The organism is Yersinia sp. 2466 StPb PI, from assembly GCF_041538325.1.
Taxonomy (GTDB): Bacteria; Pseudomonadota; Gammaproteobacteria; order Enterobacterales; family Enterobacteriaceae; genus Yersinia; species Yersinia enterocolitica_E.
On the sequence record NZ_JAULSL010000002.1, the window covers coordinates 115,343 to 173,013 of the forward strand.

Below are 57,671 nucleotides of genomic sequence, written 5' to 3' on the forward strand. Positions count from 1 at the left end.
TAGCGCCCACACAGAGTAAGTCCGAGTTACGGCGCAGAGCCACCCAAGAGGGTGCAACACACTTTCTAGCTACATCTTTTTCTGAGAGCGAGCTATTGGCGTGTTGGGTACAAGTGCCAAAAAGTGAAAAGAAAGCGCCTATCAGTGCCGCCCTGGCTGTAGCTCATCAACTCAGTGATGATTGCTACGCCGTGTTTGAACTACAAAGTGATGTCTATTGGTTTGTGGCCAACTGTAAAGGTCAACTCTCCGTTCTGAGTGACAAGGTGGGCAACAAAGAAAGTATGCTAGCCGCAGTCACTTTTTTCTTGTCTATGAATAAGAGCACCCATAAATGGCATGTTATTGCACCTGTGGGTTTTTTTGAGGATAGGGAGGCTGACCCAACGCCTCTGATTGATTTCACCCTCTCGTCCAGTGTTAACAAACTCTACAACATCCCTTCGATGTCCCTGCGTCGTCCAGTGCAACGCTATTCACTGATTGCGCTAGCCATGGTAGGTGTCATCGTAGGAACACATATCTATCAAGGGTGGAAAGAAGATAAAGCATTGCAGATTGCGAAACTGCAACTCAAAGAAAACATTCAGGCACAAAAAACCGTATTACCCCCCTGGCCTTCTCTGCCAGATGCTCCGGCCATTATTCAGGGTAATGGTGAATATCTAATTCCTCTGTCCGTCGCCGGGTGGATGCTGGAAAGTAAAACCTACACCCGCCAGAGCGATATCGCTCTTATCTATCGTCGGACCGGTAACGCCAGCGTTGCTGATTTTAGACGACGGGCACAAGAGTTGTTTGGCAAACACCAGGTTGATTTCAATATTCCTGGAGGGGCAGATCAAGCGACAGTCACGTTGCCCATATCTGTGTTAGCTGGTTCAGGACAGCAAAAACTAATCGGTCTGACAGAAGCCATGCTAATACTGACCACATTTGCCCAACGGCAAAATGCACAGTTGCAGCTCGACCCCCAACCGAATACGCGATTAATCGACGGAGAGAACATCACTCTACCTTGGCGCGAGGTCCGTTTTACGTTAATCCTCCCGATATCGCCTGACATCTATATCGATTCATTACCGATGCCAGGGTTACGCATAGCCCGTATTCGCACAGTACGTGAGGGTGTTCGCCTAAGCTACACACTCGAAGGAACTCTTTATGCCAATCCATAACCGTGTACTTTTTATTTTTCCTCTGCTATTTGCTCTGGCCGTAACGGCACATGCAGATACCGAAATTCCAACACAGCAAATACCCCCGGAAGAAAACACAGCCGTTCCCTTACCGTCTGGTACCTTGAACGAATTGGAAAAACTCAATACGCAGACGTTATTGACCGAAGCACAAGCCCAATTGGCCAATGCACGGGCTTCACTGCAAAAGGCCAAGAGCCAGTACAGCGACACATCATCAGGGCAGATGGTTTTGTCGGGTACAAACTTACCTCCCGGATTGCCTAATCCCTCAATCAGTATGCCCCAGCAAACAAAGTCTGGCCCTCCCCGTATCCTTGAAATCAGTGGACAAGGACGGTCGTTATCGGCTCGCCTGATGCTTGATACGGGTTTATCTATCATTGTCCGCACGGGCAGTAAGATCCCCGGCCGCGATTTACTCGTGACGGATATTTCTGCCAGTACCGTCGAAGTAAAAGATACGCAGGGCCAGCGTCATACCCTGACTTTTGGTGAATAACATGACACTCACTAATTCCCCTCCAGTTTTTGAATTCAATGCACTGGCTAACGAATATATGTTCTGGGAAATGGGTTCCCCCCCAGTTTGCTATGTGTCTGCCGACCATTGCAAAATGCCTGCGGTTCAAAGTGAGCTGCAACGAGCGCTGGCCAAGATCCCCGGTCTGATCACTGAGATAGTTCGCTTTGATGAAATAGCCCAGCACCGCCAAAAAAACCGCGTCCATGTAGAAACTGCAGAAAACCTACAACCGGAAGTCATTGACCTATTTGCCCAAGCAGCCGCCGCGGGAGCGTCTGATATGCATTTTTTGGTCAATACAGACGGTACCACCATCTATCAGCGTATCTATGGCGATTTGTCAGTCGTGGCCAATAAAAAGACTGATGAGGGGATGACTCTGCTACGTTGCATGGTTAACTCCATGACGGATACAGGCGCCAGGGAGTTCATGGAGAACGAGATCCAGGATGCCCGCATTGAAAACAAGTATTTGCACAAAGCTAATTTATATGCCGCTCGCTATGCGCATATTCCTACTGAGAATGGTGTTTATGCTGTTGTCCGACTGATCAAGGATGAAAGAGACGATATTCCCTCGCTGGAAATTCTCGGCTTCAATCCCGAACAGATCACGCTGATACGGCGTATGCTCCGCAGTCCATATGGCTTTATCATCCTTTCGGGCCCGACGGGTTCGGGGAAAAGTACCACACTGCGTACTCTTGCTGAGATGTATACCGTGTTTACTTATGGCCTTAAACGCTTACTGGCAATCGAAGACCCCCCGGAGGGCAAACTACCTGGCATCCAGATCCCTATTTTCGCCGACAAAAGTGATCCTATAGCAGTCAAACAAGCCTGGACCCGAACTATTGCGGCCAGCTTACGTCTTGACCCTGATGCATTGATAGTAGGGGAAATGCGTGACAAAGACTCTGTTAAAACTGCGATTTCTGGAGCCGAAACTGGGCACCTTCTGATGGCAACACTGCATGCCAATGACGCGCCGAGCATTATCAGCCGTATGGTTGATACATTGGACGTGCCGCTTGCGCTTATCACTGATCCCCAACTGATTGTCGGCCTGATTGCACAACGCCTGGTGCCTTTACTGTGCCCTAAATGCAAACAGACTTATGAACAAGTGAAAGATAGCCTTGATGCTGATGAATTACAGTTGATTGCGACCTATTGTGACAAAGAAAAAATCCGCTTTCGTAATCACCATGGTTGCAATAACTGTCACTTCGGTACGGTGGGACGCCGAGTTATTGTTGAGGTTATTCGGCCTGATGCTCAGTTCATGCACCACTACCGACATGAAGGCAAGCTTGTAGCTCGAAACTACTGGGTTAACAAGATGGGAGGCACCACGCGCGGCATGCATCTTCAACAATATCTTAATCGTGGAGAGGTTGACCCCCTCGAGGGAGACCGTATCAATCCGCTGGATGAGGACACCTTGTTAGCCCTGGACACCGCTCCCCTTTCTGCCTGACCAATTAGTTTCCTCATATTCCACAACGTAATACCTTTCTGAACTGTTAGGAGCCCACACATGATTTCATGGATAAAAGCTCGCCTAAAAAGCCTGCCGAGTACTGAAATTCGTCCTCCAGCTTGGTTTTCTCGGCTCGATATTTGGGTCGCTCGAAAAACTTTCTTTATGAGTGAACGACGACATCTTTACGAACAACTGGCCTTCTTGCTCGACAACAAATCCTCACTTAAAGAAGCCATTACCAAACTTCAATACGCCGCCAGGCAAAAAGGAAAAGAGCGGAGTTCTCTGATGTACTGCCTCAGTGATATACATTCTGCATTGACCACAGGGCAAACACTGGACAAAGGACTGTCACCCTGGGTTCCACATAATGAAAGCACCATCATTATGTCAGCCAGGTTAACAGGTGATTTGAGTAATGCGCTGAAACGTACTATTCAAAATATCGATACGATCGGAAAGCTAAAAAGTAAGGTCATCAGTAGCCAGATATATCCGGTATTTTTATGTATAGGTACTCTGGTTGCGATGCACTTTCTTAACGACAAATATATACCCACTGTTCTGGCCATCATCCCACGTGAGGCATTAACCGGGAAACTCGCACTATTCGTCGGTATTACCGAGTTCTTTGTCTCCAACATGTTCCTACTACTGTCTGCAATTGCACTAACCATCATATCCATTCTATGGACCATGCCGAATTTGACCGGAAAGGTTCGTAATCGTGTTCTTGACCGGCTATTTCCATGGAGTGTGTATAAAGAGACTGAGGGTGCGACATTCCTTCTTAATTACGCAGCCCTAATGCACCCATCTATTCGTATGGAACAGGCACTTCATCTTCTGTGTGTGTACGCATCGCCCTGGTTATTTGAGCGCCTTGATGCTACGCGGCGCAAGCTCAGTAAAGGGGTGAATTTTGGTCAAGCGCTGCTGTCAACCGGTTTTAACTTCCCCTCACGTGATGCCGCAGTACATCTGTCGATTCTAAGTGGGGGGAATGATGCACAGGACCTTATCAAATCATTTGCTTCCTTCTGGCAGGCAGAAAGTCTTAGCAAAATCACTAAAACTTGCGCTGTCGTCAACTTCGTAATTCTGTTGTTCAACGCCAGTTATATCGTTCTGCAAATATTGGCGAGCGTAGAAATCAACGCGCTCGTCAAAACTCTCCACTAACCCCTATAGAAAGGAAACTGTTATGAAAATTTCACGTCCGTTTACCACAGTGAAAAAACCGCACGACACTATTAATAAAGGAACAACCCTGACAGAAATAATCATGTGGATGGTTATCGCGGGTGTCGTCATGGCTGCAGTTTATGCCGCATCTAAAGGTGCATTCTCAACCAGTGACACATCCAAAGAGCTTAACGCTTATAACGATATGATGGCTAAAACACCTCGATTGTTAAAAAACGCGGGGCAGTATCCCTATAACGGCTCAGCCGATATGACCGGCACGTATATCGTCATGGCTAGCGGAGCCCCTGCAGGCCTAACCCTCGTTGGCACAGCATCTTCTGGCTCAGCCGGTTTGACCAATACCTATGGTGGTGATGTATCTCTTACGCCAGTAGCCTCTTCTGGTGGCCAGAAATCTGGATTCTCGCTAACAACGGCCGCTATTCCACAAGATGCGTGTACCGTTATCGCCACCACGTTGAGTTCTGGAGCAAACGTGGTGACAACAAAGGTGAACGGAACATCAACATCGGGTCCATTAACGTCTGCAAAAGCTGTGCAGCAATGTACGGCTGACTCGGGATCAACCGGTAACAATACCCTGATCTTCATCAGCCAAAGCTAAGGAGGTTTTATGCGACTTTCCCTTATCGCACTATTTGGCAGTGTGATGCTATGCCTTACCACACCGGTGCATGCCTGGTGTTTTGATGAAGCTGGCGCTCGATATCACATTAACGCACAACTCCTGCGGGCTATTGCGGTTTGGGAGAGCTCGCTGAATCCCAATGCTATCGGTATCAACCGCACAGCGGGCAAAATATCCAGCCGTGATTATGGCTTGATGCAGATTAACACCCAACAATTACCCAGACTTAAACGTCTGGGTATTATCAAAAGCGAACAAGATTTACTGACCAATCCCTGTCTCAACGTTCAAATTGGAGCCTGGATATTAGCCCAGCATCTGCAAACCTGTGGTAGCAACTGGTCATGCTTAGGTTCATACAATGCCGGTTTTTCTCCCGACAGAGAGCCGCGCAGAATGTGGTATTCGAAGAATATTTATAAGGAATACATGCGCCTTGGTGGGGGGGCTTCATGAGCTCGACTCTTTTGGTGTTGCTGTTATTTTCTGGCCTAGCACTAGAATTCACATTTCGTAGCCATGGTCCAGTTTTACGACAGGGTAATCTGTTTCTCCTCGACTACGACCGACCTATTTATTCGCGTCAAATCATTCGCCTTCTCCAATGGATTACCTGGAGTTGTGCGCTATTGGTTCTGCTACTCAATAGCGTATTTACGCTTTCACCGTCACACTTGCTACAGTCATTTGTCCTGCTGATATTTAGCTTGAACCTTATTGGGCTAGACGCGCAAGAACGCTGGCTACCACTGTGTTTCACTAACAGTTTCTGGTTTGTTGGGCTTTTGCTCACCTTACTTCCTGGCGCCGCGTTATCGCCTTACACTGCTGCCTTTACCAGTCTGGCTGCATTTCTGCTTCTGAACCTGGTATACCGAATTTTGGCCCGCAAACAACCTGATGCTTTGGGATTGGGGGATGTTCATCTGCTTGCCGGTCTATGTGCCTGGCTACCCCTCCCTTGGTTGTCTGGAGCATTGGTACTCTACTTGTTAATAACCGTCAGCTTGTTTGGACGAAAATCTCCGCACCCACTGGCACCCTGGCTGCTCCCAGCCGTCATACTGATTCATCTTATTCACCCCATTCTGGCAACAGAGGGAAATATCTATGTTGAGTAAAAAAAAATCTATCTCACATCCCCCCGTTAACCGTGGGTTAACCATTGCCGAAGCAGGCATGGTTATCACTCTGCTCTCGGTGATAATGGCCTACAGTATCCCACGGGTTATAGAGTACAACCAGGAACGGGCCTGGGACATCAGTGCCACCATGCTGTCTGCCGTCAGTGCGTCAGCCAATCGCTATATCAAGGACAATAAAGACACTCTGACGACACAACTCAAAACCGCAAAAAATGTTGTTATTACAGGTAAACAGTTACAAGACGCAAAATACCTTCCGCCTGGATTCAGTCTAACTACCGATGATGGCCAGTCATATCTGGTAGCAGTCACGCAAGACGGTAAGAGCAACTTGATGGCGTTCGTCCTGACCTCTGCAGGCAAGGAAATTCAGCCTAATGGACTTAGGTATATTTCTCAAAACATCAGTGGCCTAGGTGGTTATATTTGGCCTGCTAATCAAGCGATTGGCGCCAATGGCAGTTGGACTGTTAATCTCCCCGACTATGGTCTCTCGGGTCAAGTGGGTCGCCTTGCTGTCATGTTGTCTTCCGACTCACTTGGTAGTGACAGTGAAGCAGGTGATCGTCTGTATCGCTTTGAAGTCAATGGTCGCCCGGACCTAAACAAAATGCATACAGCTATCGATATGGGCAGTAACGACATTAACAACACCCGCAATCTGAATGCACAAAATGGCCTTTTCTCTGGTGATGTTTCGGCGGCTAATGGTCAGTATTCAGGAAACCTAACGGCCAAAAACGGTAACTTCTCAGAATCGGTTACGGCCAGCCAAGGAGTAACCGCCAATAAAGATATTCGCAGTAACGAGGGATGGATCGTAACCCGCAACAACAAAGGTTGGTTAAATGAAACCTACCAGGGTGGTTTTTATATGTCAGATAATGATTGGGTGCGCAGCGTCAATAACAAAGGTATTTATACTGCCGGCCAAGTGAAAGCGGGGACCGTTCAGGCTGATAACTTGTTAAACGCAGGTGGGACACTGCAGCTTGACCAAGTTAGTGTAGCCGGAGTGGGTTGCCCTCAGATTGGACGCCAAAGCCGGGATAATACGGGCGCACCGTTATTCTGTATCGGGGGAGTATGGAAGAAATCTGGTGGTGGCATTGATTTCAATAACGTCATGAATCAATACGTTGGTGATGGCGGCAGATGTCCAGCCAATTATGTTGCCGTCGGTGTTGGTGGGTTCTATGCAACATATACAGCAGGTTATATCTGGTGTGCACCTGCCCAGTGATTTTATTGTTTACTGGAAAGTATGATGAATTTTTTATTCCAATCCCCTTGTTATCAATAAGCATTACTCACTAACAAGTAGACACCATCCAAGTTTTTTAAATCCTCTTCGTATTTATCCGCATTCGTAATACAGGAATTTACCATATGAAACCATCGTATCTGGCCACGCTTGGCCTTTTCCTGCTATCCGGTTGTCAGGCACCACAGGCAAAACATCCGATATCTACTCCACAGCCGATATCTATTCATACCGAGCAAATATCCCCCTCGTTACAGGATCTCGCCTTAAACGGAGTACTAAATCAGAAAGTACATTTCGTACCCGGCAGTATTCGAGCAAACAGCCAACGACTTTCAGTGACATGGGATGGCGATGCTATTGAGCTCCTGGCCGAATTAGCACGACAACGCGGCTTATCATTCGCTTATACCGGTGTCAGATTGCCACTTCCTGTCACTATTCATGTTCAAGACGTTACCTTTGAAACCCTGCTTCGAATTATCCGTACTCAAACCGACTGGCGAGCTCAGCTAGATCAGCAGTCCAGAGAACTTCGCGTCTACTTTATGTTGCCCCTAAAACAAGGAGCTTTAGCATGATACGAAAAGCCTTGGCCCTCTGTCTGGCACTGGTCACCGTGCCAGTTATCGGGGCAACCATCGATACACCTCCACCACCGGATATCAATGCCTACCTATCGCCAAAGGCCACTGATAAACACGGTCTGAACGACACATTGTGGCAACTTCTTAATGATGCGGGGCAAACCGTTGGTTTTCGGGGAGGAAAAGCACAGCGAGCCTGGGAACTGCAACAAGCGCTGAGTATTCAGAATGATGACTTAAATAGACTCTATACCTTTGCTCCGCTGATCAGTCGCCAGGGGTGGTTACCTCCCGTTATTGTCGCGGCTGAATCTCTCGCAAACATTACAGATAACCAGATACGAACCGCCAACAAAACCTACACCATTCTGGTGAAAGAGCGATTTGTTAGTAATCCGCCCTCTTGGCGGCAGTACTTATTGGCCGGGCTGGCAGTGAATACCGATATCCCTACAGAAATCGCCCCGAAAAATGGCGCCGAAGAGAAAGTCTGGCGTGCCGCGATAGAAAAGGGTTGGCAAGAAGGACGTGAAAGTGCCGACCGAACGTTGGAAAGCAACTTCAATCGATTAACTCGGGATTATGCCGGCATGGTGCGTTATTCCACTCTGGTACAGCAAGGCATGATCACCTTACCTGTGGTCAGTGAACAGCTGCAGTCCGTTACTGGCTCCCAAGACAAACTGATGTTGGGTGACAAAGTACGCGACCTGAAACAACGCGCTGGCTTTGAGTTGGATAAGAAACGTTGGAAACCCATCATTACAACGCAACAGTAACCGTTCAGGAGCATTCTCAATGCCTGCACTTGATGATTTAGTGGCACTAGATGACTTTGATTTTTCAGGCGGACTCGACGCAAACAAACTCCGAAGTTTTTTTGTTCACTGTTATCGCCATAAAGTCTCTGATATCCATCTACAGAGTGGAAGCCCAATCATTGTTGATCACTACGGCCGCAAGGTTGTAACCAACAAGTTCAATATTGATAGTTCCCAATTGGTGCGCCTCGTCGATGAGATATACACCCCTGATATTAAATCACTGGTCCAAGGGGGCTGTGGTGCTGACCGGGCTTTACAGCTGGAAGGTGATAATACTGGCCGTTTCGGACTCGAACGTGGTGAACGGGTGCGTTATCGCACTAACTTCATTCAGGCCACTATTGGTTCGCTTAATACAGCAATGGCCATCACGTTACGTATTATTCCATCAGCTATCCCGCCCTTAGAGACAATGGGCCTGGAAGATGATCTCCGTCGCAGTTTATTACCTATGGATGGTCTGGGTTTAACGTGTGGTCCAACCGGCTCAGGGAAATCCACATTATTAGCCTCAACTTACCAGCATTACGGAGAAACACATCCCGACGGAAAGGTCACCACCTATGAAGATCCGGTCGAATATCTGCTAGGGGGTCCTCAATGGGTGCTCAAGCCTCAACAATCCGAAATTGGGAGAGATGTTCCGAGTTTTGCTGATGGCCTTCGTCTCTCGTTACGTCAGGCACCGACTTTAATTGGTGTTGGTGAGATACGTGATCTTGATACGTTAGAAGCCGCCATCGCCTGTGCTCACTCTGGCCATCTGGCCCTCAGTACATTGCATGCTTTCTCTCCGGGCCATGCTTTTTCTCGTTGTATCCGAATGGCGTCCAGTGACACCCGTGAACAAGTTGCCTTTGATCTACTTGATGCTTTGCGGTTTGTCATCGTGCAACGCCTCCTGCCAACGACTGATGGTAAACGTATCGCTGTTAGAGAATACGTTCTATTTGACGATGATTGGCGCAGCAAATTATCTCAACAACATTATTCTCGCTGGCCTGATCTGATTAACGCGTCACTTCGTGAGAGTTCGACGCGCATTGCAGATCAAACCTGGGAACTTTTTGTGAACGGGCGAGTTGCTGAACATGTAGCGGAACAAGTGATGGGATGGCGCGAATTTAACGAAAAACGGAAAACAACATAATGAACAACGATTATTGCAACTGGTTAGATGCGGGTCGCGCCGTCACGATCTTTGGCATTCCAGTGCTGGTTTATCTGGTGTTTATCGTGTGGGTATTTTGGCCAAGTATGCTGATGTTCCTCTTCTGTGTCGGATTGTTGGTGTTTTACAAACTACTGGCTTTCTTTGATTACACCCTCACGGTGGTATTCCAGCGTTTATTGCACCGGTTGCGCGGCAACATCATTACCGGTCGTCCCTGGTGGTATCGAAAATTCTTTGAATAGGAGTCCTATATGATAATCCTCAGCTCTGGCCATCCTTACCAACCTGTTGGGAGGCACAATGAAAGCAACTGAATCTACCTACCTCGTTATTCCATTCGAACAGTTGAAAGAAGCCAAACGGCAGGCAGGTAAGCTGGACAATGGTGAGAATGCGCTAGAGTTCGACCCTGATCGCAAAATGTGGTTTGCCAAAGAGGGCTCTGAACTCGACAAACTCACTCGCTGGCGCATCGATAATACGTTGGCCACCGAAACCAATAACGATTCCGCCCAAGAGTTTGGCGACTTTATCCGCTCACTCGGCGGAAATCTTCAAGGCGACCCAGAGATGGATGGTCTAACTCATCGGATATCGATGAATGATGACAAGCAAGGTAAAAAATCTGGCGTTTATGTTGGTCATTTGGATGGCTTTGCCAATGGTTGGTTTGCTGATCATCGTGATGGTCATAGAAATACCTGGTCATCGAACTCAGACAGGCCTGACCCCATAGTGTTAGCACACCGCAAGGCAATGGCTGCACAAGAGCAACTACGGCGCGATGCCAGAATACGCCAAGAGCAAGATAAGAAATCAGTCGAAGTCACCAAGTTATACGAGCGGTTGAGCCAAGCCAGCCAAGACCACCCCTACTTAAAGAAAAAGGGCGTGAAGGTAGCCAAAGGAATGCTCATTGATGATCGTAATCAATTGGTCATCCCATTATTGAATGTCGCCGGTGATATACGAACCCTACAAACCATCGCACCCGACGGCAGTAAGCGTTTAAGCAAGGGAGGGCAAAAAGAAGGCAATTTCTTCATTGTTGGTGGCTCTCTTAAGAATGGTCAGCCCATTGTCTTTGCCGAGGGTTATGCCACAGCCGCCAGTGGCGCAATGGCTCTAAAATACCCGGTGGTGATGACCGTTGATTCTGGCAACTTGGTCAAGGTGGCCAAAGCACTGCACGAGCATTACCCCGACAGTCCAACCTTGTTCTTGGCTGATGATGATCTTCCTAAGCCCAAACGCCCTGGCAATCCGGGGAAAGAAAAAGCCACAGAAGCCGCTGAGCTTACTGGCGGCATTGTTATATTACCGGCATTTACTGCAGCTGAGCGCGAGAAGGGATTGACGGACTTCAATGACTTTCACCAGTCACGCGGTTTGTCGGCACTCGCAGAACAATTGGCCCCTGTTTTTGCTCCGTTACATCGTCCCTCACCTCTGGAACCCACAACAATGGAAAATACACAGACTGAGCCCACACCTGAAATTGATATACCCTCCGTACAAGACCTACCCGTTAATGAATATGCTGACTATGGTCATATTGCTGATAGCGTCTTCGACCAAGAGGTCCAAGATTTCACACCATATGCTATCAATGACCCCATACCCCCTGTCACTGCAGAGCAGACCGTTATTCAGGAAGCACCTTTAGCTACGGAGCAAATCGTTATTCCAGAAACACCGGCGGCAGTTAAAAATGAGGCTGAAGAAGCAAAACAGGAAAATATTGCACCAATTGCTAACCCAACGATACCCACAGTTACGGCACCCAAAGAAAAACCCATTGAATTAGTTTCTTTCGCTGGCCGGCTGGCACCTCAACCTGCAACATCGACCCCTAATGAGCAACAAGCCCAGTCAGAGGCTAACCTGACAGCACAAACGGAAGACGCTATCTGTATCGAGATGCCTGCGGGCCAAGCTCGCCAAGTGGCTCCACTCGATCTAGATGCATTGATGCAACAAATTACTCATGAAATGGCCCTCGATGGACGGTCAGTAAAATATCTCTTTTCTGGTGAACCCGCCTTTGTCGACCATGGCGACCGCATCACAATGGCGAACGCGGCAGCAAGCCAAAGTGATGCCATGATATTGACGGCCTTACTTGTTTCACGCGAACAATATCGGGGGCGCATTGAGCTTACTGGGAGCGATCAGTTCAAGCATCGCGCCATTATGCTAATTGCTGAATACAACCTCGATGTCAAAATGAAAAACCCGCAGCAGCAACTGATGTTAGATGAGGCCCGTAAGCAGTTGGCAGACGAACCAACCCCAGGAGCGGAGGCAACACCCGTTGGCCCACAGACAGCATCCATTATGACTGAGGGGCAAACAACAGAACCTGCCACAGCAACAGCAACACCATTGGCGAACGAATTACCTCCAGAATTACGGCCTACAGTGCTTCCCCCAGAAATACCGCGAAATGCCAGTCGTAAGGAAAGTGAAGCAGGTCTGACAGGCGCTTTATTGGGGCATGGTCCCGCACCGTACAATTTTGATTCGTCTGAGAATCTTAGCTATTACGTACATTTACGTACCGCGCATGGAGAACGTTACGTTTGGGGGAAAGAGTTGGCACAGGTCATGCCAGACAGTGGCCTCAGTAAAAACGATGTGGTGACGCTGACCTGGCTCGGCAGTAAAGAGGTCACGGTCCAGGCTAAAGTACGTGACGCGAACAATAAGATCGTGGTCGGTAAAAACGGAGTTGAACAGACGGAGGAAATCATTTCCCACCGTAATCAATGGGCAATAAAGCCGGCAGTCGACCCTCAGTTGCTTGTCAGCCATGAACAGCAGACTACACCGCCAGCGTCACTGACAGCTTATGACATGACCCATTTTTTTGCGTTACAACAGCAGGTTGTTGAACTGGCGGCAAAAGCTGGGGTATCACTGCCTCCATTGCCTGCACAGGCCAATGACCTTGTGTGGTTTAAGCCTAACGGCCAAGGTACAACAGCCCCTGCCACTCGACCGGCGACCACCCCACTACCTGCACAGACCCAAGATGCAGGTACTGTACTCATGAAAACGATGACAGCCGAAAACCAACTTAAGTTATTACTGGTAAAAGGCTTAGGCGATTATGTGCAAGGCGTCGTGCAATACGAAGGTGAGTACCATCCGGTGCTCGGTAAACTTTGTATCAATGACAAAGGGACACGTTATGTAGCCTTAAATGCGGTTACGGCTGACGGCATCAAATCCATAGGCCACGGTAATGCCATCAATCACGCCGAAGGAGCCAATAACGCTTTCGTGTTCCGTCTCCAGGGGGAAAAAGACAAACTTTATGCGACGCTGGTTGAACCCGCAAAGTGCCCCCCGGCACTGCATAAGCAACTTGGGTTTACGCACGACTATATTCCACCGTCGCAAGCCCCGCAGAGCCGGGACAATCACACCGTGGAAAACCGGATCAATCCGGCACCTCAGGCACCGCGTCCAGGCTTATAAGGAAAGGCAATGCAACGAAGATACTATTTTATACTTGCCGCCCTGGTGGCCAGCACCTTATCTCTGCAGGTTCAAGCAGCGGATTGCCGTGCGGCTACTGCGGCACAAGCTGGGGCGCAGGCTGGCTACGAACGTGCTCGCAAAGCTGCAGAAGCATGGTCACAACGTGAAAATCAGGTATCAAGCGGATTGCAGCAATGCTTGGGAGATATCAGCACAGCCATTACGGTACCTACTTTCCCTGATCTCAGTGGCATCTTGAACGGGATAAAGGACAAAATCTGTCGCGCTGCAAGAGACAAGATCCAAGAATATGTACCGAGTAACATTGACCCATGGGGAGATTTGTCATCTCGCACCAGCGGTGTAATTGGCACCTCATCGAATTCAGTCAGTGCACCTCAGTCCTATGCACCTACCACTTATAGTCAGATACCTGCAGCTACGTCCCCAGTGAGCTCCGCCTCCGGGGACGGTTACATCTTCACTCGCTAACCGACCGTACCTTTAGCGGTTTCCCCTGTTCTTCTTTGCAACCCCGTTCGGTCTCCCCTACGGGGCTTGCCAGTGGATGTCACCATGAAAAAAAACCTACCCGCTCCCTCTGATGGGGGGAGTGCTGACCCGTATGCGTCTGCAAGAGCACAGCACATTGAAAGCCAGCTCAATGTCAGTTTCACCCGAAAATCTCTCATGGTGAACATATGGCAAAGTGCTTCTCTTTTTCTTTGTCTGTTGATTATCGCTGTTCTGGGATATGCCGTTTTAAACCCGCCAGTAAAATATTTTGCAACGCAAGATGGTCGTGTTATCCCGCTGACCCCAACAGATCAGCCAGCTTACAGTGATGCGGATGTTACCGATTTTGGCAACCGTGTTATTCGTGAGGCGTTCACTCTCGACTTCGTGAATTACCGTTCACAAATGAATAACTTACTTCCCCGATTCTCAGATGAAGGCTTTCGTAGCTATTACGCTGCGCTGACCACATCCAACGTACTTGCCTCCATCAAAGACAAAAAAATGAACATGTCGGTGATGACGTCTCCAGGCGTAGTCGTTAGCAAGGGAACGTTAGAAAACGGGGTATATGCCTGGAAAATTCAATATCCCGTCAAATTCAAATTGACCGGTCAGACAACGTCACTGCCTGAACAAAGTTTTGTGTTGTCACTGCTTATTCAGCGTACCGATCCACGATTGAAGAATACCGGTCTGGAAGTATCTCAGCTCATTACCTATGAGGCTCAATAACCATGAAAATCCAGTATGCCAGTCTGCTCCTGTTAACGTTGGTTAACAGTGTTAGCGCTGCAATCACCACTGACGTCGCTGCAGCCCCCAATGCCTGGCAACCAGCACAAACGCTAAGTGCAGCACCGACAACCAGTACACCACAAAATGTTGCCGCTCAGGTGGCACCAACAGCAGGGCTTGGACTTGGACCTGCGCCTACAGCCCCACTTCCTCAAGGCGGAGCAACCCCTCTGCCCTCACCCGCGCTAACTTATGCTCAGGGTCAGATGGCTCCATTATCGCCTGATGATGTGACTGGCTTACGGGGGACATTTGACCAACTGCAACGTAGTGAGGGGCGAGCGCCCGTCACTGCGGTTCCCCGGATTAGTTCTCTGACGGTCAACCTGTCACCTGGTGCCTCACTACCCATGCTGCGGGCACTTCCAAACTTTCCTGCGACCGTATCTTTCACTGATGAAACAGGCGCGCCCTGGAATATTGACGCGCCGCCAATCAACGGTAACGAAGCCGGGTTTTCCATCAATTACATTCCAAACAGTCCGGTAATGTCAGTTCAGGCCAGACGGGCCTATGACTCTGGGAGCGTGACGGTATATCTGAAAGGTTTACCGGTGCCTGTAGTGATCGCCTTATCCAGTGGCGAACCAGATAACCCCGGACAAGCACAAATTACAGATAGCAGTCTGAACCTTCGTATTCCTATGCGGGGCCCAGCCGCTAAAGCCCAACCTATTGCGCGAGAAAAAATCAGTTTGGACAATCCAACATTGCAATCCTTTTTGGATGGTGTCCCTCCCAAAGAAGCCAAGCGTCTCAAAACCAGTGGCAACGTCCCGATGACATCTGTTTGGCAATTAGGCGATGACTTATATATCCGCTCACGCAGCGATATACGGGATGCGTTTGTAGAAACCTCGGCAGCAGCAGATGGAACTCGAGTTTGGAAATTGCCCGTCACCCCCGAAGTGGTTTTTTCCGTTCAGAGCCGAAATACCACACTGAACATCAACCTGGAGTAAGCCGATGGCCATTGAACAAGATGCTGCAAATGACGGAAAAAAATCACTGATACTGGGCATTGCTGTTGTCACTATTGTTGGCGCAGGAGCTTACCTCGGGTGGGGATGGTTACACAGAGCAGAGCCAACACCGTCAAATTATAAATTGAACAGCGTGGCCAACAATGCCGCGCATAACAGTATTGAAACAGCGCAGTACCGGAAGTTACAAAGTGAAGCTAATAACATCGGTGGAAAAACGGCTGACAGCGGGGGAAACAGCTTTGTGGCGTCCTTACGCATGAGTGATGTCAAACCTGTCGCCCCAACACCGGCTCTACAACCTGTAAGCCTAAATACTACAACCGTAACCTCCTCTCAAGGGGACACAACCAACTCAGGTATAGCTGAGAACGAAAAAGCCGCTCTCAATAGTTACATGAAACTACTTAACGAGCGCTGGAAGCCTGGTGGCATACAATTGGCTAGTTCTTTTGGTCAGAGCCAACAAGGCAATGGGCAATCAGGCAGTACATCAGAGAATGCTTTTAGTGCATGGAGTAATGGGCTCCCAGGCAATGCGCCGGTGACTGTATCGAGCCAAACAGCAGCCAATAACGGGGTTCAAGACCTCATGGTTGTGCCACCGAATACACTTAGGCCGGGTGTAATAGACACTGCAATCGACTCTGACAACCTCAATTCAATCGTTAAGGCTCATATTCCTGCAGGCTTTTTAGCGGGAGCCAGCTTCACCGCTCGGGGTATACAACTGGCGGGTAACGGAGTGGTCATCCATCTCACTAGCATGACACTCAACGGTATTGAATATCAGGTCGATGCCTATGCGTTACAAGACGATACGTTGCAATCCTCCGTCGCCAGTGACGTCAACAACCGTTATATCTCCCGAATTATATTGCCCGCCGTTGCCACTGGTATTGGTGGATTGGGTGAATTGTATAAACAACAAAACACGCAAATCCTATCGACCAACGCTGGCACGATCAGCGGCGGGACCGGCTCGGTTAAAGGCTCAGCTGTAGCAGGTACCATCGTCGGTGGCATTGGCTCTCAAGCTGGCCAAGTGATGGCGAGTGATGCTGCCAAACTTCCCGTCCAACAGGTTCGTGTTTTCAAAAACCAAGTTGTGGCCATCCAATTTATGAAAGGTGTGTATGAGAGCGACCGTCTCAACAAAAACGCGGCCACCATACCCCAAGCAGGAGCACGCTAATGACAACATCTCATTTTGACCTAGAGACGCCCCCAGTTGATTTGCCCGAAAATGAACCAGAGGTAACTCAAACACCTATCGCCAGTAAGCCAACCCATTCCAAACTTATCACTTTACCTTTCGGCTTAAAGGTTGCCCCGTTACAAGCCGGGATGATGGGACTCGTCATCGTCGGAATTGTCGCTTTCGGTGTATTGCGTAATGCCCCCTCGAGTACCGGTGCGTCGCCACAGTTTGCGGCTCAAGAGCCCATAACCACACCGCCTATTGTGCCCGTTCCTTACTCACCACCGTCAACATCAGTGCAGAACACGACCATCGACGCACCTCCAACGAGGGAGCCTGTGGCCAGTACCCTGACAGAGCCTAGCCCGCAAATAGTTGAAGAGTTGCGGGTATACGGGGAAAACAACCGTGAAGGAATAAAAGCATTGGATCAACGTTTGCGCCTCCTGGAGCAGCAGGTTGCCTATTTGGCACAACGCCCAAGTCCTGCATCTGTATCCACCATGACCACAGCCTCTGCTGTTGCACCGAAAGCCTCCCACCGCACCGCGTCAAAAAACAGCGGATTACGGGGGGCCAGTATCAACAGTTTATATCCGGGATTAGCTTGGGTGACTTATCAGGGAAGTACCTGGGCACTGCAACCGGGTGACCGCATTGGTCATGCCACCGTGCAACGCATTGACACTCAAAATCGTGAGGTCATCACCACTGCCGGTGTTATCCGGTAAGGATACCTATGGACTTGGTCCAAATGCTGGCCAACGCCGTCAACAACGTTACGGCGGTTGGAATTCAGCTGATCATCGCGATGGGGGCAGTAGGTGGCTTAATCATGCTGGTCTTGCACTTTGGCAATATCGCCAGTCGTGCACGCAGAGGACAGGTACAAGACGGCCCTGGAAAAATCATGCTGATCATTCTGATATGCGGCTGCGTTATTGCACTGCATCAGGTGATGAATGCAACCTCACGACAAATGGCTTTGGGTGACGTCACTTTTGGTGCAATAGCCTATGTTTCCGAAGGCAAATACGGCCCTGCTGCGGTCGCCATTAATGCCGGTCTTACGCTTCTGCAGTGGATCGGTGTCATTTATGCGTATCAGGGTTTATTGCGCCTGAGACGCTCTACAAAAGACGGTCATACCGGTCTTAGCGCCGGTGATGACGTCGCTAGCGGCGCTAAACGAATAATTATTGGCACCCTGCTCGCAGTCAATCCACGGGTACTCGATGCCCTACAAAACACAATCAATTTTCATTGGTAAATACAGAGGTCATAATGAACGCTCGTCAAATCTTGAAAGACTTTCCACTTTTCATCTCAGTTAAAGCAGCCTTACTGGCAGAAACACTCCGCCGGCAATATGTTCGCATCGTTGCAGGTTTACTGGCAGGGTTCCTGACCCCTCTCGCCCATGCCGATGGAGATCTTGTCGATATGATTAAAGCCCCTTTGGACGGCATTTATTCCTTAAAAGAGCCTATCGTGAAAGCGTCAATGACCCTCGGCCTCATTTTAATAGCTGTTGCCATCGGCATGATGGCTTCCAAGAAAAATAACCCACAAATCAAGGGTTGGCACATCTTGATATTATTTGCAGCGGGAGGCTGTCTTATTGCGCTTGATCAGATTGCTAATCGTAGCCAGAAGCAGATGGGGCTGAACCCAGTATCTGTCGGTTAACGTAGATAGCCGGCCCTTGTGGCCGGCCTTACTTAACTCGAACGTCTCAATGAGGCTTCTTTCCGAAAGCCCCCAATCTTTGGAGTTCTAATGCTGGTCTTTTCCGTTTCCCGTCGTGTGACGGGCCTTTCCCGCACGCCTCAACAACAGAATACATTAGATGAAACAGCCCGTATGGCGGGACATAACTGTGAATTCTGTGGCTACGAGTCACCTAAAAATACCGTGATATTTCGTGACCAAAACCAACTAAATACACTCCGAGATAACCTTTGTGTCGCTGACCCACTGTGTCTAGCCTGGCAACAATTGGATACCGTGACGGCGGAAGCCGGGGTCATTGTCTATCTGCCAATTTTGCGACCGGAGGATATCAATCATCTACAACGGGCCATCGCTCAGGCACTTGAATCTGACAGTGAAGAATATCAGCAAGATGCCAAAGCTCTACTCAATTGGCTCACCTCTCACGACAAGCCAGTACGCAAATCATGGGGAACAACGCATCCTCAAGCATTCGGTGAAGCCTTGAAACGTCTCCCGGATGAAAAACGTGAATCCTTACTGTCCCGCTGTCGCCATCTGGCACTGGCGCTACATCCTGGTCGCCTCAAAGGACGACTGGCAACCACAGGGCTAGATGCCAATACAACCTGGTGGTCACTCCTATACCGTGATTATTGCTCCCGGAGCTGAACATGATTGTCGATAAAATCGAAGATGCTTTTGCTTATTTTTCTCGCTACACATTAGGGCGGGATTTTTCCCAGTATTGTGACCTACGCACAGTCATTGGGCTGACTCCCGACGACAAAATACGACACCCCTCATTGGCCGCGCCGTACATACATGTGACACACAACAATGATTACGCCAGCTGCTTTGAGGTTTTGGGCGCATTCAGAGAATTCAGTGAAGCCGAACCTCGTACTGTGGGCGACGTCCCCGATACTGATAGCTTTCTCAGGTTTGTTCTGAAACTCAGAGACTCCTTAACGGGCGATTTTAAAGCCTTGGGGCAAAAGTTATGTATTGTGTTCGAACGCGATCCTACGAGGGGAAAGGAAGAAATAACGCGGCTGGTTGAGCCTCAAAGACTGGCATACCGTAAGCTGGGGCTTGAACTGGACGATTTAGTGGATGAACAAATTGTCAAAATGTCGCCTTATGTTGCCCGAGAACGTGTTTGGTTGACGGTTTATACCGCAATTTCATCACTTCCTCCGGCAGAACGTAAGGAAGAAGTTCAACGCCAAGATAAACAGTTTAAAGATATGCCAGAAGCGCGTTTCGGCCAGAATCCGGTATTTGCCGAGTTCGAAGGCTTGAAAATGCGACATGATGCGTTTATCGACAAACTGGCAACTGATCTTAAAGATGGCAATGAAGGTGTAATGGTGCGCTTGCTCGACGCCCATGAAGCAGGTCACGTTCTCAGGGATGAAATCGAACGACTCAGCACAGATGAAAGTTGGCAGCCACTGTTACCAGGTGATCGTGTTATCCCTCATGGCAAGCTACGCGGTGACGATATTAGTGCTGCATTGGCACCTCATCTCAACTTTCAATATTGTGACACCGAAGTGAAAGCACACGGCAGCATGATCGAAGTGGACGGTTTGTACCATGGTCAATTAGCCATGACGCTTGCCCCGCAACGCCCTGAACCCTTTAGCCAGTTGTTTAAGAAGGTTCCGAGACAAATACCTTGGCGGTTAAGACTCGATCTAATGCCTGGTGGCGGGGATTTGCTCAATAGCAAACATAACCTGTTGTCCTTTGTCGCTTTTGTCCCTGGATTACGCGATATTTACCAGTCTGTCTCTTGGCTGCTGGAACAAAATAAGAAAGAGCCTGTGTGCATGATGAGCATTACAGCCAGTACTTGGGATGCGGATAAAAGCCGACTTAAACGCAACTTAACACTGCTGCAAAAGTCACTTCAATCGTGGGGCGTATCCAGTGTGACCAAAACCTTTGGTGACCCAATCCGTGCCTGGATCAACACACTACCGCTGGCATCAAGTTTTAGTGCTTCTACATTGATGTTCCCGCCGCTTTCGGAAGGTATCAAGTTAATGCCCCTGCAGCGTCCGGCCAGCCCATGGGGAAACGAAGGGAACTCTATTCATCAAACTGTGGACGGTAAACCGTATCCTATCCAGTTAGCCAGCTCGTTACAGGAAAAGCATACAGAGTTACTTGCGGGTTCTCCTGGCTCAGGAAAGTCGCTGTTAGCTAACAGCTTACATCTTGATGCCATTGCTAATGGAAACAGTGACCTTCCCTTTATGGCCTTTACCGATAAGGGGTTTACCGCACAAGGTTTCTATGACCTAATTTCCGACAGTCTTTCTCCTGATCAGAAAGACAAAATCATCAGTATTATCCTGCGTAACGATGCAGATCACTGCCGTAACCCGTTTGATATTCTTCTTGGCTTGAAATACCCCATCAGTACCGAGCGTGAATATATATTGGGAATGCTACTCAGTTTATGTATCGATCCAGAGAAAGGCATCGCCCCAGACTCTGCATCCTGTAGACAAATTCTGTCTCGCGCCGTGGACATGGTATATCGCAAAAATAGTGATGATGAACCAATTCGGTATGGTGCGACCCTTGTACCTGCTGTTGATACTGCATTGAAAAACAGTGGTTGCATTGCTGAACATGACGCTCAGTGGTGGGAAATGGCTACCTGGTATGAAGTGAGAGATTTACTCTTTGATCACGGGCATGTGTATGAGGCCTCGCTCGCTCAGGCACAGGCGGTACCCGAGTTAAATGACTTACAAGGGGCACTCAATAGCAAAGAATTACTAGTCGCTTTTGGCAAAGTCAATCGGCCTGGCTCTGATGAACTACTGCTCAGTTATGTTTCTCGTTGCCTGACACAAGCCCTCTTCGATTATCCACTGATTGCGGGGCGTACTCGCTTTACCGTCAGCCCCAATACACGAATTCGCATTGTCGATGTCAATAATGTGGCGGGCAAAAACACCCCGGAAGGGAAGATTCGTACCGGCATTATGTACCAGTTCGCTCGCCACCTTGCTGGCGCCAATGATTTCTACCTACCGCAATATCAGGATGAGTTGTACAGCAAATTGAATGAGCGTTACATTCCACTACATCGCAAGCGTATCGAGCAATTAGATCAAGAAGTAAAACTCATATTTATTGACGAGTTACACAACATTAAAGGCATCGATACACTGTGGGAGGCACTGCAAACAGAGGACCGCGAGCAACGTAAATTCGGTATTCGTACCGTGTTCGCCTCTCAGTATCTCGATGATTATCCAAAATCCATTCTGGAGTCAGCCAACTCACTCTATTTAATGCGCGTGAGAACCAAAGACTTCCCTGTGCTACAAGAAACATTCAATGTGCCGCGCACAACACTCCTTAAACTTTTGAACACCACGCGGGGACCGGCGGCAGATGGCAGCGGTGTCACTTTCCTTGCCGTATTCCAAACGACCAACGGTAACGTCGCTCAGTTACTGAAAAACACGGCGGGTCCACTGCGATTATGGGCGTTGAACTCAACACCGGCTAATCGAGCTTTGCGCAACTTTTTATATGACGCATTGGACGGCAAAACCGCACGTAGGCTGTTGGCGGATACGTTCCCCGGTGGATCTGCAGAGAAACATATTCAGATGATGAAAAAACGGGCCGGTAATGACGATGAAGACAGTGTCATTCGACAACTGGCCGACGAGTTAATTGCCAAGGCTGGCTATATTCAAGGCAACGCCGCATAGCACCAACACACTGCAACCAAGGATTCAAAACCATCGACATCGAGATGTGAACGGTGAAACGTATTATTAACGCTATCTTAAACTCGCAGTTTAGACACTTATTCCACCCCACAGATTTACTTCTCTTATTTCTATTCGTTTGCATCTTGTTTCTATCTGTCTTCATGACCCTTATGGTAAGGCGCTAATCATGCACACCCATCGTTATTTCTCTGGCCAATTCAGTCTATTGACCAGCTTGGTTCTATCCGCTTGCCTACCTGGATACGCCTTAGCCTATCCGGTAGAGGTTATGACGAGCATCCCGATACAAACACAAGTGGCTCCTGCCCTTGGGACCATCAACGGGACGTTGACTGAGATTGCCACCACTCAACATCAAGTTGGCGCGGCCATTAATCAAAATGGAGGAAAGGTGGCCACCCAAATTGAACAAGCGGCACAGGCTCAACGTGATCAGGATATTTTCGCGAGACAGGCTGAAAAACTTGAGCAGGCGCGTAGAACCTATACCATTCCCGATAGCATCTGTTCTGAATCCGGTTCTGGTGTAGCGGCTCAAGTACAAAGTGGCGCACGGGCCCATCAAGGAGCATTGGCCAGTGGTGGCGGGATTAGTAATAACACCATTCGACAAGGTGTAACCGCGCCAACACCACCACAGGAGCAAGCACAATTTCGCACTGCAGCTATACATGCTGATTACTGTGATGCTACGGATGTAGCGGCTTACGGTGGGACAGCGTTATGCAAAGCTATTTCAGAACGTCCGGGGGGAGATAAGCGATTAACCTCTTTACTTGATGGCGCAGGTAAAGATGGAAAAACCCCAGACCTCACTTTCAACCAGCAACAAACCGATGCTGCTATGGCATACGCTATTAATAGTGCGCCAGCTGCCGCAGGTAAGCAGTTAGGGAAAGGTGAAGTCAAAACAACTTCTGGTCAGCAATATATTGGGATTATGACCCAATACGAAGCGATTAACTCAGCAGCCCGTGAACCCATGCTGGCGATGATCGCCGCAAGTCAGCCTAACGAGGCTACAAAAGACGTGATTACAAAGGAAACATTACGTTCCCCGTCAGCTGCAGCCTATTTCAACCGTACTGCCTCAGAAGAAGCTAAAAGCACCGGCATTATGTCCGAACGAGAGTTTGAACAATTCGAAGCCGGTCGCCGCTATGCCAATACCGAATACCTAAATGACATTTCAAATATGGAAGGGGATCTCCTGTTGCGTGAAGCTATTCTTATTCAGTCCCAACAAAATTGGCTGTTATTAGGCATCAAGCGTGAAATGCAGAAAAATAACATCCTACAAGGTCAACAGTTGTCTCTCGCCGCCACGGAGAATTACCGTCCGCAATTGCAAGCCAAAATGCGTGAAGTTAACGCGGGAGTATCCAGAAATGACTAATAAAGCAGAAAAATCGCCTCAGTGGGGAAAACGTTTAAGCAAAGGTTTGTATTACTCGACTAACATAATTTTACCACTTTCAGAAGCACGCTACGCGGCGTCCAAAATAGGACCATCGCTGTTCAATAATTTCAAACGGCTCAAACATCTCTCGCCCTCTAACCAATTGGAATTAAGGCTAAAAGAACCCATCCTGAGCTTTGAGCAAGCAGTAGCCGCCAGTGGTCTGTCAGTCAATGGCTTACTACGCCGATTTAAGCGCCGAAAAATGGTATGCCTCATCTTAGCAGCAGTTCCGTCATTACTGGCTATAGGACTTCTTTTGGCAATTGCGGTTAGTAGCATCTACACACCTCTGGTACTGGTAAAAGGATTTGTACTAATACTGGTGTTGCTGTCACTGGCTGCAGTGCCATTTGTCCAGGCACTTATTTGTACCTGGCGATTATGGCAACTGAACCAGCAACGAACTTCGCCAGAAGAACGTGGTGGGTTTAACGACTTTTTGGTCGAGGTGTGCTGGTTCAAATCAACAATTTCATCATCACTGCAAGTAAAGAGTAAAAAACGATTGCTTGATATACGTAAATGCCCCCTAAAACACCGATGATCGACCTTCAGTTTTAGCCCTCAACCATCCCATGAGATTTTCCATCCTCACCTGTTAACCCAGGCGGGCACCTCTTTATATCTGCGAGTCAATACTATGAATGCCATACGAAAAATAATGGCTGGCGCATTGTTATATCTATTTACCGCCAGTGCCTGGGCCGATACAACGGTAAGTTTTAGCTCCATTGAACAGGCAGCTAAACGCAGTTCCGACTTATCACGTCAAATCCTGGTTATGATTTTCGGTGACGTTGTCACTAATCCTCTATCGACCGATTCCAGTATGATCGGTCAGATGTTCTTCGTTTTTAACGGTATCGTTATGGCTATTGCCGTTGTCTGGTTCCTGCTTGTCACACTCAAGCATCTGGTCAAAGCTGGCCAGAATGGACAGGTTTTTAACCAAGGCAGTTCAATGGTTGGGCCAGTGAGCACCGCAGCGGGTTTTCTGACTCTAGTCCCTACCGTTTCCGGTTGGTCAATTGCTCAACTCACCTTCTTGTGGGCCGCTTCGGTTATGGGTATTGGCAGCGCTAATCTGGTGACAGACCGCATCGTTGATTTAATGGAGGATGGCTATTCTCTGGTGGTGCAACCCGTAGCCCCCCAAACTATCGGGGCAGCACGGGCTATCTATGAAATGAACCTCTGTTTATACGGCATCAATAGTGAACTCAACACTATGTACCAACAATATGGCCAAGGTGGCACGCCATTGATGCGAATCAGTACCCTGCCAGATGGCTTTGAAATTGGGAACGGTAGTGCTCTATGCGGGTCAGCCCGCCTTCCGGAAAGTCTCATTGATCAAACGACAAGCTGGTTATTCCCGGTACCAATTAATACTGAAAGCATCATAAATGCACAACGTAGTGCAATGAACGAGATGCAAAATACTCTATCTCAGTCAGCATCTCAATTTGTTACATCTGTGGTAAATAAACAGATAAATGGTAGTGGCTCTCTACCCGATGCTGAAACTGATATACAAAAATCGGCGCGAGCTTATGAAGATAGAATAAATCAGGCATTAAATGCGCAGGGACAAGCAGATCAATTAGCATCTGTTTTGACGGCGCAATTGAAAAAAAATGGATGGCTCGCATTGGGTTCTTGGTATCAAACATTCGCTACAGCTAACAACAAAATTAATGAGGCAGTTCAACTAAAACCTGTAATTGCAGGTATGTCTGGAGTGGGTGATCTAGGGGCGGGTGATGTCTACACTAGCATCAAAACTGCGTATCAAGCCCAACTGCAGAACTCTAGCTACACCCCACCTCTTGGGACGCAGGGTACTAAAGACACTCAACAAGCGACCGATGCCTCAACATCTGACGCAGTATTTGTTGGTATCTTTAACGGTCCAATGTTGAGGCTGGCAAACTTTATTGCCACGTCTCAAATGGGAAATTTGACCGTTGGAAGTGATCAGATGAATCCTTTGTTGAAAATGAAAGCTGTAGGCGACTATACCTTGGGGGGAGCCGAAATTGTTTATACCGTATTTAGCGCAGCTAGAATAGCCGCTGAAACGGCCTCCGACAGTTTGATTATAAAAGTTGTTTCTTTAGGTCTTGGTAGTTTTGCTAAAAATGCGATTTTAGCAGCGGCTCCTGCAGTTTATTTCATATTACTTTTGTTACTTAGTGTCGGTTTTAGCCTGTCAATATACTTACCTTTTATACCTTTTATTTATTGGTTAGCATCTGCTGCTAACTGGATTGTCAGTGTATTGGTTGGTGCTACAGGAGGAACCCTTTGGGCAGCAACCCATATTGCAACTGAGAGAGAGGGGGGACACAGGTCTGCTTACGGTTACATCTTCCTTATCGATGTCATGATTAGACCTATGCTAATGGTGTTTGGCTTTGTTTTTGCAAGCATAGTTATTGTCGCATTAGGCACGTTACTTAACTTAATGTTCGGTGCCACAATAGCCAATGTACAGGCAAATTCATTTACCGGTTTGATTTCACTAGCAGGAATTTTATTGGTTTATGCAAGGATCTGCACTACGACGGTTACCCGAGTTTTTGCTCTGCAAGTTACCATGCCGGACTACATCATTTCTTGGTTAGGTGGGCGTGAAGCAGCTGGTATTCTTGGTGGAATCGCTGAATCAACTAAAAGCATATTTGCTGGATTTGGTCGTGGACTTGAGAGGACTCCAGGGTTAAAATCAATGAATAAAGGAAGTAGCGATAATTCCGATGGCATAAAATAGCTATGATAAGGAAAGATGAATGAAATCAATAAAAATGATCGGCACGATTCATATTCTTGCTGCTATTTTCACAATAGCTTCATTATTTACCATCTATTACTACTTTGATAGTCGTGGCCATTCAGGAATCACCTATTTTTCAGTTACAAGTTTAATTGCTATATCATTATGGACTGTCTTATATTTCTTAAGAAAATCCATTAGCAATGGAATAGCTACAATTGTTGCTAATAACACTAATTCCAACTTTTCTCCTGATAAAAACCTGACCTTTATTGATATCAACAATGGAAAGTATGTAGGTATCGACTCTAATAGTAAGGCAATGCTGATTGTATCTTTAAATAATAAAGAATTTGCTAATGGCTTTATAGCTGAATTTGATGAATGGAAAGGATATGAGTTAGAAGATTGCAACCTAACTTTGAAGTTCAATAATATCAAGCGCCCAACGTTCAGCATCAATAGCAACGCCAAGATTAAAGTCTTTTGCCATAAGTTAGACAACCTACTTTCTTCTACCTATCGTCCGTTAGTAACAAACTAACAGAATATCAAGTTAGCTAAATACAATATTTTAGTTTTAATGGAGCGCCTATCGGCGCTCTTTCTTTGCCCCCAATAAAACTCTCTCTGGTGTGAACCCACCTTGTTATCGCCCGTCGATGTGATCGTCTGGCTTTTCCCATGCCCGGAGCAACCATGTCCACAAGAGCTGTACACCCACAACAGGGCCAAGAATATGGTCTGATGTTTATCGCTATCGCATTGATGTTCATTTTCCTTATCTGGATATACCAACCCCCTATCATGTATGGATGCATCTGGCTTATTTACCAGCTTTGGTCTCTCTGCGATTTTCCACGCATACATATTTACGTAGCAGAACGCATCAATCTGTTGGCCTTGGCTGGCAACCAAGTAAACAATATGACCTGGGGGGAATTTATTGCTGTCATGAATCGCACTGCCGGTATCTTAATGGTGCCACTGTCTATCATTGTGGTTGGAAGTATGTTGGCAATTCGTAATCATCCTCGGAACCTAACCCGCAGGCATATTGATGTGTATACACTCCCCCACATCATGGCACAGTTCTCACCCAGTATTATTCCAGCACTCTGCTATGGCGATAAGAAGACGCAATTATTAAATTGCGATCCACCGGAACATCGTAGCGCCCAGTCTCCAGATGAATTTGCCATACAACATCAGTTAGTTATTGGTGAACGCCTTGACCGTACTCGAGCCCAAACAGTATTTGAGCAACAATTAGGCACACCACTTAAAGACTTCTCCAGCTTTAATGCTCACGAACGCGCACTGGTGGCAGTCTTTGGATTACAAGTATTTTTCAACGACCGCAAAGGTGCCCAAAAACTTTTGGATAGTCTGAATCGCTCTTGCCTCATCAAAAGCCGTCGTGATAAAGGCCAAAAAGGTTATCCCGTTCTACGCCTGGCAAATGATGCTTTCTACAAAGTGGCAAACTCCCCCGTTGCTGTACGCTGGCTGCGTCATTACAGCTCAACACGAACAGCACTCTCCGCACTCCATGACCGCGATTTACGTTTACCTGGTGCTAATTTTCGATGGCTAAAAGGCCTGGACAGAACACTCTGGTACGCATTGACGTCCTCCGGGCGCCCCAAGGTATTTATTGAAGGGGCAGGGGTTATTGCAGCAGCAAAATGGGAAACATTGATCGCTGAAATATCTGAAAAGTTCCGGGTAACCATTCCAGTACCTGCAACAAGAATGGATATAGCTATCGAGGGTTTACTTGCCGACTCACGCCGCATTGGCCTGGTCTTGGAAGAACGAGAAGCACAATCAGAATCCCGCGCCAAAGAACATGACAGTGAGGATGAGGATGAGGATGAGGATGACAGCGATATAGTCATATTGCGGTCCTCACCAATTAAATCAGAAAGCCCAAATTCAACAACTTCTATACCTAAAGATGACGAGCCAGCAGTTCAACCGACAAAATCCGCTCCTCGCGCACCGTTCCGACCTAAAAAACGCTAAATCCAAACACTAAGGCTACCTCATGACTCAGACCTATACTGCCACTTTGCAGGGTTCCACTCTGTCCGTTTATACCCATCAATCTGGTGCAAGTTGCCTTATAACACTGCTTCAACCTGGCTCGCGCTCCCGTTTTTACATTAAAGACAACGGGATATATCACGACAGCTTTGGTGTGAATTCCGCAATGATATATCAGGCGCCATCCACCAAAGAAGCTGAGCTATTTTTGCAAGCTATCAACAATGCTATCTACCATCGTTGTAAGGTCAGAAATATAGCGTGCTTAACGCTATTAGTTACGGCTCTCGTCTTGTGCATCACATATGGCTGGTATGTGTTTACAACGCTCGGCGAACATATGGCCCGAAATAATCCGACACCAGTGACACAACTTAGCACAAGTAACCCAACAGCGATTCAGCCAGCTCCCGTTGTCGCCCCACAACCCATTTCACCAATACAAGTCCCGGTAATACCTAAAACCATGCCAGCGCAGACAAACACCTCTACGACTGCAGCAACAGGCTACCAAAAAACGGCGCAGGTATTACGTAATGCGGCTGAAAGTGGCTTTTACACCATCGCCTTGTCATCTGGCCATCAGCGTACACTCTATGTATTTTCAGACCCGCTGTGCCATAACTGCCAAATCATTGAGCCAGCACTGGAGGCATTAGCCCAAAAATATAATGTCGAGGTTTTCCCAGTCACACTGGTGGGTAAGCAACAGACCATTGATCTGGTGAGCCCTATCCTCTGTCAAACGCCTCTGTCACGTAAGACCTTATGGAAAAAGCTATTCCAGGCAGATTCAGGTATGAATCCAAATGAAAATACATTCCCTCTCGCATCGTGCGAAACAGGTACCGAAGCCATTAGCCGTAATGACAGCGCATTTGATGCGTATAACCTACCTGGAACACCGTCACTGATAGCGGATGATGGCCGTTACATCCCTTTGACCTCATTAAAAAGTGACGATGCATTGGAAGCGTTTCTGAATACACCTCGCCCTCAATAATTCTGTTCTGTAATCCCGCTGTATATCCTTTCAAATATTCATCCGTCGTTGAGGTTTGTAAATGGCTCAATCAGTTGAAATCGAAGCCCGCCGAGTTCGGCGGTCGCTTGGCTATACCTTTATAAATGACGCCCTACTCTCCCCGTTTGGCGTCCAGTTCTTCCTGCTTGCTGGCTTGGTTATGGGCTGGATATTCCCCGCCAGTCTTCTGATCAGTGTTCCCGGACTTTTACTCCATGTCATGCTGTTCAGCGACCGTCCTTTTCGAATGCCCCTGCGCATGCCAACAGATGTGGGCGGAATAGACCTGACAACGGAGCGCGAAATGCCCAAGTACCGTAATGGTTTATGGGGATTTTTCCGCTATGTGGTACGGACCCGCAAATTTTTTCCAGCTGCAGGTGTTATGTGTCTGGGCTTTGCCAGAGGTAAAGCCCTCGCTCGCGAGCTCTGGCTAACATTGGATGATGCATTGCGCCATATGTTGTTATTGGCCACGACGGGGTCAGGTAAAACAGAAGCGCTGCTGTCTGTCTTCTTGAATGCCATCTGCTGGGGCCGAGGCATCTGTTATTCAGATGGTAAAGGGCAAAACTCGCTGGCTTTTGCTATGTGGTCGCTAGCTCGCCGGTTTGGTCGGGAAGATGATTTTTACGTACTTAACTTTATGACGGGAGGAATGGACAAGCTTTTACTGCTGCTACTCAATGACAAAAAACGCCAACCGTCCAACACGATCAATCTGTTTGGTACCGCCAACACCACTTTCATCATCCAATTAATGGAATCCATGCTTCCCCCTGCAGGGAGCGGTGATGCTGGCTGGCAGGACAAAGCCAAATCCATGAATGCTGCGTTGGTCTATGCGGTTTACTACAAATGTAAAAAAGAAAAACGGACCATATCTCAGACAGTTATCCAATCGTATTTACCTTTACGAAAATTGGCTGAGCTCTACCTGGAAGCCAAACGCGATGGCTGGCATAAAGAAGCCTATAACCCATTAGAAAACTATTTCAATACACTAGCCGGCTTTCGCATTGAGCTCATTAGCCAGCCCTCAACTTGGGAGCAAGGTGTCTATGATCAACACGGCTACTTAATTCAGCAATTCAACCGCATGCTCACCATGTTCAACGACTTGTACGGCCACATTTTCTCTACCGATGCCGGCGACATAAACATTGAGGACATACTGCACAACGACCGCATTCTGTGTACCACTATTCCAGCCTTGGAACTGTCAAAAGGTGAAGCGTCCAATATAGGTAAACTGTATATATCCGCGATTCGCATGACCATGGCCAGAGACTTGGGTTGTGAGCTCGAGGGAATGCTCAACGATGTGTTAATCGTTAAAAAATACAGCGGGAAATTTCCGTTTGCTATCGCGATGGATGAGTTAGGTGCCTATTTTGGTCCTGGTATGGATAACCTGGCCAGCCAGATGCGTAGCTTGGGATATATGCTGATTGTTTCTGCTCAGGATATTCAGCGGTTTATCGCAGAACATCGTGGTGAATACATGACGGTAAACGCTAACTTGCTCACCAAATGGTTTATGGCCCTGCAGGATGAGAAAGATACTTTTGAGTTGGCCAAGATTACTGGCGGGAAAGGATATTACGCCGAATTGGGGGCAGTTGAACAAGCGGGCGGCATCATTACACCCAACTATGAAGATGCCACAAACAACTACATTCGTGAAAAAGACCGGCTGGATCTCGGCGACCTGAAAGAGTTAAATCCTGGTGAAGGGATGATTTCTTTCAAAAGTGCCCTGGTCCCGAGTAGTGCTATCTATATCCCAGATGATGACAAGATGACATCAGCACTACCGATGCGAATAAACCGATTTATTGAAGTACAAACCCCAACAGAAGCCGAGCTATTTGCTCTAAATCCGACCTTATTGCGCAAACTCCCCCCATCCGCGCAAGAAATTGAAGACATATTACTACGCTTAGACGGCCCAGAAGACAGTACCCATCAAATCGGCATCATGGACCCAATTCTTAAACGTATTGTAGACCTTACCCTTGATCTGGATAACCGCGCTGATATCAGCTACAACCCAACCCAACGGGGTATATTGCTGTTTGAAGCAGCTAGAGAAGCTTTACATCAAAACAAACGCAAATGGCGTCATCAACCAACACCACCGAAAACTATCCGGGTCTCAAAAGAAGTAGCTGCCTCCTTAGCCGATGCTGACCTGCAAAATACCATATCAAACTGACCTGTTGGCCTTTCAATAATATCCCAATATTCCCTCGGCTCTACAAAACAAAGAACAGGGAACAAATACATCTCTAAAAGTGAGCACAGCAATGGAAGATCAATCATTCGTGGTCGTAGGTGCTGAACATCCAGTGGCAGGTACATTGTATCTGCAGATAATTCCCGACAGTGAAGTCGGTTACAGTGATATTTATCAACTAAGCGACTGGTTAGGGAATGCGGATGTACGCAGGTCTGACTGGCGTGAGCATGCTATAGGGAAACTTACATCATCAAATGCACACTCATCCCTGAAATGGTTTATCGAACGCATAGAGTGGTATCAGGACGAGGATGAAATTGCCTTGGGAACGTCTTGCCGTACATGCCTTGCTAAAAAATATGGATTGACGGTTATGGAACTCAAAAAATGGGCTGACGATGTTTTGCGCTGGAAAGATATTCCTGTTGAGACCAAATGGGATGATTCCTTATCATATCGTGAAGCTATCAAGGGCTTATAACAATGAAATCTCGCCATTTTATTCATTTTTCGCCGTTGATAATCCTGGCCACATTGACACTGTCTTGGCCTACTTTCGCGATGCCGGCGTTCACTGTTGGCTTCTCCCCTTCGCATTCTGCCAGAGTTGCCGTACTGGATGTAATTAATCAGACCAAGAATACCCTGAACATGGAGGCTTACTCTTTTACCGATAAAGGAATAGCGCAAGCTTTGGTGGCGGCCAAACAACGAGGGGTTAGCGTCAGGGTGGTAGCAGACAAGAAAAGTAACAGCGATAGCTATACCGCGGTGACATTCCTTGCCAATCAGGGCATTCCTATTCGCCTAAATGGTAATTACTCTATAATGCACAATAAGATAATTCTGGCCGACAGTAATACGCTCCAGACAGGGAGCTATAACTACTCGGTCAGTGCAGACAAGCGTAATGCTGAAAACGTTCTAGTCGTGCGGAACCAGCCGCAGTTGGTCGCGGTCTACGAACAGGAATTTGAACGGTTATGGCAAGAAAGCCAGCCGCTTTTACCTAAATACTGAGGCACATCGATGAGCGATAACAACCTGGATTATCAGCGAGGTTACACCGAAATGGTACGACTATGTGCCATGATGCTGATAGTTCAGCTAGACACCCGGGAGGGGCACAGGTTGCAAGCATTGAGCACGTCTCGTGCCGAGAGCCTGCGCGATGAGTGCGCTCGATTGCTCAACTTGTTTTCAATGCCAGTACAATTTGATAAAACGAAACACGATGAAGTATTTCAACGCTTGATAGCCATTTTTACCGAAGTTGCAGGTGACAACAGTAATGCCTGGTTATCATATCAGCCAGCGATGCAGCTGCTGCGCGGACACGTTAATTAATAACAAAAAAGCCGGCTCCAGTCTTTGGAGTCGGCTTTTTTGTTTCGTGCTTACGACAGTTTACTGAGGTCGATATCCACCCTGTGGTTTATGACCTTGCTCCAGTTCGTGCAACTTATCCGCACCTGATTTTGGCTGTAAAATCTCCGAATATGACGCCTGTCGGTCAACCTCATAACCCGCTAATATACGTTGCTGAGGATCACTAAGCGGTAGCGGTTTCTCGCCCCCCTCATTAAACCATCCTACCAATCCACATGCCTGATTGACAAAAGTACGGCTCCCCTCAAAGACCATCACTTCCCCTGATTTCTCTTCTGCAATCGTCATAGCACCCGCGATATGCTGGCCATCAGAGATAAATGGATTGGCTATTTCTATCCTCTCACCACGATCCTGTACTTGTACGATTCCATCATGCCGATACTGAATGACGCCGTCGCGATTAATTTGAGTATCATAGCCTTCCAAGTTGAATGGTCTGCAATCATCAGCTGCTGCACACCGGATACCATTCTCAGAAAGCGGTGGTGTTTTGTTAGCACGTTTAAGTCGATACGACCAGCCACGCAACTGTGCAATAGCCGCCTGGTCATGATTAAGGGCCTGTTGCTCTACCCAGGCGCGATAACTCAATCTACGATTTTCTGGGTTGGCATTGAAGACTTTTTTCTCTGCTTTAACCGCGATACGCAAGGCCGCTATAGCTTTCATTCGTTCAACTTCAATGATGTGATAAGTCAACTTACGGAGCAATGGATCACCGATGGCGATTCGCGCTCTGGCTTTCTGCCAGGCAAAACGTTTAGCCACATGTTGGTAACGTTGCTTGAGTGTCCCCCCCTCCAACTTAGGCTTTATCCATGCAGACTTATAAGCCTGATAGCGTGCTTTCAAATCCTCTCGCGCATCGGCTCTGGCCAGACGTCGGTCGATACGGGCAGTGTTATCCCGAGCATGTAGACGAGGCTCATAAATGAATTCTCGTTTATAGTTGGAATGAATGATGTTGTCATTATCATCGGTTAACATCACAATTTCCGGTGACGGCTCAAACTTACCCAGCGTCTCTTCAAGGCAATACAAGGTCAGGTCTGGATGCAGACTACTTGCTTTAATAGGAGGCAGACTTTCATCTTCGCGCGAATAAATTGCTAAGCCCTCCCCTTTGGGTTTTAACTCCAGACCTGCACGAATAAGCTCAGTATGAATAGCATTCCATGAAGGGTTATCCCCTGCCACAATCTCACCAATACGTTGACGACACTCCCCTGTCGCATAGCTAAACAGACTCTCTGAGTCAGCGTAGTACTCCAATTGCTTAGCTTTACGGGGGATAGATTTAAAGTCATTTTCACTGCGCACGACCTGGTGTGATCCATTCACTTTCCATGCCCCATTATCCGGGGTAAAACCATGCTTCATCTCCAGATGGCGACAAGCTTTATGCAATGTATCAACATCATTATAGAGATTAGCGGCTCGGTATGATTTAGGGTTAACGCGGTTCGCCGCAATATGGCAATGCACATTATCGGTATCTCTATGCACCGCAACGACGTACTGATGATCGGCCATACCGAGTTGCTTCAAACAGTATCGAGCACTATCAAAAATTTGTTCGTCAGTCGGTGTATCTTCTTCACGCCAGGATAAGATGCAGTGATAAACAGCATCCATACAACGCGTGTTTTGCATCGCAACAGCGTTCATTTCAGCCGACGCGGTTTCCAGGCTGAAACAATTGGTTTCGCAAACAACGTTTCCACTTTTAATTTGCTGAGTGCCATCATCAAACATGGCCAACACGGTTTGGTCTTCTACAGAAGCTTTCCGGTCGAGATAATCAATCAGGCGATCAAAGATAGCTGCCTTAGAGCGAGAAGGTCGGATATACGGATTATCAGGAGAGATAGGCATATCGGGTTTGACTTCATCGCGAAGAGTCAAATAACTCACCAGTTGAATGAAACTGGAACGGCCATCTCGCCGTTTTTCTGGAACAATTGGGATCATGCTTTATCTCGCTCTGCAGCTAAGCCATCAATACCCAGGTCTATACTGATAATCGCTTTTTTGATAGCCACAAGTACCTCAGAGTACTCTTTGCTAAATACCTCGCTGACATTGCCCCGCCCCTCATTAAACAGGTGTTTTTGCAACCCTCCAAGCCGACGAAGTTCCATTATCATTTCAGTATCGCACTTTGATTCAATACGGCGTCCCAGACCACTACGAAGCATATAGGCACCCACACTTAAACCTGATGCTTTTGCTTTTGTTGCAATGATTTCCTTTTCCTCTGGGTAACAGCGAATGCTGGGCAGCAGGGCTGTTCTGTTCCGGCTTTCGCTTTTACTCATGGTGATAATTTCCCTTACAGTCTCGTAGTCTCAGTCTAGCGGGTGTCGGGGCTCTGCCCTGACCAGGTCGTTTTGTAGGGCCGACTGCGGGCAGGCGGTGCTACAAAACATATCCTGTCCCGTATTTGAAACCGGATATTTGTATTTTGCCCTAAATGGCCTGAGAAGTCATTACACCATGGGAGAACTTTTTTCGGAGTTGTGCTGATTTGAAACGCCCGTATACTATTGTCGTACCTAAAATTTTTCGAATGGGGAAATATGGCATATGGCGGCAAAAAATCATTACAGTACTGAGCAGTTAGAATTAGCGAAAGTACAATTATCTGAATTACCTGATTTGAGAACAGAGCGTCTCACGGGTAAGGAAGTATTGGCAGGATTAAAAGAGCAAATTTTAATCTTGGCTACGCAAAAAGGGTATACAGCTAAAGATATAAAATCAGCATTGGAAAGTTGCGAAATTGTTGTCAGTGAAAGAGCTATTCAGGAAGCCATTAAATCTGTAGCAGTGACAAAAAAGAAAGCGGCTTCATTATCAAAAGTAAGAAGCATTAAAAAAGCAAAAGTAGAAAATACCGGAACAAATGTGGCAGCACAGAGTTGATAAATCTGTCGGTCATGGCTCTATGCCGTGAACGGCAGAAAAGGTAAATTTAATGCAATATAGATTCATGTCTCGAATCAATTAATATCCATCAGCGGCACTCAATGTGCTGCTGATGGATAAAGATTTTTCACCAATTGCAGACTGTCATTCCTGAAATCACACCACCGTCGCAATCAAATTGAATCATTTTAATGTCATATTTTGTCATCATCTGATAAACAAATTTTCTGAGAGTTTTTGATAATCCCATACGTTTCAAACGCAACACTGCGACTCTCCCGCCCCACAAATCAATAATAAATCCATATTCATATTCTAAAACCCAATTGGCATGTGGCGTAATCCGGCAACCGTACAGGCCAAGAACAGTATTATCATCAAATGTCATGTGTGCTGTAGAGCAAACCAGACAGCGTTTAACTTCCAGTTCTTTACTCATAATTGCTCCTATAGGCGGTGTGATCAGCACTGCCATAAAGTGAATTAGGCTTTAATTTTTTTCATTTCTTCGGCCAATTTCCAAAGAGCATTATTGAGTTTTATATCTCCCGTAATCCCATTTACAGCACGGGTTTTACTGCGCTTACCTTGCGCATTAATGCCATCTAGTCCACCCTTTATCATATTTTCCTGCACCCGCTGATAAGTCGTCCATAAATCAGTATTTTTATCCTGCCAACGGCGAGCATTTAAAATCTGGTCAGCGGTAATAGGTTGATGATCGTCTGAATATTTGTACTCTAATGCGGCCTCTGCATAAGCCTGTTGTTCTTCATTATTCAACATAATGGATTTCATTTCGTTTCGTGATTCAGTCACTTTATCGAACAGACCTAAAACCTCATAGGCACCTTCGATAACTTGTCCTGCCACATCACCTTTGTGCGGGACACGCACATCTCCGAACGTATCACCGCATACTAATCCGTTATTGCAGACGAACCGAAAAAGACCGGGGATCATTTGATAGCTGCTACTACCATCATGACTGTTAAGCAAAATAATTTCGGGAACTTCATCATTTTTGCTAAACCCATTTCGACGTAGACGCAGCATATGGCGAGTATGTCCGCGCTTGTTTTCATCACGAACACGAGTTTGACAGGCATAAAAAGGTTGAAAGCCCTCTTCACGCAGTTTCTCCAAAAGGGTGATCGTAGGTATGTAAGTATAGCGTTCGCTGCGCGATTCATGTTTTTCTTCCGAGAAAACACTTGGTACATATCTTTCTAGCTCACCATTAGTCAGTGGGCGTTCTTGACGGATAACAGTCGCATTACCAAAACCGGTATATAGACGTTGCATATTAATTCTCCTTTGAGTTTGTTTCTGGTGTCACTCTTTATCCGGCGTTGCCGGGCTCAGAGCGTCTTGTGCTGTGACAATAAGACCGGGATGGGGTATGAGCCGTAGGCGCAAGGGCGTTACCGCATGCCGCACGCGCAAGCGAACGACCGCAGGGAGGGAGTGCGAACGGGAGAGGATAACGGCGCAAGCGTACCCTTGTGACTCCGGCGCCCCAGCCTAGTGTCTGTCACGGCATAAGGCACTCTGTGCTCAGCCTGTGGACTGGAAGAGTGATGCAGATACTCTCAACCTGGCGCAGCCAGGTATCCTTGACGTTGCCACTATCAGTGGCAACAGTTGAAGCGGCGCGGGCTTTGCCCGCTGCAAGCGTGGAGTTTTCGGGGGGTACCGGCTCAATGCCGGTATCCTCCGATAGACGAACCAAAAAACCGCCCATAATGAAGGCGGTAGGCTCAATATTTTCGCTTATTTAATTTTCAACAACGTATTCATACTGCGTCTTCGCTCGGCCACAACTCCACACTCATGTTGCACTTATTCATTTTAATCATCAGATCGTGATAGCCCTCCACCAAAGTAGACATGATGAAAGGGGGCAAACTCAGAAATTCGACAAAATCATCCCCACCACAAGCCGCAGCGCAAGCATGATGTAATGCACCTCGGTCTGGCAAGTCAGCAGGACCGAGTCCAACGGCATAAGCAACAGTATGGCCCCCATTCTGCTCGTCTTTGTTTGCCATGACATACACCCCGTCATTCTTCACCAACAATAAACCACCATGATGTTTAATCTCTGCCAATACCGGTTTGATACTCTTTGCTGTAAATTTCAACATACTTTTTCCTCAATTTTGATATCACCTTAACCATGATGTTTTCTGCAAGCACATCCCCAGCCCCGCGCTATTAATACGACTTTAGATAGCGATCTTTGACGGCATCGATGAAACCGTTTTTTTCATCTGTGGCGATCCCCAACCATCCATAAAGCAGTTCGGCCAAAACATCCGCAGCCAATCCGTTGTGGGGGATATCATGAAACTTAATTAATTCCTCCCCGAACGGCTCCACGACTTCATATAGCCAAACACCCGCTAAATCATAATTTTCGGAGACATATTCAGCGACAGCCTCGACCCCTTTTGCTTGAGATATCAAGGCCGCAATCATGTCCATCTCACTGACTGCCGACCGCTCAAGCGCCTTAATAAAATCTTCGCGTCGATCCAATGCGCCCCGAACCAGATAAGTCGCACTCAAAACTGTTTGTTCATTCATTGCATCACTCCTGTTCGATGGAATACCGCCCCATCATTGGGGCGGTGCGTTTAATCAGGCATAAGCCCGTTTAAGTTCCAGCGTGCGGAGTAACTGGCCCAGTTCACTGATAAGCATTGCCGGTACTCTGACCGACTTTTTTTTGCTCTGGCATTTGGCAATGTGGCGTGCCCGCGCTTTGCTTGACAGACTGATCTCGTCTACAGCAATTGCAGGATGGTTTATGCGCTGCTGTTTCTTCGGGGTCTGCTTTACAAAACTGGCAGTTGGTGCAATGATACGAGCGTCAATTTTCATAGTTTTAACTCCAATAGATAATTGATAGCCGGTTAAACTTTCCTAGGGCTAAACCGGCAGAGAGAGCAGACGCAAGTCTGCTTTTTTCATTTCTGGTTTTGGCTTAACACCTCCTTTTCTATCCGTTCGATTATTTCTTCGTGGCTCAGAGTGACAACGTCACGAAACTCAAAATAACGATCTCCTACCTTGGCGTAGATACAAGCCACATTGCCGCAATACATTTCGGCCAGCTTGAACGATTCGTTTACCATGTTGCCGCGCCAGTCGAGCGGATACATCGTGCCAATCATATCCATGTAGCGTTCCAACGAAATTTCGGCTGGCTTGGTCATAGCCGTCTCTTCCCTTAACAACCAGTAAACTGCCTCAGTATTGCTATCCCAGCTAAAACGATCATTCGTGTTACACACTGTCTGATACATCGTATTTCTCCTTGGTTGATAAGAGCCAGCCAGCGGCTGGCTCTAGGGGGTTTAATGCTTTTTGAAACTGCTGAAAAAACCGAATAACCAATAATGGACAGCATCCCTAAAACAAAACGTCTCCCCATAATGGGCGTGGGCCTCTTCTGCCATTGCGACCTCCTGTATGGCGTTATCGAACGCACGACTTAGGGCCGATTTTTTTGCTATGCCGTTCTGAGTGCTCATAGTGGTTTCTTTTTCCTCATATCTTTCTGTAGATTCAGGAAGCGGCGGTCTTGACGTTTGTGTGTTCATCCTGGTTGCTCTCCTTCGGTGGTTGTCCATCTCTCTGTGAGTTCTATCGCGGCAAGGGCAAAGGAGCAACGACGACGGGAGGAACGCAAGGGCGCCGCTTGCGGCGTGCTATTTACCCTTGCGGGCATCCTGGCGGTGGTGCTACAAGCAGCCCTCCGCGAGAGGGCTTACCGAGTGATGGCGTTCCGAACTGCACAGACAGGATGAACACACCGCGACACGACGGTACGGCGGGGCGTCCTTAGTGGGAAGCGGCGCGGCCAGAGGCCGCTGCAAGCGAGGGCAATTGACGTTCAGGCATCGCGTACTATCCGACAGGACAGAGGCACGCATCGCGGGGCTCTGCGGAAGCTGGACTGCGCCCGATGGCGCGGGAGAGCTGGAGTGTAAGCGACGACCTGGGCGCTTGCGCACAGGGAGCCGAAGGGGCCCCCATCCCTGTTTGATGATGTGTACAGGAAGAACGAACAGGTAGAATGGCCACCATAGGAATAAGAAAAATAGTAGAGAGAAGCACTATATAATTAGAAGATGCTGACTTATTTCAACGCTGAATCATATCGATAGACGGCATAGTAAGGGATAAGGCCGTAGTGGCGAAGCCACAACAGCCTTTTGACTTAACAGCTTTTTCAGCTTCTACAAGCTCGAGTTAACCATTCGTTGTATGGTAAGGCTCATATCGATTAAGTCATCGCCGTAGATGAAAAATGGCTCTGTCTCTTCGTAATTGCAACTGGTACACATACGTATCACATAGCACGGGTATTTTTCCGGCCCCTCTTCCAGCCAACGTTTTGAGATCACTTGCTTGTCGTTGCGATAATCATAAAAATAGTTCTTACGCAGCCAGCGCTTGTATGAGTTGATATTCTTTATGTAGCTCAGTTGATCCTTTAGCCTATTCGCCATCTGTACTCCCCTCAAATTTCACTTTCACCCCTGCACAATTCTCCAGTTTATTCGAGAGCATAAGTGAATCAAGCCACTGTTCTACAACCGTTCTATTCCCCAATTCTTCGCGCATTTCTCTGACAATAGACCACATTGGGTTCCCCATGAAGAAGGGTTCGCACCGTAAATTGACAAACTGGCGGCCCCAAGCCTGTGCCATCTCGACCAAATCATCGTCATCTATTCCCTGCCGTTCCTGACGCTTGTACCACGCAGCCAGTTCACTCGGGGTAATAAAAGCCAGTTCAATTTCTGCCTGCGCGACCAGGCACTGATAGCGTCGCCTCTTTTGCTGTTTTTGTTTTGCCTGATTACGCTCTTTGCGCTCAAACTGCATAAGCCATTTACGATCACGGCGCTCTCGACATAATACGGCGTAAGCGGGGAACAACTTCTTAGGGGTGTCATCCGGTAGAGGTAACGGACAATATTGGCCACCACTTTCAATCAATCTATCCAGAGCTTGCATATAACGGTGCATTGGTTCACCCCCGCGTATTTGCGGGCAGTAATTACTGGCGACTAACCGGATATCGCGAGCCAGAATTTTCGTCCGGCCCTCATTCAGCATACGGAAAAATGCTTTGGCATACGGATATTCAGCCAGTCGTTGGCCCTGTATTCTTTTCCGTTCGACAATGGCCATTGCATGGATTGCCGCCTGCTGATATTCGTTCATGGATATTAATGCGCGATTATTCGGGATCATACGGCAATCCCTCCCATATGAAGTGCTTTAGCCAGTTCGGAGGCCTGTTGGAATCCGGCTTTATAATATTCAGATACACGGGCCAGCACACTATTCATAATAGTGGGGTCAAAGTATTCGGTAATACACACCCACGCCCTTGATTCACCGCCATCAAACGGCAGTGATATCGTCCAAAACTCGTTTTCCTCCCCCGCACTGCATACGTTGAGCACGATATCGCTCACGTCTGTGGGGCTGACACGCAGTGAAACAGGGTGTACACCGCCGAATTCACGCCCATATTCCACATCAATCAGCCATCCTGACGGTAAATTCAGATATTGTAAGACGGCACTGGATAGGCGCTGACGGTAATCCGTCCCCCTCTCCCAATATTGTTCCAGTTCAATAGGGCTTAAACCTTGCAAGGCAACCAGAGAGAAATTTTCGTGTTTTGTCATTGTTTGTCATTGCCGCCCTTACGGGCGGCATCTCCCTGTTAGGCTGCAATATCAATGTTATTAGAGGTTTCGGTCAGCGGTTGTGTTTGTTCGACCACATCTCGCTGGATACACGCTGGCATCCAACGAGTTCTACTGATCACCTCTTCTGCCAGTTCGGCGGCATCGCCTTTTTTCATTTTCTGGGAATCAGAAGCGGCTCCCGTCAATCCTGCATCAGTCAACGCATCTGAAATACCGTCTTTATTGATACGCCCAAAGAAGTTCTCTTTTGTCGGTTGCCACCAGTCACGCATATCAAAATTCAGTGAGGTTTCAACTGATTCCAACGTCTCACCGGCTTTATTATTTCGGCTCATTTGTTCCGTTACACCGTCCAATGTTCCGGCAACACAATATGCTAGCAAAGCAATCTGGCTGGCCTTATCCCAACCCATCAGCCATTCGTAGTCGTTTTCCCAGCCATCAGGTAAATTCGCAACCCAAGCTATATGCATATCTTCAAGAACCTGCATCGCCCGACTATTGGCAACGGTAGGTGCATTATTTTCTAACGCTGATTTGTTGTGATGCAGACTAAAGGCCAATGTCTTTAACTTGAAGCTGTCGCTCCGAAATACCGACTTCATACAATCATGAATGAAGATAGCCAGTGCAACATCAGGTTGCTGCGCCAAAGCGGCCTGAACAGCCATCGTTCTCTCTGAGGAAAGACTTTTAACCAGCACGGCTGATAGCAGCTTTGATTGCGGTTTTTGTGGTTGTTGAGTGGTCAACTCTTCGTTAGTTTCTTCGCTAGGTGGTACATCACACAGCAACATGACACCGCGCTGAATGACTAACTCCCCCTCATTCAAATACGCCACAATGCCAGACTGTGCGCGTACATCATTCGACCATGCGCGAATGTCTGCCGTTACGGTAATGGCGTCTAACTCTGCCTTACATGCATCGCTTTCAGCATTTTTTTCAAGATCATCCTCTTCACTCGCCATATGCTCGATGTCATAAGCATCGAGAAGCTGTTCCAGAATTGCCATCCGCGCTGACTCTTCATCAGTAAAAATCGGCGTGGGCTTGCGTAATAAGCTGTATAACTCGGCATCTTCACCCGTACTGTAAACGCGATGCATACGACCCTCAGCCCACTTCCAACCCTCTTCTCTGGAAATAATGGTAGCGATTTCAGCCAGTTTTTCGCGAGTTAAGCGCTCAAGCAAAACAGGATCTGAAATAAAACCCTCTTCGGTAAACAGGTCATAGCGGAATGCGCCTCCCGCCTGTTCGTAGGCATCGCGACCGACAAATGCCAACTGCCCATTATTTTCAGCGGAAATCTCCCCCCTCAAAACCTCGCTCCGCAAATATTCTGGTTGTTTGTAATAGCCATAAGCATTACTCCAAACCGTAGACTGACGCTCATGATCCTCACTGGCGGATAACGCTTGTAGCTGGTCAAGATTGATTTCATCTTTAGCCAGCGCCGCCAATAGCATGGGAGCCATTGATGCTAAACGCAGACATTTTTGAACATGCTTAGTGCTGTAGCCCAGCAAGCTACCAATTTGTACAGGAGTTCTGCCCTCAGAAGCCATGTCACGAAACGCGGTCACTTGGTCTGCCGGATGCATATCTTCACGCTTACCGTTTTCCGTATAAGAGATCAGCCGCGCCATATTTTTATCAAAGACTTTGACGTCAATCGGATAATCAGCGGTAACAAGTCCCGCTGGAGTAGAACGGTTCTCACTCAATAGCAGTTCAAATGCCAAATGCCGGCGTTCTCCACCCGCTACGCCATAGTTTCCCTCATCGGTCAGAAAAACGATGAGATTTTGCAACAGCCCAACGCTTTCAATACTTGCGGCCAGCCCTGCAATCGATGCTGGAGTCGACTTTTTCTTACGGGCATTCAGTTCGGTAGATACCAACCGGTGAAGTGGGACGGTAATTGTTGGGGTATTCGCTAGCGCTTCATTCACCTTAGCTGCAACCTTGCTGTTTTTCGGGGTTGCTTTCACTTTGGCTGTTGCTTTAGTATCAATATTAGACATGTGATAACTCCTGTAAGTTATTGCTTGTTAAGGCTGTGTATGAAGCTCGAACTCCATACACAACCGGATAAGCAGGGGAAACCCTGCTTTTTTATTACGTGTAGCTTATGCACCAATGGATCATGCAAAGTTCATCACTGGCGGCGACCGGCCAACAGTCGACCAACCAAACCGAGTAATAATCAGCGCCGCAATTGACGGTCAGACGTACCGCATCAGCAGGTAGCGCTGGCGCTTCGATTGTTCCCGTGCTGCGCCCCCCCACCACAGAGATAACATGCTGATAAACATCCCAAAACATTGCATCAGTCAAACCATATCTTTCGGTAGGCTCTTGAAGCGGCGGGTTTGACGTTGATGTTGTTTGTGTGTGCATTCTGCTTCTCCCCTTTCGGTGGTTTTCATATCTCTCGGTGAGTATCTTTCGCGGCAATGGGCGTAGGAGCGACAGACCAGGGCAGAAAACAAGGGGCCGCTTGCGGCGTTTACCCTACCTTGTTTTTTGAACGGGGATGGTGCTACACACAGCCCACCGCCAAAGATGCTGGCCGTGAGATAACACACCGAACAAGCAAACAGAATGCACACACCGCGACACGACGAAACGGCGTGGCGTCCTTGCAGCCCCGGAGGGGTTATCGCCGGGGCGGTGATGGCGCTGGCAATAGCCAGCTGCGGGGTGGAATTTGACGTTATCCATCAGACACTAGCCGAATGGCCCGAAACCTGTAGGGGTTCGGCGGAGACTGCCGGGGCGTAGCCACTGCTTGGCGGAGTGTGGCTCGACTGTTGAACGGCGTCAGCCGGTCAGCAGCCGGAGGGGGCAAGCAAGGTCTTTGGACCTACTTTCACCAGGAAAAACACAAAATTAATCAGGACTTATTCAATAAATAACAATCAGATATAACATTTAAGTTTTTTGTTTCCATTGATAGTCTGCAGATCACTGTGTCGCTTTAAACTATCTAAAATAGGCTCACAATCAGTACGCGAAGCGCCGTAGGCGCATTAGGGCAGGCGAAGCCTGCCAGGGGTTTTGCGCAGCATTTGGCAGGGACTCCCCCCTGCCTGGTTCTTTATGCATCCGGGAGTTTTCCACTACCACCCTGAATGATAAAATGATTACAAATGTAAACTGATGCCTGCCACGTTAAATATTCACACATTGAATCGACAATCTGCGCGGTAGTGACGGGGGAAAGTTCATTGGCCTTTCTCCGCTCATTGATTAGGGTTTTATACTGTCTGAGGATGTCACGGCTTTCTGGTTTGAGTTGCATGATATGTCCTTAGCGGCAAGGTTCTTCCTGCCGCTTTAAAGTGTCAGGATGTGAAAACAAAACCACTATAAAAAGTCAGGCCGCTGGTAAACAGATCCTGCGCGTATGCTTCAAAGTCGATATAATGCCGAAGACAGTCTGGAACTTCACTGAGTAGACCAGATTCCTCCGCGTATTCGCGGGCGTAGTCTTCCTCACTTCCCGCCTCCCCAATATATGCATCCTGAAAACTATCGAAATCACACGCTCCTGAGTATTCAGCCCAAGCCACAAATGCCTCGCTCCGCCCTTCTTCCCCCGCTTGTTTGAACGCTTCAATAAATGTCCAGTCAACATGGGATTCAGAAGCGTGCTTTGACGGTATTCCTTCCCAATCCTGAAACATCAACTCTGGATCAGATTCGTCGCAGTGGATCTTGCTGCAAGCGGCGTAAAAATCCTCTTCACTGTCAAAATTAGTCAGATCCAACCACTGGCCAGCAATGCTGCCACAGTTGTATTTATGGTACGTGCCGACATAGACAGCAGGTGAAGTCGTGCTCATGTAAATTCCTCCGCAGGTTGTGGGATAACAACACCGGCTTACGCCGTGCCGACACGACAGACGGGCGCAAAGTGGAGGATGCAGGGGCGCTACCGGAAGCCGCAGCGCAAGCGAAGGAAGGAAGAGGACTGGACGGCCAGCGAGTGAATATTGAACGAGCGGGCAACGGGAAGAACACTGAGTGGATGAGTGCGAACGGGTGAGGATAGCGGCGAAGCGAACCCTTGCAGCCGTAGCGGCCCGTCTAAAGTGAAGGCACGGCGTTAGCCGTCACAATGTCAATATTGCAGAAGAAATAGATTTAATAACCGCCACTGCCTGCAGTGGCCAAGCTACCGTCCCTTTGCACATAGCAAAGGGAACGAAAGCGGACGCTCTCGATGGCGTCCGTTTTCGTAGTTAACCGGGCAGGACGAGGCTTAAATCGAGAAAAGAGCGCCCCATAGGGACGCTCATCAGTTTTAGCCACCAAAATGGGGGAGGTTATCTATAATATATTCCGGTCCAATTTCGCGGGAATACTCATATCCATCATCCCCCATAAACTCTTCAAACTCGATATTATCATTCGCTCCATCAAGCAAATCCCCCTTGCTATATTCGCCATACCCACAGAACCCACATCCTGATTCACTGAAATAGTGCATAACATCACAGTCAAATTGACGACTCAACGCACTTAACACATCATTTGACGGGGGTCCCCAAGGAGTATCAAAATCTAACGTTAATGCACAGGCTTCCCCAAAGACATCAAGGCTACAAGCTGTTGGCCATTTAACCTCGTACAGACTGAGATATAGGCTACAACTGCTACTGATATTCGCCAGAAGTCGGCCATTAAAGCCATTGACCTCATTCGCGAGCCGGGTAGGCAACAACGTCCGCATATCAAACGGCTGTCCATTATCGATAAATAAAGGGAGATCCCAATATTCTGAATACGATGGCAATATCCCTGATACTTTACAATTAAACCAGTCGTAACCCTTTTCTTTAAACAATGACTCAATAGTCTCCTGAGCCGCATCGGGTAAGGTTTCCCATGTCTTATCCCCTATCCCGCTTTGTCCATATAGCCGGTCAATATATGTGCAAGCTGTGTCATCCAGTTCTACGTTATTCAATAGCAACGTGACCCACTCGGTAAACGCCAAATTTTCTGGCGAGATCACACCTCGCCCCGTAGAGGTAAGATCCAGGTATGGCGTATATTCCGAGCCATCCACAGTCTGCAGCAGACCAGCGCATCCTGCGACAAATAGGCGAATACTCTGTTTGATGGCCATTTCATACTTATGCGGCATTTCACCCAGCGCAAAAGCTTCAACGGCATCGAGTTGCTCTTTACTGCCGGTCACAATTAATCGGTTCGCGCACCAATTTGGCATGTTACATACTCCCATCTAAAGGTTATCGGATAACGGCTTGCGCCGTAGCCACAACACAGACGGGCGAAAAGTGGAGCAGGCAGGGGCCGGACCGGAGGCCGCATGCGCAAGCGAACGACCGCAGGGAGGGAGTGCGAACGGGTGAGGATACGGGCATAGCGAACCCTTGCTGGCGCAGCGGCCCGGCTACGTTCGGGCTACGGCGTAAGCCCCAAAAGACACAGAATCTATTTAAATCCCCCGCCCATAGGGCGGAATGCCTGACTACAAACGAGGATAGTGTCGATATTGTCACCTCGGACATGGCCGGTTCGAGGCCGGTCATGTTCGTAGCCTGGAAAATCAGTACTCACATTCCTGGATAAAGGAAACAGGCCCGCTCTAGGCAGGCCAGCCAACAGATTAACGACACGCCAGCTGCTGTTCGCAGTCCAGGGCATATCCATCTTCATTAAAACGCGCAGGCCAATCATGCATGTTATGTAACTGACACAAACTCAGTTCCCCTGGACGATATAAAAGATGTCGGCACCAGGCACAGCAATCATCGTCAGATATCGAGCGGGTAAACGGGGTACTTTCCAATGACAAAACGTAAACGGGGGCTTGCTGGACGTGAAGAGGGATAAAATTGCTCATAACATTCGCTCCGGGTTATCAGACTAAGGGAACGGCCTACGCCGTGCCCCTAAACCAAGACGGGCAAATAACGGAGCCTGCAAGGGCAGAACTGTAAGCCGCACGCGTAAGCGAACGACCGCAGGGAGGGAGTGCGAACGGGTAAAGGGCTGGCGTAGCATTCCCTTGTGGGAACCGTGGCCCGGATTAGTGTAAGGGCACGGCGTGAGGGGAATTTTCGGTGATCGGGCAGAATATCGTCCATGGGGGACCCGACAAGGTCGGGTATCCTTTATGTGGCCAGTTTCTGGCCACCAAAGAACGACGTTTTTATTCCAAACGTCATACGTTTTCATCAATAAAGGCAGAAACAGGTAGTCCAAAGCGCTTTGAAAGAGCTTTCATGTGCTCCAGAGTCAGCTTACGCTCTCCTTTCAAGATCATACTGACCAAAGAACGGGCACCAATTTCCTCTTTGAAGCTACTTTGATTTAGCCCGTGCTGATCCATTATCACGCGTAGCATCGCCAACTCTTGCGGTAATGCAGCTATACGCGCGTTGAACGCCTCGAATTCGGGGGCAGCATTTTCATAATCAGCAATTTTTTTAGCCAACAGGTCGATCAGCGGGTTCTCGTCGTCAGTATCGATTAGGCGTTCTACCATCTCAAGAGCCTGCTCGTAGTCTTCACGGCTATGGCTCCCTCCCAACAAGGGCACGGCATTTATTAATGCGGCCGTCGCATTTAAAGCAACCTCATAACTGTTTGTTGTCATCATTCTGGAGTTCTCCGGTAGTAATCGGTGAGCCTGTCATATTCTTTGTGAGTCACAATGTGCTTAATAAACACGTTCTGAGTTTCAAACTTTATATAGGCGATTATTCGTAAATTGTTCCCACCGATATCTATCACCCACCATTTTTGTCTGTATTTGAATCTGTCCAAACTTCGAAAACGCGCTTTAAGATGATCAGGCGTTAAAAACCGCTCGGTATGCAGCACTTTATAAATATCATCTAGCGCCGCAGCATCATTCGGAAATAACTTCCCCGCCTCATCAAACGGTTTCTTTGAAATAACCCGCATAAATCCCTCTATCTGTTAGGCGTGAGATTATTATACTCGCCTCCGCCAGCGTTCACAATACGTGAACATAAATATGTTCACAAAAAGTGACCTAACCAAATCAGCTTACAATTCCTGGTTAGCTTGGCGGATATCTATTACTTTGGCGGTTTATCGACGCTATAGAACTACGGGCTATGCCCCGTCGGTTTGTAGCAGCAACCGGAGTTGTGGCAGGAGATCATCAGGTTGGCCATTAGCCAGTTGGGGAAGCATAACCAGCAAGGTCAGTGCCTGAATAGCCAATATAACCCGCCGTGGAAGCTTGTAGGCTCCTTGTTCATAGCTCTTATAGGTCCGAATAGTGACCCCTAACTTTTCCGCAACCTGTACCTGAGTCCACTTTAGAACTGAGCGCCACTGTTTTAACCCTAACGATGGCATCGCTACCTGATAAGTCGGTATGACCCCGAGCTCTTGTTTAGTGCACCCCGTCAGAGTTCGCAAACGATTTATTGCCTGATCGAAAGGCAATCTGGCCAACTCTGATAACATGGTTTGAAGTGATAAAATTTGCACACCTAGCTCAACCACTAATGGTGGCGTATACTGTTCATAAGTGCGATAGGTTCGCAGGGTTACGCCAAGTTGCTCCGCAGCATCCTCCTGCCGCCACCGACTTCCGATGCGAATTGACCTAACCTCATCTCGCGTCCAAAATTGTCCAGAGCGCCATAATCGCAAGTCGTAGCCAGTCATTTAATACGGCTCCTGTGCCCCATGAATTTTAAGCAATTTTTGCACCTTTTTAGTAATGAAAAGGGAAATTTTTGCTTATTTTTCTACAATTCAAATGAGCTTATCCATCTTTTTACGAATATTTTCCAGTCCATCTGAGTTGGGTTCATCTTCCTTATGGACTGCGGCCTCATTAGGGGCAATGTCGACCGCCCCTAATGAGGCGATCACGTCGCGAATATCCGCCTGGCTGGGTTTCCATCCGGTAGTTTGAGTCAGCAAGTTGACCAGTTGATCAGCCGTCAACTGGCCATTAAACAGGGTGGCCAATAGCACCGGCAACCGAGGGTCGAGCTGATGCAGTGCTGCTGTCGTAATAACGGCATTACGCAAGAAATCCCCCCTTACCCGCTGTGATATGGACTCAACGACGTCCAACGCATGGCGATCAGCTTCACTATCCAGTTGCAGATAGCAGGTAAATTTCCGGCGGTTATCACTGCTTTTCTCGCTCACGTTCTGTTACCCCTTTAGCTTAAACAACGCCATTTCATTGACCAAGGCACATTGCGGATTGGAAACTAGCGTTATCCGTTCTGCAGGTAATTTCCAGGCATTTCGTATCGCTGATTCTATCAGTGGGGCGCCCCCACCGACCAGCCATACCCGGTTGACATGACGGAATCGGGCTAATTCATTCACAACACGGTCACCCAAGCGACTGATCGCTGTCTCAATCGTATCAATCACATTATCAACCCGCGAGCCGTCATTGATAACCTGAGATAAAAACTCCCTGTCGTGACGACGCTGGATAACTGTATCGGCTACGAATGCACTGGTATCACTCTCCGCGATACGTAATGCCGTTAAGGTAGCCTGCGTCACCAGTGAAACACCAATCATCGGGTTGCCATGGATTGCCGTTACGTCATCGAACTGGCCAACAATCACCCCTGCATCGAGCGTCGTACCGCCTAAATCAATGACAAGTGAGGTTTCAAGCGGCCCGACATTCTCACGGGCCAATGCAGAGAAAACAGCGGGTAATGATTCCGGCATCACTTCAACTGCCGAAATATCAAAGCATTGACCTTTATTCAGCACTACCGGCCGTAAAAGATTCTCAATTTTACGTTGAATATTCACCGTGTTTTTCTGGCAGTCCTCGGTATAAAACTCACAGATAGGCAATGTTACTGTCAATTTAACCGCCTGGAGTTCCAAGCCGCTGTTGAGCAAAGCATGATGCACCGCCAACAAGTTAGTATCACTGTACTGATATTCAATATTAGTTGTGCTGATTGCCTGGTGACTGACGTCATCAAATGTGTATTTCACACCATCAATTTGATAGTTGAACGTGCGTCGGCTTCCCATGCCTTCGATTTTCCAACCGGGGCGAAAAGAATTGGGGGAGAGGAAAGTGTTGAGGTTGTCATTATCAAACCAGGCCAGCTTTACATTAGTGGAGCCGTCGTCACAGCAAATATGTTTCATTTCAGTGCCCTTTTAAGTTACTCAATTTGAGTCTAATTATAGATGAGTGATGTTGGAAATCAATGTTAATTACTCAATGTGCGTCAATTAATATACTCAAATAGAGTTTGATTGTATTATTGGTAGCGAAAAATCGCTTTCAATGCTACTCAGAATGAGTAACATTAATTATGCGTGCCCAGTATCCCCCTTGCCCTGATACCGTCTTGAACAAGGGGGAAAGGGCTAAATGCATGCCCTTATTCTGGCCATACGACTATTTATGGCATTCACTGACAACCGCCAGAAGTGCATTCGCCGTTGGCAACCCCTCAACATTTTTAATAATGAGTGATAACTCTGCGGCTAATTGACTGGCCATTATCGCGACGTGTTGTGTTGATTTTTTATTGTTGATGTAAAGCAGCAGTGAGCAAGCGGCATCAGGATGCGCACCCTTAACATCAATCTCAATGCCCGTTTCTGCCTGGAAATGATTCATCGCGCGAACAAGAACACGTTCTTCCCACAGACCAAAATCGGTGTACAGCCCCTGCCGATGCAACAATGATCCCAGATGAAACAAATCAGCGATAAGATCACTGAATACCGACTCAACATCGATTTCATCGCATTGACTGTTATCCATAAAATTCAATAAAGCCCGGGCCGCTAACGTACTGCGGGCCAGGTTATCTTCTTCATCCGTTCTGTACGGGGTGCTCCCCGCTTCGGGCCCAATCAGGGCGACCAATGCATCTCTCAGTGTTGTCGTCATAAAACCCTCTCGTTTCGACTTTCTTCTGGTGTATACCCCTTTTGGCTTTTGCCGGCACGGGGTGTCTGGCGCTGTGACATTAAGACCGAGACGGGGTATAAGCAGGCAGTGCAAGGGCGGCGTAGCCGGCGCCAGCGAACCCTTGCGCTGACTGCGCCCCGGCATAGCGTCTGTCACGGCGAAAGACTCACAGCGCTATTGCCAGAGTAAAGGGGATCACCAGAAAGGCCGGGCTTTAGCCTGGCTTTCCCAGACGCTGGCACATCAGTGCCAGCAGTTAGAGCGGCACGAGCGAAGCGGGGGGTATATTGGTCAGTGCCGGCTCAACGCCGGTTCTGGCCAATAAAGGCAAATGGGCAGATTTGGGATGAAAAAAACCGCTCAGATGGAGCGGTTTCTATTTGGCAGGATCAGGCGTGTGAGATACGCCGTCCCAACATCTCCATGATAGGACGCATTGGGGGTCGCTTATGTTTTTGAAGCGCTTCTCGTGCTTCCCAACGGTCATGAGCGGCTTGGAGGTTCAACCAAAATTCGGGCGTCGTCTCAAACAACTCAGAAAACAGCGTCGCTTCCTCTACAGTCAGACGACGACGGCCTTTGCACAAACGGTTAACCGTTGCGCGAGTCACGCCCATAATATCGGCCAGTTCTTCCTGCCCAATGGCTAATGGGGTTAAAAATTCTTCCTGCAAAATTTCGCCTACCGTAGTAGGTTCGCGAGTAGTGGTATCAAGCATAAATCCCCCTGCTAGGTGTCTTGATGAGGATCGAGGTAGATGCTTTCAGCATATCCGTCGTTCCATTGAAACATTAACCGCCATTGAATATTGACTCTCATACTTGACCAGCCATCAAACTGACCTGAGAGACGCTTGTAGTAATTACTGGTTGGAATAAACAAATCTCGCTCATTATGTGCGGCGGCCAACATATCGAGCTTCTTCGCTAACTGGCGCTCTATTGTTGCCGGTATCGCGCGATCTCGTTTACTTTCCATGTAGAACAGTTCTAGGTTTTTATCCCGAAAAGACTTAATCATTGTCTGTTCCGTCATTCCATTCCGTACATGTATTGTATCATTAAAAGTTACACATTGTAAAATATAAAGTTACCATTGTCAGTTACTCTAAATCAAAGTGATATATGACTTCTATATATCACTTTGTATTTAAAGTATTAAGCGGCTTGTAGGCGGGAGAATATCGTCATCATCCGCTCAACGGCTTCAGCGTGTTTTAACTTCTCTTCCCACCCTCCCAGATACCAAAAAGGTGTATGGAAAGTTCTATTCACTGTCAGTGTGAGTGAATTACCGGTAATAACTTGGGCAGGGATACCCAACAACGATAATTGGATGTAACACATATCAGCAACCATGCCATCAATGTCTGTGCAAACCACAAAAATTTGCTCTTGGGGGTTATACCCGTTTTCACGCATATACATCGCTGCTGCAATAGCCATCCCTCCTGCCCCACAGGCGGGTTCATTGTAAGTTATAAAGGGACGTTTGTTTAAGTTTTGTACTGCGTCAGACATCGTTAATGCTCCCATCATTTCCGATAATGAATAAGGGGTAAAGAATTGACCTAAACTGGACGCACTCAACTCTAATTCCATATAGAGACTCCCCAGAAAGTCACTCGGCTCTGCGTCCAAAGCACCAATAACACACCCTAGCAATTGAGATAACTGACTCATATTCTCTTTGCCTAAGCGTCTTTCAATTACAAAATATTCTTGCTCTAACTCATCTGACTTTAAAAAAGCATTTTGAATAGCAATAGCAGCTGCATGAACAAAATCACGAAACACATCAAAACGGTGATGATGTGGTGCCAAGTGTTTGAAAATCGATACAAACTCCTTGCGATACTGAGCAGCTGACACGCCAGGGCGCCGGTTCGAGGGATCAAACAGGTTTTGGAGTGGTGAACGTGAGAACAGGTGGCCTAAATTTAATGAGTTGCCCAGTATTTCGGCGTTATGAATCTTCATCTGGTGTATTCCCCTTTGCTGTTAATCGCGAGTTTTCTGTTTCTCGCGCCGTAAAGCGTCAGGGCCTCTGTCAGATAAGCGTGATTGCAAGTGCGTCTGCAAAGCCGCAGCGCAACGACCGAAGGGAGTGAGAACGGATGTAGTAGACGGCGATAGCGCACACTTGTTGTCATGCCTGGCGGTGGAACTGTTTAGCGGGGCGGGAGAATAAGAAAATGCGTAAACGGAGAATTGCAGGAATAGCCGGAAGTTAATTTGTTCTGAAATTATTATGTTAGGTCTAAGACCTGATGTGACGTAGTTCTCTTGCTTGCTATTGAGATAGTTCTGGTTATTATCACTGTATGTATACACAGTAATAATGAGCCACACAATGAAAATTCAATTCCTATCCTCAGCGGGCATCGATTTACCAACTTCAACTATTCCATTATTTGCCGATCACTGTGTGGCCGGATATCCCTCTCCAGCCCAAAACTATATTGAGCAATCATTAGATCTAAACTGGGTCAGTTTGGATATCGGAAATTATTGAACTATAAGGGCTTCCTCGGCATGTCAACGCCGGTGTTTACGGTTTCTTGTCTGCTCTTCAGTAAAAATAAAGGGGAGAGACTGCGGTACTATAAACAGCCATTATGAATCGTTATCGATTCGGGCCCTAATGAAAGACGCGCGTGAGGTTCCTGTTCGTTAAACGAATACGTATATCCTATACAATAGCCAGATATACCTCACGGGGTCTAACCCTTTATCATCAACAAGTTGCAGGTAAGATGGTTATACTCTTTCTGGCTTTAGCTGACTGAGTACAGCCTGAAATCATCACCATAATGCAGTGATGCCCAGCATAGCCTTGCGTTTTTGGCGACGATGGCTACAACGGCACGCCAGTATCCTCTGCGATCGACCAGCGAGCATATCCAACGGCTGAATGAGTCGGTCTTTTTCTCTGCGCCAATCAGAACAGAACGGGCCCCCTGTACCAACAGCGTTCGCAGATACGAATCACCAGCTTTCGTTATCCTGCCCAGCTTTGATTTTCCGCCGCTGCTGTATTGCGATGGTGTCAGTCCAAGTCAGGACTGCCAGTTGACGCCCATTTTTAAAATCATGTGCATTATCAATGCTGGCGGCCAGCGCACAAGCCGTTGTGTGACCAATCCCCTTCAGTTCCATTAGTCGTTGGCTGCGGTGATCTGTTTTTGCCATACGGGACAGGATACGGTCGTATTCTGCAACGTTATCTTCAATGCGATCAATATGTTTCAGCAGGTCATCGATACATTGCTGAACTTGAAGCAGTAAAGAACTCTTCTGTTCAGAAACCATATGGCGCAAAGCACCTGTGCTTTGTGGGGCAATAACACCGAATTCGGATATCAAGCCTCTTAATCGGTTATATGTTGTTGTTTTATTTTCGATAAAACCTTGGCGGGTACGGTGCAGCCATTGCATCGCCTGCTGGCTTTCATCCTTCACTGGTACGAACCGCATATGCGGATGACGGACAGCTTCACAGATAGCCTGAGCATCAGCCGCATCATTTTTCCCTGATTTACCGGCCATGCGATAAGGAGATACGAACTTTGCAGCCATCAGTCGGGTTCATGACCATACTGCCGAAACGGGCTTGCGCAGTAATGAGTGCCGGAGCATGCCTCCATCCCAATAACACAAGGTGGCAAACTTGCGATCAACGCAGGAAGTGCAGTACGTGATACTTTTGGTTTGATAAGAACCGTTCTACCATTCTGGTCAACGCCGTGAACAGCGAACACATTTTTAGCAAGATCGATACCGACAGTGGCAATGGTCATAACGAACCCCTCTAGGGCAATCTTTATCCCATGATTGCACAAGAGTTAATCAGGCGCATAATCAGGGGAAGTCCCTTCCATTAGTTGAGGGATTCTACGCCGGAATCCCAGAAATTTCCGCGGTACAAAGGCAACTACATTCTAACCAGTATGCACAACAACTTACGCTTGTTATTAGTGCTGTTGTACGGCTGCTGCCGCGATTTTATCCGAAAAAGACCTTACAGCATGACCTCGCGACTGTTACCTATTTCTTAGCCAACCAAGGAGACGTCGTGCTCCAGAAAATGATATCTGCACCGAGATAATCTTCTGCGAATTGTACAAACTCATCCTTGCTAAATGGCTTACCAGTATTAGGGTTCCTGTAGGTCAAGGTCGGCTCCTGTACTGCCATGGCAATGAGTGCCAGTTTGCTTTTGTATTTATTGAAGAATGGATATGAATTCTTCATTTGCGCCTTGCGGTTGGGAACAATGTCCGGGCCACCAAGCCCAATATTATTAGCACTGGCAAACTCAAACAGCCGGCCCATGTAATGGTGGTCGTTGTTCCATTCGCATGGCCAGAAATTTACATATTGTACTACATGTGATTTGGTGAACACCTTTCGCGCAAAGGTGAGGTTTTCCATTTCTCCTGCGAAATAGTTATCGCAGGAGAATCCTTTGGGTAGTTTTTTCTTATCAAGATCAATGGCTGTTTCGGGTAAGTTAACACCATAAACTTGACCATCGAAACGCTCTGCAATCGCTGCCAATAAAGCTTGATAACGTTGGCGCACAGCAGGATCCCATTGCCGTGCCACCCAACCCGCCCCAATAGACTTCCCCTCGCCAGGATTATCAAACTGTGGTGATATCCCACCACCATATCTGGCGTCATTCATCAGATAATCAGGAACGTATCGGGCATCTTGTTCGAAAAACCGGTCCTGAATTTGGATAAAGAGTTTTTTATTGGCTACCTTGAGGTGAGCCATATCCTTCTCAATCTGCGAGAAGTCGTATTTGTTCTTCTCCGGTTCGAGTGACCGCCAATTGTAAACGATCTGCGCACCGCCAATATCGCTACGCGCCATAATGACAGACGCTGCTTCGAGGTCACCAGAGCTGGTATAGATAAAATTTTCTGGTATTTTAGCTAATACAGGCAACGTCGCAGCAAGCAGTGCTACTGTTATTGCAACAGTAAGCCTAATACTTATGGTCATTAGATTGTCCCTTTTTGACGGTTCAATGAAGGTAAACATGATCTCCAGTCGCCAGCACTGGTGAGTTATCAAGATGATAGAAGTACATAATCAGACCCGGCCAAGCAGTTTTTTTCCATCTGGACGCAACTCCCCATTTGGGGAAACATGCCTGTATAGAGTCTGCCGTATGATGCCTAGCTCCTGGCACAGAGCAGTGATTTTGGTTTCTGACTTCCCCATTGAGGCCATCGCCAGACGCAATTTAGGGCACTGTTGCAAATAGCCCGTTAGGGTCAACGCTCCCTTAGGCTAAAAAACCTTAGAGGCTGAAAACGTAGCTCACCTGACGCATTTCGCCCTGAGGATGACCATAATACCAAGGTTCAACCTGACCTTTACGCAACGTGCGCATCACCTCTATACCCTTGATCGTGTAATAAGCCGTTTTCATGGATTTGAAGCCTAACATCGGATTGATTATCGGCTTCAGCTTACCATGATCACATTCAATCACGTTGTTGAGGTATTTCACCAGACGGTGCACCACGTCTGGCGGGCTTCAATAACGCGAGCGCTCTGCCATAGGTGGGTTGCTTTATCTGTAATA

Annotated in this window: 61 protein-coding genes and 2 pseudogenes (2 of these 63 running past the window's edge); 34 read left to right on the plus strand and 29 right to left on the minus strand. The window is 47.7% G+C overall.

Going from position 1 to position 57,671, the window contains the following annotated elements; genetic code table 11:
- The 32 genes from pilO2 to Q2T72_RS22750 form a co-directional block, all read left to right on the plus strand.
- Nucleotides 1-1,178 carry the 3' portion of a type 4b pilus protein PilO2 gene (gene pilO2, locus Q2T72_RS22595; protein ID WP_050074363.1) on the plus strand. The gene continues 88 nt to the left of window position 1, outside the view, so only the last 1,178 of its 1,266 coding nucleotides appear in the window; the start codon falls outside the window, past its left edge; its stop codon occupies nt 1,176-1,178.
- The gene (gene pilP / locus Q2T72_RS22600) at nt 1,165-1,701 is read left to right on the plus strand and encodes a type IV pilus biogenesis protein PilP (protein ID WP_050074361.1); all 537 of its coding nucleotides are present in this window, start codon (nt 1,165-1,167) and stop codon (nt 1,699-1,701) included. The genes pilO2 and pilP overlap by 14 nt, the downstream gene beginning before the upstream one ends.
- A 1-nt stretch (nt 1,702) precedes the next feature.
- Nucleotides 1,703-3,205 (plus strand): GspE/PulE family protein, encoded by a 1,503-nt coding sequence (locus Q2T72_RS22605; protein WP_050074360.1) that lies wholly within the window; start codon nt 1,703-1,705, stop codon nt 3,203-3,205.
- Between the two features lie 60 nt (nt 3,206-3,265).
- Nucleotides 3,266-4,393, plus strand: coding sequence for a type II secretion system F family protein (locus Q2T72_RS22610; RefSeq protein WP_050074358.1), 1,128 nt, complete (start codon nt 3,266-3,268; stop codon nt 4,391-4,393).
- A 22-nt stretch (nt 4,394-4,415) separates the two neighbouring features.
- Nucleotides 4,416-5,024 carry a type 4 pilus major pilin gene (locus tag Q2T72_RS22615; RefSeq protein WP_050074356.1) on the plus strand — a complete coding sequence of 203 codons (609 nt, stop codon included), beginning with the start codon at nt 4,416-4,418 and terminating at the stop codon, nt 5,022-5,024.
- A 9-nt stretch (nt 5,025-5,033) separates the two neighbouring features.
- A complete protein-coding gene (locus tag Q2T72_RS22620; protein ID WP_050074355.1) occupies nt 5,034-5,504 on the plus strand; it encodes a lytic transglycosylase domain-containing protein in 471 nt (156 codons plus the stop codon).
- On the plus strand, nt 5,501-6,169 hold the full coding sequence (locus tag Q2T72_RS22625) for a prepilin peptidase (RefSeq protein ID WP_050074353.1): 669 nt from the start codon (nt 5,501-5,503) through the stop codon (nt 6,167-6,169). Before Q2T72_RS22620 ends, Q2T72_RS22625 begins: the two co-directional genes overlap by 4 nt.
- The gene (gene pilV, locus Q2T72_RS22630; RefSeq protein WP_050074352.1) at nt 6,159-7,436 is read left to right on the plus strand and encodes a shufflon system plasmid conjugative transfer pilus tip adhesin PilV; all 1,278 of its coding nucleotides are present in this window, start codon (nt 6,159-6,161) and stop codon (nt 7,434-7,436) included. Before Q2T72_RS22625 ends, pilV begins: the two co-directional genes overlap by 11 nt.
- A 146-nt stretch (nt 7,437-7,582) precedes the next feature.
- On the plus strand, nt 7,583-8,038 hold the full coding sequence (locus tag Q2T72_RS22635) for a DotD/TraH family lipoprotein (protein WP_050074350.1): 456 nt from the start codon (nt 7,583-7,585) through the stop codon (nt 8,036-8,038).
- Nucleotides 8,035-8,823, plus strand: a complete 789-nt coding sequence (locus tag Q2T72_RS22640) for a type IV secretory system conjugative DNA transfer family protein (protein ID WP_050074349.1) — start codon at nt 8,035-8,037, stop codon at nt 8,821-8,823. Before Q2T72_RS22635 ends, Q2T72_RS22640 begins: the two co-directional genes overlap by 4 nt.
- A 19-nt stretch (nt 8,824-8,842) precedes the next feature.
- The gene (traJ, locus tag Q2T72_RS22645) at nt 8,843-10,018 is read left to right on the plus strand and encodes a plasmid transfer ATPase TraJ (protein ID WP_050074348.1); all 1,176 of its coding nucleotides are present in this window, start codon (nt 8,843-8,845) and stop codon (nt 10,016-10,018) included.
- Nucleotides 10,018-10,284: an IcmT/TraK family protein gene (gene icmT / locus Q2T72_RS22650; protein WP_050074346.1), complete on the plus strand. Its 267-nt coding sequence runs from the start codon at nt 10,018-10,020 to the stop codon at nt 10,282-10,284. Before traJ ends, icmT begins: the two co-directional genes overlap by 1 nt.
- A gap of 58 nt (nt 10,285-10,342) precedes the next feature.
- Nucleotides 10,343-13,525, plus strand: coding sequence for an LPD7 domain-containing protein (locus tag Q2T72_RS22655; protein WP_372569991.1), 3,183 nt, complete (start codon nt 10,343-10,345; stop codon nt 13,523-13,525).
- A 9-nt stretch (nt 13,526-13,534) separates the two neighbouring features.
- Nucleotides 13,535-14,020 carry a hypothetical protein gene (locus Q2T72_RS22660; RefSeq protein WP_050289000.1) on the plus strand — a complete coding sequence of 162 codons (486 nt, stop codon included), beginning with the start codon at nt 13,535-13,537 and terminating at the stop codon, nt 14,018-14,020.
- Between the two features lie 84 nt (nt 14,021-14,104).
- Entirely contained in the window at nt 14,105-14,779 is a 675-nt protein-coding gene (locus Q2T72_RS22665; protein WP_050074341.1) for a DotI/IcmL/TraM family protein, read from the plus strand.
- Nucleotides 14,780-14,781: 2 nt separating this feature from the next.
- Nucleotides 14,782-15,804, plus strand: coding sequence for a DotH/IcmK family type IV secretion protein (locus Q2T72_RS22670; RefSeq protein ID WP_050074340.1), 1,023 nt, complete (start codon nt 14,782-14,784; stop codon nt 15,802-15,804).
- Nucleotides 15,805-15,808: 4 nt separating this feature from the next.
- Entirely contained in the window at nt 15,809-17,020 is a 1,212-nt protein-coding gene (traO, locus tag Q2T72_RS22675) for a conjugal transfer protein TraO (RefSeq protein ID WP_372569992.1), read from the plus strand.
- Nucleotides 17,020-17,757, plus strand: a complete 738-nt coding sequence (locus Q2T72_RS22680) for a hypothetical protein (protein ID WP_050074338.1) — start codon at nt 17,020-17,022, stop codon at nt 17,755-17,757. Before traO ends, Q2T72_RS22680 begins: the two co-directional genes overlap by 1 nt.
- Nucleotides 17,758-17,765: 8 nt before the next feature.
- Nucleotides 17,766-18,296: a conjugal transfer protein TraQ gene (gene traQ / locus Q2T72_RS22685; RefSeq protein WP_050074337.1), complete on the plus strand. Its 531-nt coding sequence runs from the start codon at nt 17,766-17,768 to the stop codon at nt 18,294-18,296.
- Nucleotides 18,297-18,310: 14 nt separating this feature from the next.
- Complete coding sequence (locus tag Q2T72_RS22690) at nt 18,311-18,715, plus strand: DUF6750 family protein (protein ID WP_108088340.1); 405 nt, start codon at nt 18,311-18,313, stop codon at nt 18,713-18,715.
- Between the two features lie 90 nt (nt 18,716-18,805).
- Nucleotides 18,806-19,411 (plus strand): hypothetical protein, encoded by a 606-nt coding sequence (locus Q2T72_RS22695; RefSeq protein ID WP_050074479.1) that lies wholly within the window; start codon nt 18,806-18,808, stop codon nt 19,409-19,411.
- 2 nt (nt 19,412-19,413) lie between these two features.
- Entirely contained in the window at nt 19,414-22,488 is a 3,075-nt protein-coding gene (locus Q2T72_RS22700; RefSeq protein WP_050074477.1) for a type IV secretory system conjugative DNA transfer family protein, read from the plus strand.
- Between the two features lie 190 nt (nt 22,489-22,678).
- Entirely contained in the window at nt 22,679-23,908 is a 1,230-nt protein-coding gene (traW, locus tag Q2T72_RS22705; protein WP_050074476.1) for a conjugal transfer protein TraW, read from the plus strand.
- Nucleotides 23,901-24,518, plus strand: coding sequence for a conjugal transfer protein TraX (gene traX, locus Q2T72_RS22710; protein ID WP_050074475.1), 618 nt, complete (start codon nt 23,901-23,903; stop codon nt 24,516-24,518). The genes traW and traX overlap by 8 nt, the downstream gene beginning before the upstream one ends.
- A gap of 117 nt (nt 24,519-24,635) precedes the next feature.
- Nucleotides 24,636-26,747, plus strand: coding sequence for a DotA/TraY family protein (locus Q2T72_RS22715; protein ID WP_226723031.1), 2,112 nt, complete (start codon nt 24,636-24,638; stop codon nt 26,745-26,747).
- Nucleotides 26,748-26,766: 19 nt separating this feature from the next.
- Complete coding sequence (locus Q2T72_RS22720) at nt 26,767-27,294, plus strand: hypothetical protein (RefSeq protein WP_050074472.1); 528 nt, start codon at nt 26,767-26,769, stop codon at nt 27,292-27,294.
- Between the two features lie 155 nt (nt 27,295-27,449).
- Nucleotides 27,450-28,778 carry a conjugal transfer protein TrbA gene (locus Q2T72_RS22725; protein ID WP_073999973.1) on the plus strand — a complete coding sequence of 443 codons (1,329 nt, stop codon included), beginning with the start codon at nt 27,450-27,452 and terminating at the stop codon, nt 28,776-28,778.
- 361 nt (nt 28,779-29,139) lie between these two features.
- On the plus strand, nt 29,140-29,802 hold the full coding sequence (locus tag Q2T72_RS22730; protein ID WP_143711562.1) for a hypothetical protein: 663 nt from the start codon (nt 29,140-29,142) through the stop codon (nt 29,800-29,802).
- A 61-nt stretch (nt 29,803-29,863) separates the two neighbouring features.
- Nucleotides 29,864-32,041, plus strand: a complete 2,178-nt coding sequence (trbC, locus tag Q2T72_RS22735) for an F-type conjugative transfer protein TrbC (protein ID WP_050074470.1) — start codon at nt 29,864-29,866, stop codon at nt 32,039-32,041.
- A 91-nt stretch (nt 32,042-32,132) separates the two neighbouring features.
- On the plus strand, nt 32,133-32,546 hold the full coding sequence (locus Q2T72_RS22740; RefSeq protein ID WP_050289014.1) for a hypothetical protein: 414 nt from the start codon (nt 32,133-32,135) through the stop codon (nt 32,544-32,546).
- An 80-nt stretch (nt 32,547-32,626) separates the two neighbouring features.
- Nucleotides 32,627-33,085 (plus strand): phospholipase D family protein, encoded by a 459-nt coding sequence (locus Q2T72_RS22745; RefSeq protein ID WP_087818769.1) that lies wholly within the window; start codon nt 32,627-32,629, stop codon nt 33,083-33,085.
- A 9-nt stretch (nt 33,086-33,094) separates the two neighbouring features.
- Complete coding sequence (locus tag Q2T72_RS22750) at nt 33,095-33,412, plus strand: hypothetical protein (RefSeq protein ID WP_050074465.1); 318 nt, start codon at nt 33,095-33,097, stop codon at nt 33,410-33,412.
- A 60-nt stretch (nt 33,413-33,472) separates the two neighbouring features.
- Here Q2T72_RS22750 and traI read toward each other — a convergent pair whose 3' ends face one another.
- Together traI and mobA are read right to left on the minus strand one after the other, a co-directional pair.
- The gene (gene traI / locus Q2T72_RS22755) at nt 33,473-35,428 is read right to left on the minus strand and encodes a TraI/MobA(P) family conjugative relaxase (protein ID WP_050074463.1); all 1,956 of its coding nucleotides are present in this window, start codon (nt 35,426-35,428) and stop codon (nt 33,473-33,475) included.
- The gene (gene mobA / locus Q2T72_RS22760; RefSeq protein ID WP_050074462.1) at nt 35,425-35,775 is read right to left on the minus strand and encodes a plasmid mobilization protein MobA; all 351 of its coding nucleotides are present in this window, start codon (nt 35,773-35,775) and stop codon (nt 35,425-35,427) included. The genes traI and mobA overlap by 4 nt, the downstream gene beginning before the upstream one ends.
- Nucleotides 35,776-36,043: 268 nt before the next feature.
- Here mobA and Q2T72_RS22765 point away from each other — a divergent pair, with 268 nt between their 5' ends.
- Nucleotides 36,044-36,382, plus strand: coding sequence for a mobilization protein MobC (locus Q2T72_RS22765; RefSeq protein ID WP_372569993.1), 339 nt, complete (start codon nt 36,044-36,046; stop codon nt 36,380-36,382).
- 130 nt (nt 36,383-36,512) lie between these two features.
- Here the strand turns inward: Q2T72_RS22765 and Q2T72_RS22770 are convergent, their stop codons facing one another.
- The 14 genes from Q2T72_RS22770 to Q2T72_RS22835 form a co-directional block, all read right to left on the minus strand.
- Entirely contained in the window at nt 36,513-36,824 is a 312-nt protein-coding gene (locus tag Q2T72_RS22770) for a DUF5983 family protein (RefSeq protein WP_372569994.1), read from the minus strand.
- Nucleotides 36,825-36,868: 44 nt separating this feature from the next.
- Entirely contained in the window at nt 36,869-37,690 is an 822-nt protein-coding gene (locus Q2T72_RS22775; protein WP_372569995.1) for a DUF932 domain-containing protein, read from the minus strand.
- A gap of 491 nt (nt 37,691-38,181) precedes the next feature.
- Complete coding sequence (locus tag Q2T72_RS22780; RefSeq protein WP_372569996.1) at nt 38,182-38,532, minus strand: DUF3085 domain-containing protein; 351 nt, start codon at nt 38,530-38,532, stop codon at nt 38,182-38,184.
- A gap of 70 nt (nt 38,533-38,602) precedes the next feature.
- On the minus strand, nt 38,603-38,974 hold the full coding sequence (locus Q2T72_RS22785) for a hypothetical protein (RefSeq protein ID WP_301213098.1): 372 nt from the start codon (nt 38,972-38,974) through the stop codon (nt 38,603-38,605).
- Nucleotides 38,975-39,028: 54 nt separating this feature from the next.
- Nucleotides 39,029-39,271: a hypothetical protein gene (locus Q2T72_RS22790; RefSeq protein ID WP_120806759.1), complete on the minus strand. Its 243-nt coding sequence runs from the start codon at nt 39,269-39,271 to the stop codon at nt 39,029-39,031.
- 86 nt (nt 39,272-39,357) lie between these two features.
- Complete coding sequence (locus Q2T72_RS22795) at nt 39,358-39,696, minus strand: hypothetical protein (protein WP_301213094.1); 339 nt, start codon at nt 39,694-39,696, stop codon at nt 39,358-39,360.
- A 51-nt stretch (nt 39,697-39,747) separates the two neighbouring features.
- Nucleotides 39,748-39,993, minus strand: a complete 246-nt coding sequence (locus Q2T72_RS22800; protein WP_145544674.1) for a hypothetical protein — start codon at nt 39,991-39,993, stop codon at nt 39,748-39,750.
- A gap of 639 nt (nt 39,994-40,632) precedes the next feature.
- Nucleotides 40,633-40,905, minus strand: a complete 273-nt coding sequence (locus Q2T72_RS22805; protein WP_050074454.1) for a hypothetical protein — start codon at nt 40,903-40,905, stop codon at nt 40,633-40,635.
- The gene (locus tag Q2T72_RS22810) at nt 40,895-41,656 is read right to left on the minus strand and encodes a plasmid SOS inhibition protein A (RefSeq protein WP_050074452.1); all 762 of its coding nucleotides are present in this window, start codon (nt 41,654-41,656) and stop codon (nt 40,895-40,897) included. Before Q2T72_RS22810 ends, Q2T72_RS22805 begins: the two co-directional genes overlap by 11 nt.
- Entirely contained in the window at nt 41,653-42,099 is a 447-nt protein-coding gene (gene psiB, locus Q2T72_RS22815) for a conjugation system SOS inhibitor PsiB (RefSeq protein ID WP_050074451.1), read from the minus strand. The genes Q2T72_RS22810 and psiB overlap by 4 nt, the downstream gene beginning before the upstream one ends.
- 38 nt (nt 42,100-42,137) lie before the next feature.
- Complete coding sequence (locus Q2T72_RS22820) at nt 42,138-44,153, minus strand: ParB/RepB/Spo0J family partition protein (RefSeq protein ID WP_372569997.1); 2,016 nt, start codon at nt 44,151-44,153, stop codon at nt 42,138-42,140.
- A gap of 94 nt (nt 44,154-44,247) precedes the next feature.
- Nucleotides 44,248-44,529: a ribulokinase gene (locus Q2T72_RS22825; RefSeq protein WP_372569998.1), complete on the minus strand. Its 282-nt coding sequence runs from the start codon at nt 44,527-44,529 to the stop codon at nt 44,248-44,250.
- A 700-nt stretch (nt 44,530-45,229) separates the two neighbouring features.
- On the minus strand, nt 45,230-45,433 hold the full coding sequence (locus Q2T72_RS22830; RefSeq protein WP_050074448.1) for a hypothetical protein: 204 nt from the start codon (nt 45,431-45,433) through the stop codon (nt 45,230-45,232).
- A gap of 43 nt (nt 45,434-45,476) precedes the next feature.
- Nucleotides 45,477-45,977, minus strand: coding sequence for an antirestriction protein ArdA (locus tag Q2T72_RS22835; protein ID WP_050074446.1), 501 nt, complete (start codon nt 45,975-45,977; stop codon nt 45,477-45,479).
- Here Q2T72_RS22835 and Q2T72_RS22840 point away from each other — a divergent pair.
- The gene (locus tag Q2T72_RS22840; RefSeq protein ID WP_179210578.1) at nt 45,962-46,180 is read left to right on the plus strand and encodes a hypothetical protein; all 219 of its coding nucleotides are present in this window, start codon (nt 45,962-45,964) and stop codon (nt 46,178-46,180) included. The genes Q2T72_RS22835 and Q2T72_RS22840 overlap by 16 nt on opposite strands.
- A gap of 258 nt (nt 46,181-46,438) precedes the next feature.
- Here the strand turns inward: Q2T72_RS22840 and Q2T72_RS22845 are convergent, their stop codons facing one another.
- The 13 genes and pseudogenes from Q2T72_RS22845 to Q2T72_RS22905 all read right to left on the minus strand — a co-directional run.
- Nucleotides 46,439-47,368, minus strand: a complete 930-nt coding sequence (locus Q2T72_RS22845; RefSeq protein WP_372569999.1) for a DUF1281 domain-containing protein — start codon at nt 47,366-47,368, stop codon at nt 46,439-46,441.
- A 960-nt stretch (nt 47,369-48,328) separates the two neighbouring features.
- On the minus strand, nt 48,329-48,766 hold the full coding sequence (locus Q2T72_RS22850) for a type II toxin-antitoxin system HigA family antitoxin (RefSeq protein ID WP_372570000.1): 438 nt from the start codon (nt 48,764-48,766) through the stop codon (nt 48,329-48,331).
- Complete coding sequence (locus Q2T72_RS22855) at nt 48,763-49,074, minus strand: type II toxin-antitoxin system HigB family toxin (protein ID WP_088130822.1); 312 nt, start codon at nt 49,072-49,074, stop codon at nt 48,763-48,765. The genes Q2T72_RS22850 and Q2T72_RS22855 overlap by 4 nt, the downstream gene beginning before the upstream one ends.
- Nucleotides 49,075-49,248: 174 nt before the next feature.
- Nucleotides 49,249-49,812, minus strand: coding sequence for a helix-turn-helix domain-containing protein (locus Q2T72_RS22860; protein WP_372570001.1), 564 nt, complete (start codon nt 49,810-49,812; stop codon nt 49,249-49,251).
- Nucleotides 49,813-49,902: 90 nt separating this feature from the next.
- Nucleotides 49,903-50,307, minus strand: coding sequence for a plasmid partitioning/stability family protein (locus Q2T72_RS22865; protein WP_120806768.1), 405 nt, complete (start codon nt 50,305-50,307; stop codon nt 49,903-49,905).
- 6 nt (nt 50,308-50,313) lie between these two features.
- A complete protein-coding gene (gene parM, locus Q2T72_RS22870) occupies nt 50,314-51,291 on the minus strand; it encodes a plasmid segregation protein ParM domain-containing protein (protein WP_372570002.1) in 978 nt (325 codons plus the stop codon).
- A 256-nt stretch (nt 51,292-51,547) separates the two neighbouring features.
- The gene (locus tag Q2T72_RS22875; protein ID WP_050074436.1) at nt 51,548-52,048 is read right to left on the minus strand and encodes a hypothetical protein; all 501 of its coding nucleotides are present in this window, start codon (nt 52,046-52,048) and stop codon (nt 51,548-51,550) included.
- A gap of 410 nt (nt 52,049-52,458) precedes the next feature.
- Nucleotides 52,459-52,788: a HigA family addiction module antitoxin gene (locus Q2T72_RS22880; RefSeq protein WP_049615233.1), complete on the minus strand. Its 330-nt coding sequence runs from the start codon at nt 52,786-52,788 to the stop codon at nt 52,459-52,461.
- Nucleotides 52,789-52,799: 11 nt separating this feature from the next.
- Entirely contained in the window at nt 52,800-53,090 is a 291-nt protein-coding gene (locus Q2T72_RS22885; protein WP_050074485.1) for a type II toxin-antitoxin system RelE/ParE family toxin, read from the minus strand.
- Between the two features lie 137 nt (nt 53,091-53,227).
- Entirely contained in the window at nt 53,228-54,049 is an 822-nt protein-coding gene (locus Q2T72_RS22890; RefSeq protein WP_372570003.1) for an N-6 DNA methylase, read from the minus strand.
- Between the two features lie 797 nt (nt 54,050-54,846).
- Nucleotides 54,847-55,869: pseudogene (locus Q2T72_RS22895) on the minus strand (IS110 family transposase).
- A gap of 247 nt (nt 55,870-56,116) precedes the next feature.
- A complete protein-coding gene (locus tag Q2T72_RS22900) occupies nt 56,117-57,082 on the minus strand; it encodes a hypothetical protein (RefSeq protein ID WP_372570004.1) in 966 nt (321 codons plus the stop codon).
- Nucleotides 57,083-57,383: 301 nt separating this feature from the next.
- A pseudogene (locus Q2T72_RS22905) lies at nt 57,384-57,671 on the minus strand (IS6 family transposase); its annotated part runs 254 nt beyond the window's last position; the annotation flags it as partial.

Coding starts and splice junctions, on each gene's coding strand:
- mobA (WP_050074462.1), bottom strand. CDS start 35,775: ATGAGTAAAAGCGAAAGCCGGAACAGAACAGCCCTGCTGCCCAGCATT.
- Q2T72_RS22730 (WP_143711562.1), top strand. CDS start 29,140: ATGGCCCGAAATAATCCGACACCAGTGACACAACTTAGCACAAGTAAC.
- Q2T72_RS22690 (WP_108088340.1), top strand. CDS start 18,311: ATGAACGCTCGTCAAATCTTGAAAGACTTTCCACTTTTCATCTCAGTT.
- Q2T72_RS22700 (WP_050074477.1), top strand. CDS start 19,414: ATGATTGTCGATAAAATCGAAGATGCTTTTGCTTATTTTTCTCGCTAC.
- traJ (WP_050074348.1), top strand. CDS start 8,843: ATGCCTGCACTTGATGATTTAGTGGCACTAGATGACTTTGATTTTTCA.
- Q2T72_RS22875 (WP_050074436.1), bottom strand. CDS start 52,048: ATGACGACAACACTGAGAGATGCATTGGTCGCCCTGATTGGGCCCGAA.
- Q2T72_RS22780 (WP_372569996.1), bottom strand. CDS start 38,532: ATGTTGAAATTTACAGCAAAGAGTATCAAACCGGTATTGGCAGAGATT.
- traX (WP_050074475.1), top strand. CDS start 23,901: ATGACTAATAAAGCAGAAAAATCGCCTCAGTGGGGAAAACGTTTAAGC.
- Q2T72_RS22795 (WP_301213094.1), bottom strand. CDS start 39,696: ATGTATCAGACAGTGTGTAACACGAATGATCGTTTTAGCTGGGATAGC.
- Q2T72_RS22860 (WP_372570001.1), bottom strand. CDS start 49,812: ATGACTGGCTACGACTTGCGATTATGGCGCTCTGGACAATTTTGGACG.
- Q2T72_RS22855 (WP_088130822.1), bottom strand. CDS start 49,074: ATGCGGGTTATTTCAAAGAAACCGTTTGATGAGGCGGGGAAGTTATTT.
- traO (WP_372569992.1), top strand. CDS start 15,809: ATGGCCATTGAACAAGATGCTGCAAATGACGGAAAAAAATCACTGATA.
- Q2T72_RS22660 (WP_050289000.1), top strand. CDS start 13,535: ATGCAACGAAGATACTATTTTATACTTGCCGCCCTGGTGGCCAGCACC.
- Q2T72_RS22640 (WP_050074349.1), top strand. CDS start 8,035: ATGATACGAAAAGCCTTGGCCCTCTGTCTGGCACTGGTCACCGTGCCA.
- Q2T72_RS22615 (WP_050074356.1), top strand. CDS start 4,416: ATGAAAATTTCACGTCCGTTTACCACAGTGAAAAAACCGCACGACACT.
- Q2T72_RS22805 (WP_050074454.1), bottom strand. CDS start 40,905: ATGGCGAATAGGCTAAAGGATCAACTGAGCTACATAAAGAATATCAAC.
- Q2T72_RS22635 (WP_050074350.1), top strand. CDS start 7,583: ATGAAACCATCGTATCTGGCCACGCTTGGCCTTTTCCTGCTATCCGGT.
- Q2T72_RS22665 (WP_050074341.1), top strand. CDS start 14,105: ATGAAAAAAAACCTACCCGCTCCCTCTGATGGGGGGAGTGCTGACCCG.
- Q2T72_RS22620 (WP_050074355.1), top strand. CDS start 5,034: ATGCGACTTTCCCTTATCGCACTATTTGGCAGTGTGATGCTATGCCTT.
- Q2T72_RS22775 (WP_372569995.1), bottom strand. CDS start 37,690: ATGCAACGTCTATATACCGGTTTTGGTAATGCGACTGTTATCCGTCAA.
- Q2T72_RS22900 (WP_372570004.1), bottom strand. CDS start 57,082: ATGACCATAAGTATTAGGCTTACTGTTGCAATAACAGTAGCACTGCTT.
- pilP (WP_050074361.1), top strand. CDS start 1,165: ATGCCAATCCATAACCGTGTACTTTTTATTTTTCCTCTGCTATTTGCT.
- Q2T72_RS22765 (WP_372569993.1), top strand. CDS start 36,044: ATGGCGGCAAAAAATCATTACAGTACTGAGCAGTTAGAATTAGCGAAA.
- traI (WP_050074463.1), bottom strand. CDS start 35,428: ATGATCCCAATTGTTCCAGAAAAACGGCGAGATGGCCGTTCCAGTTTC.
- parM (WP_372570002.1), bottom strand. CDS start 51,291: ATGAAACATATTTGCTGTGACGACGGCTCCACTAATGTAAAGCTGGCC.
- Q2T72_RS22820 (WP_372569997.1), bottom strand. CDS start 44,153: ATGTCTAATATTGATACTAAAGCAACAGCCAAAGTGAAAGCAACCCCG.
- Q2T72_RS22810 (WP_050074452.1), bottom strand. CDS start 41,656: ATGATCCCGAATAATCGCGCATTAATATCCATGAACGAATATCAGCAG.
- Q2T72_RS22725 (WP_073999973.1), top strand. CDS start 27,450: ATGTCCACAAGAGCTGTACACCCACAACAGGGCCAAGAATATGGTCTG.
- Q2T72_RS22670 (WP_050074340.1), top strand. CDS start 14,782: ATGAAAATCCAGTATGCCAGTCTGCTCCTGTTAACGTTGGTTAACAGT.
- Q2T72_RS22850 (WP_372570000.1), bottom strand. CDS start 48,766: ATGATGACAACAAACAGTTATGAGGTTGCTTTAAATGCGACGGCCGCA.
- Q2T72_RS22880 (WP_049615233.1), bottom strand. CDS start 52,788: ATGCTTGATACCACTACTCGCGAACCTACTACGGTAGGCGAAATTTTG.
- Q2T72_RS22845 (WP_372569999.1), bottom strand. CDS start 47,368: ATGCCAAATTGGTGCGCGAACCGATTAATTGTGACCGGCAGTAAAGAG.
- traW (WP_050074476.1), top strand. CDS start 22,679: ATGCACACCCATCGTTATTTCTCTGGCCAATTCAGTCTATTGACCAGC.
- Q2T72_RS22890 (WP_372570003.1), bottom strand. CDS start 54,049: ATGAAGATTCATAACGCCGAAATACTGGGCAACTCATTAAATTTAGGC.
- Q2T72_RS22715 (WP_226723031.1), top strand. CDS start 24,636: ATGGCTGGCGCATTGTTATATCTATTTACCGCCAGTGCCTGGGCCGAT.
- Q2T72_RS22785 (WP_301213098.1), bottom strand. CDS start 38,974: ATGAATGAACAAACAGTTTTGAGTGCGACTTATCTGGTTCGGGGCGCA.
- pilV (WP_050074352.1), top strand. CDS start 6,159: ATGTTGAGTAAAAAAAAATCTATCTCACATCCCCCCGTTAACCGTGGG.
- Q2T72_RS22745 (WP_087818769.1), top strand. CDS start 32,627: ATGCCGGCGTTCACTGTTGGCTTCTCCCCTTCGCATTCTGCCAGAGTT.
- Q2T72_RS22800 (WP_145544674.1), bottom strand. CDS start 39,993: ATGAACACACAAACGTCAAGACCGCCGCTTCCTGAATCTACAGAAAGA.
- traQ (WP_050074337.1), top strand. CDS start 17,766: ATGGACTTGGTCCAAATGCTGGCCAACGCCGTCAACAACGTTACGGCG.
- Q2T72_RS22790 (WP_120806759.1), bottom strand. CDS start 39,271: ATGAAAATTGACGCTCGTATCATTGCACCAACTGCCAGTTTTGTAAAG.
- Q2T72_RS22825 (WP_372569998.1), bottom strand. CDS start 44,529: ATGCACACACAAACAACATCAACGTCAAACCCGCCGCTTCAAGAGCCT.
- Q2T72_RS22695 (WP_050074479.1), top strand. CDS start 18,806: ATGCTGGTCTTTTCCGTTTCCCGTCGTGTGACGGGCCTTTCCCGCACG.
- Q2T72_RS22740 (WP_050289014.1), top strand. CDS start 32,133: ATGGAAGATCAATCATTCGTGGTCGTAGGTGCTGAACATCCAGTGGCA.
- Q2T72_RS22720 (WP_050074472.1), top strand. CDS start 26,767: ATGAAATCAATAAAAATGATCGGCACGATTCATATTCTTGCTGCTATT.
- Q2T72_RS22830 (WP_050074448.1), bottom strand. CDS start 45,433: ATGCAACTCAAACCAGAAAGCCGTGACATCCTCAGACAGTATAAAACC.
- psiB (WP_050074451.1), bottom strand. CDS start 42,099: ATGACAAAACACGAAAATTTCTCTCTGGTTGCCTTGCAAGGTTTAAGC.
- Q2T72_RS22885 (WP_050074485.1), bottom strand. CDS start 53,090: ATGATTAAGTCTTTTCGGGATAAAAACCTAGAACTGTTCTACATGGAA.
- Q2T72_RS22770 (WP_372569994.1), bottom strand. CDS start 36,824: ATGAGTAAAGAACTGGAAGTTAAACGCTGTCTGGTTTGCTCTACAGCA.
- Q2T72_RS22605 (WP_050074360.1), top strand. CDS start 1,703: ATGACACTCACTAATTCCCCTCCAGTTTTTGAATTCAATGCACTGGCT.
- Q2T72_RS22610 (WP_050074358.1), top strand. CDS start 3,266: ATGATTTCATGGATAAAAGCTCGCCTAAAAAGCCTGCCGAGTACTGAA.
- Q2T72_RS22680 (WP_050074338.1), top strand. CDS start 17,020: ATGACAACATCTCATTTTGACCTAGAGACGCCCCCAGTTGATTTGCCC.
- trbC (WP_050074470.1), top strand. CDS start 29,864: ATGGCTCAATCAGTTGAAATCGAAGCCCGCCGAGTTCGGCGGTCGCTT.
- Q2T72_RS22750 (WP_050074465.1), top strand. CDS start 33,095: ATGAGCGATAACAACCTGGATTATCAGCGAGGTTACACCGAAATGGTA.
- Q2T72_RS22835 (WP_050074446.1), bottom strand. CDS start 45,977: ATGAGCACGACTTCACCTGCTGTCTATGTCGGCACGTACCATAAATAC.
- Q2T72_RS22625 (WP_050074353.1), top strand. CDS start 5,501: ATGAGCTCGACTCTTTTGGTGTTGCTGTTATTTTCTGGCCTAGCACTA.
- Q2T72_RS22655 (WP_372569991.1), top strand. CDS start 10,343: ATGAAAGCAACTGAATCTACCTACCTCGTTATTCCATTCGAACAGTTG.
- icmT (WP_050074346.1), top strand. CDS start 10,018: ATGAACAACGATTATTGCAACTGGTTAGATGCGGGTCGCGCCGTCACG.